Raw genomic sequence first — 57,671 nt, 5'->3', positions numbered from 1 at the left:
CGGGAGTTGTTCGAAAGCGCTCTCCCCGGTGATGAGCGCGTCCAGGGCCGGGTCGGCGAGCAGGTCGAGGGCGAGCGCCATCCGGTCGGCGTAACCGCGTCCGGCGCGGGCGGCCGGGGAGACGGTGCCGACCTGGCTGCCGCGCACGGTGAGCCGGCGGGAGTGGAAGGCCTCGCCGAGCGGCAGGGCGACGCGCCGGTCGCCGTACCAGCTCAGTTCCACCACCGTACCCTCGGGAGCGAGGAGTTGCAGCGCGCGGGTGAGACCGGCCTCGGTGGCGCTGGCGTGCACGACGAGGTCGCAGTCGTCGAGCGCGGAGTCGGGCGTCGCGAAGTCCACGCCGAGCGCCTCGGCGGTCTTGGCGCGGGCCGGGTCGGCGTCGACCAGCTGCAGCCGGACACCGGGGAAGCGGGCCAGCAGGGCGGCCACCGAGCAGCCGACCATGCCACCGCCGACCACCGCGATCCGGTCGCCGATCAGCGGCGCCGCGTCCCACAGGGCGTTCACGGCGGTCTCCACCGTGCCGGCGAGTACGGCCCGCTCGGCGGGAACCTTCTCCGGTACGACGGTCACGGAATTCACCGGAACGACGTAACGACTCTGATGCGGATACAGACAGAAGACCGTTCGCCCGATCAGCGCATCCGGCCCCACCTCCACCTGGCCGACACTGAGGTAGCCGTACTTCACCGGACCCGGGAAGTCGCCCTCCTGGAACGGCGCACGCATCACGGCGTGTTGGCTCTCCGGCACGCCGCCACGGAACACGAGCGTCTCCGTGCCACGGCTCACCCCGGAATACAGGGCGCGCACCACGACCTCGTCCTCGGCGGGCTCCGCGAGGGTGATGTCACGCAGCTCGCCGTGGCCCGGTGAGCGAAGCCAGAACGCGCGGGCCGAGCGGTTCATCGGCATCCTCCTGAACAGTAGGGAAGTTGTTCACGTACCGAGAAGTGCACAGGCCGCGCACAGTACGCGGCGTTGATCGACTCTGTCACTCGGCCGGAGGGTGTGCGGTGGCCCTGAACAACACGTATGACGCCAGGCCCCAGCATGAGACCGCTGTGGGAGCGGGTATACAGCTCCTGCTGCTGGCCCTGCTCGGAACGGCGATAGGCATGGGGCCGGCCGGCTGGCTGACGGGCCTGGCGTTCGCGTTCGCCACCTGGGCGGTGCTGGCACGCGCCCTGCACCGCTCCTGCCTGCGCTCCTTCGGCCCCGCGAACCGCGTGACGCTCGGCCGGGCGACCCTGGTGGGCGGCGTGACCGCGCTGGTGGCGGACTCCTTCGAGAGCGCGCCGCCGGTGACGCTGCTGGTCGGCCTGACCGCCGTGGCGCTGCTGCTGGACGGGGTGGACGGCAAGGTGGCCCGCCGCACCGGCACCTCCACGGCACTCGGCGCGCGCTTCGACATGGAGGTCGACGCGTTCCTGATCCTGGTGCTGAGCGTCTACGTCTCCACCCAGCTCGGCCCGTGGGTGCTGCTGATCGGCGGGATGCGGTACGCCTTCGTCGCCGCGGCCCGTCTGGCCCCCTGGCTGAACGCCCCCCTGCCGCCGTCCTTCGCCCGCAAGACCGTCGCCGCGGTCCAGGGCATGGCCCTGCTCCTGGCCGGCGCCGAGCTCCTCCCGCACCTGGCGAACCTCACGATCGTGGCCCTTGCCCTGGGCTCACTGCTGTGGTCCTTCGGCCGGGATGTGCGGTGGCTGTGGCGCACCTCGCGCATCACCGTGGAGGCGGCGGCCGGGGGGAAGGTGTTGGAGCTGGTGGGGCGCTGAGCGACGGCCCCTGGCATCGGGAAGGGCCCCGGACCGGTTGCCGGTCCGGGGCCCTTCCTCGTGCCCTCGCCGGTTACGACCGCGCGCCCCGGCTCCGTACGAGTGCGAACGCGGCGGCCGCGAGGCCGAGGACACCGACGACCAGCCCGGCGACGCCGAGCCCACGGGCCGTGGAGTCGCTCGCGTCGGCGGCCTTGGCGGTGCTGACGGCAGCGGTCCTGTCGGGCGCGGGCGCGGCGGACGCGCCACCGGCGGTCAGCTTCAGCACGGGGGCCGGGTTCTCCGGCTCGTCACCGCCGGCCGACTCCTCGATCCAGCGCGCCACCTTGCCGTCGGAGTAGGTCTGCAGGGTCTTGAACACCAACTGACTGGTGTCGTCCGGCAGCTGACCGAAGGCGACGTCGAAGTCCTCGTACTGCCCGGCGCCGATCTTCCCGCCGCTGAAGGTGATCTCGGAGGCGGCCTCGGTGATGGTGCCGTCGTCGGTCTTCACCGGTGTCTTGAGTTTGGTGGTGGTGACCTTGGCGGTCCAGCCGTCCTGCGGGTGCACGAGCACGCCGAGCACGGGGTGGTCGGTGGGGAGGAAGACCTGCACCTTGGTGGTGAAGGCCGTGTCCTCCTCATTGGGCACGCGGAAGGTCAGCACACCGTCGGTCGCTCCCTTGGCATAGCTCTCGGGATGGACGGTGACGTGCGCGGAGGCGGCACCGGCGGCGAGCAGGACGGTGCCGGCGGCGAGGGCGATGACGGTGCCGGCGCGGCGCGTGGTGGGACGTGATGCGGATGCGGACATGGGTGAGTCGATCTCCGTACGGATGACGTGGTGTTCAGGGTCGGAGCGAGTACGGGATCGGGACAGGGGGTCCGCGTCTGCTGACGGCGTGGCGCAGGAGGGTCAGGCGAGGTGGTCGGGGGGCCGTCGGGACGCGCGGGGCGTGGTCGACGGGGTCGGGCAGCGGGGTGTCGCGCCACCAGGCGACGAGACCGGGCACGAGCGTGCCGGCCCGGCGCAGCAACGACCACAACGCGGCCTCTCCCCGCCGCAGCCACCAGGAGGCGGCGAGCGCGGCGAGGAGGTGGGCGGCGGGGGCGGTGAGGTGTGGTGGCGCGGCTGCATGGGCCTGCGTGACGGCCGTCGCGTGCATGTGCATCGCGGACATGGTGTGGCCGGGCATGGCCGAGCGCCCTGTGGTGGGGTGGGCGGCGTCGAAGCCGAGGTGCAGTCCGGCCTGCGTGAGCAGCATGGCCGCACCGATGCCGGGCAGCGACCGCTCACGTTTGCCGAGTGCCCAGCCGAGCACGAAGACCACGAGGAAACCGGCCGCGTCGGCCCACAGCGGCGGCATGTCCCCCATGGCGAACCCGTGCCCGGCGGCGGCGAGCAACACACACACCGCGGCGAACACCGCGGCACGCAGGCTCTTCACCGCCGGGGACGCGTTCATGGTGGGGGATCCTGCCACGGTTGGGTGGTACGTGGGCCGACGGTGCCCGGTTCATTCACATCGCTGTGGGCCGGGAACCTCAGTTCCTCATCCGCGGCGCGACGCACGTACGCGGTGTGAAGATCCAGACGCCCTTGGTGTGCGTCGCTCCCAGCACGCGGCCGCTCTCGCGCAACCACGGGTGACGGCTCTGCAGTTCGGCGTAGTTGTCGTTGGTGACGACCACCGCACCCGATTCGTCCGCGATGGCCACGACCAGGGCGTCGCCCTTGCCCTCCGTGCCCGCGGGCGGCTGGATGACCTCCCCCTTGCTGAGCGCCGCGTCGACCGCAGGCCGCTCCTCCTGCGCGACCTTGTGCCGGAAGGTCGCGTCCACGACGACGTGGATGTCGGCGTGCGGAAACTTCTTCGCGAGCGCGTCCCGAGCGCTCAGCAACTGCGCGAAGCTGGGCCGGTCCTCCTCCTCGTACACACCCGGGCGGCTGGGCGAGTGCCCGATCCACGCAAGGTTGGAACCGTCGACCACCAGGGTGTGCACCTCGTCGTCCTGCCCCGGCTCACCCACTCGCGAACGCGGTGCGGGTGGCACGGTCCGGCCGCCGGAGGACTGCGCGGAGAACAGCGGCGATGCGACCGGGGTCGCGCTGAGCAGGTCGTCCAGCTCCTGACGCACCTCCGGAGTGGGACCGCCGGAACCGAAACTCTTCACCTCCTCGTCGACGACGACCTCACCCGTGTGTTCCAGGGTGGCCTTGACGTGCAGCAGGCCGTCCGAGTCGTAGGTGTACTCCAGGTCGAACCGGGACTCCTCCCGCACACGTGGCACCGGATAGTTCAGCGTCAACTCGGTGAGCTGGACGTTGTCCGCGTCCGCCAGCTCCTTGTCCGGGTCTCCTTCCCAAATCTCCACCGTGAGCTTGCGCTCGTGGTCTCGCGTCGGCGTGTAGCTCTTCCGCTCGCTCCACGGCAACGGCGAGTTGCGGGGGATGATCTCGCTGAACCGGCGACGTCCGTCCGCCGTCTTGACGACGGTGCCCAGCGCGTGGCTGTTCGCCACCTGGATGACGCCGGGCGTCTCCTTGGCGAGGACGGCCGCGGCGATCGCGGCGCCACGCGCCACGGCGGTCATCGGATCGCACAGTTCGGTGGGCACGGGTTCCATCTGCAGGGCCTCCGCCACGGCCGCCCGCACGCTCGGGATCTGGCTGGTGCCCCCGATCATGAGGATGTCGTCCACGTCGAGCGGGGCCATGTGCAGGTCCCGGAGACACTCCTCCACCGGGCCCAGAGCGCGATCGACCAGATCGGTGATCGCCTCCTCCAGTTCCTCCTGGAAGATTTCCACCTCCTTGTCGTCCGGAGTCCGGATCTTCACGGACGGCTGGGAGGACAGAAGGATCTTGCTGCGCTCGACGTCGAGCCGGAACTGCCGCTCCTGGGCGGGGGTCCACTCACGTCGCATCGGGGCTCGGTCGAGAACCAGTCGGCGCAGCCGCCGGTCGATCTCCAGTCCGCCGAGTTCGGTGACGCCGCGCGAGGCTCGTTCCTCGAAGAAGCCGTCCTCGTAGTCCAGGACGGTGACGTCGATGGTGCCGCCTCCCCAGTCGAAGACGAGGATCTGTTCGTTCTCGTGCATGTCGTGGACGTAGGAGATGGCGGCAGCAGTCGGCTCGTTGAGAAGTGCCTGGACGTCGATGCCGGCGAAGCGGGCGGCCGCGCGGGTGCGGTAGCGGGCGGCGCCGGTGGCGTTCGCGGGCACGGTGATGACGGCTCGGTCGATCTCGGTGAGGTTGTGGTGTGCCCCGTCCTTCATGGCGGTGAACACTCCGGCGGCCACGGTGGTGGCGGCGAAGCGCCGCCCCTGCACGTTGACGTACTCGTCGCTCTTGAGTAGACGCTTGCAGGCCTCGGCGGCCTCCTCGGAACGCAGCTTCGCCTCCCAGCCGAAGAGCGGGCCGCTGCGCAGGGAGCTCATGCCCACGACGGATGGAAAGAGCAGGTCGAATCCGGGGCGGCGCCAGTCGGCGTCGATGTGGTGGGCGTCGAGCGGCAGCACCTCGACGTCGTCGCCCTGCCACTGGGCCACGACGGAATTGGTGGTGCCGAAGTCGATTCCGGTGGCCGTCACGGCTTGTCCTCCGTCGCGGAAGCGTCCTGGGTGGTGTCGGTGCTGGTCTGGTTCCGCCGGCCCGGCAGATGGACGCGGCGCAACTGCCCGGCGAGGACCAGCTTGCCGGTGGCCTGGTCGACGTAGGCGGGGCGCATGACCTCGAAGCCGTCGCCCTCGCCCTCCACGACGACGAAGTGCTCTCGTTCCTCGCTCGATTCAAGAACCCGGATCCCGGAGTCGATCAGTGAACCCCGAATGGCTCGGCGCAGGTTCTTCGCGGACACTTCCGTCGTACAGGCAACGGCGTCCGTCTCCACAAGCCGTGCCACGTATTCCTCCCGCGTGCGGAAGGCCTCGAGCACCGCCTGGCGCAGCGCTGCGGTCACCTCGGAGCTGCCGGGTCGCTGTTCCGCCGGCAGTTCGTCCAGCAGTTCACGCGTCCTGTCGGTGAAGCGGGAGAGCAATTCGGCCGGGTTCAGCAGCTGTTCGGGCCGGTAGGTGCGCAGTTCCATCTCGGCCTCCCAGGCGCGGGCCTCCTTACGCTGTTTCAGGCCCGTCGCCTTCCTGCGCCCATTGGTGGTCGTCATGGTGTGGTCCTCTGCTGGTGATCCGGGCGCCGGGGCGCGTTGAGAAGGGTGGGAAGGAGATCGGCGACAGCTCGACGTCGTACGGTCTCGGCGTCGTCGGGGTCGCTGGGGTCCGTCCGCCTCGGCATCGGTTCCGGCTCGGGCACCAGCGTGCCCGGGACGTCGTACGGAAGTCGGAACACCTCCTCGTCCAGCGGCAGGACGAAGAAGCCGGACCAGTCCTCGCGCTGCTCGGCCTGCTGGATGCGGCGCATGGCCTTGTTGAGCCGAGCGGCCTCGTCACGGTCGTCCACGAACTCCCGTCGAAGGTCGCGGTACCGCTGTCGCCACACCGTCGACTGATGGGGCAGGCCGAGTTCCAGGTAGGGGTTGGACGGATGAGGCCGGTCGTTGCGGGGAACGGCCTGCCGCTGCTTGACGAGATCGAGGTTCCGCTCCGCCCTCGGGTGGGTACCGGCGATTCGGGTGAGCGCGATGAGCGCCCTGTCCAGGTCCTCCTCCAGCAGCGCCAGATAGGCGGACATGTTCCATGCCTCGACGCTGTGCGACGGATCGCCCTCCTCGTGGTCCAGGAGCTTGTCCACCTGGGCCCGGGCCTTTTTGACCTCGCCGGCGCAGATGCAGTCGTAGGCGTGACGCAGGGCCGCCAGGGCGTGGAAGGCGCTGCGCCCGGGGTTGACCGACGCCTTCGGTTCCCACAGCGCCGACATGATCCGCCACAGCCCCCGGTCGGCGAGTATGTCGGGCTCCCAGTTCCCGGTGAGCGCTCCGTCCTGGACCCGGCGCAGACGCAGGACGAGCGGACGCGGCAGGACGTACTCGAGGTCCTTGAGGACGGCGGTATCCCCGTCGGCGACGCGTTGGAGCAGGTCGTACAGGTCGCCTTCCGCGCCGCCGACGTCCTCGCCGTCGAGGAACCGCCGCCGCAGCAGGTACTGCTCCCAGCCGATCGCCCGCGCTGTGTCCGGGTCCACCTGCTCGGGTGCGAGGCGGGCCAGTAGATAGCCCCGCTCGTCTCCGGCGGACCGCGCGATCCACGGTTCGAGCTCGCGCGTGACCACGCCGGCGTCGATCAGATCGTCGACGGTCCCGAGCGGCGCCCACGGCAGGATGCGGGCGACCACACTTGGTGGCAGGGTGGTGAGTTCGTCGTGGCGCAGGGCGTACTGCGTGGCGAAGGCGCCCGAGGCGTCCTCGGACGCGGTGGGGCGGACCTCCCGCGGCAGCACGGCCGGTCCGGAGCCCATGAGGTGCTCCAGCCACGCCTGCCCGGGCGGGCTGAGCCACGGGAGCCCGCACGCGTGGATCACGGTCATCGTGGCCACGGTGTCCGCCAGATCACCGGTCTCCAGCACGGAGCGGACGGCGGACGGCAGGTGCGCGACCGGGTCGCCGTCGAGGCACTGGCGCAGCGTCGTCAGGGCCCCCTCGGGTATCTCCCCGGTATCGGTGCGGCCGGCGAGGAGGTCGGCCAGCAGCCGTTCCACTCGGCGCACCGCGTCCGCGCCGAACACCCCCGCCCTCCGCCACCTGCGCAGCGCGAACCCGTCCGGCTGCCACGTCTCCGGGGTCTCCGGGCGAGGCGAGCCGGGGTCGGGCCGACGCGCCCGGGGCCGCTCGCGCCAGGCCTCCACCATCTCCGCCCGCGTCATGGACGCGTCCAGTCCTGGGCCGGGATCCGGCCGTTCCTCGTTCCTCATCGGCTCTCACATCGCTTACCCGGGCGGGTACTCAGCACACTGGTCCGTCCCCGGTGTCGTTCACCTACGCTGTCCCGGACCTACGGCGTGTCGTCCTCGTCCGGTGCCGCCTGCCGGATCCTGCGCGCGGCGGGGCCGGCCCATCCCGCGCCGTCCCGCCAGGCCAGGCCCACACTCAGTGCCCGGTCGGCGGCGTCCGCCGCCCAGGGCTGCACCGGCGGCTCACGCAGCACGACGACCAGATACTCCGCCGGGCCCTCCGGGCGCAGGCAGGAGGCCTCCAGCAGGTGCAGGGCCGCTTCCCGGATCAGTGCGTACGTCGGGGCCGCGCCGGCGATCACGTCGAAGAGGGTGAGGCCGTCGGGGCCGTGCGCCCAGGCATCGACGTGCTCGTCGTCGCCCACCTCGTCGAAGGCCTCGTAGAGGTCGGCGAGCAGCCGGTGCCGCAGGCCCTCGTGGGCGTGGTCCGCACGGGCCGCACGTTCGCGGTCCGCGACCGTACCGGCGAGGCCGGAGGCGTCCGTCGGTGCCGTGACGGCGTCGTCGGCCTCGGCATCGGATCTGATCTCCGATGTCATGTCCTCCCCTTCGGGTGTTACTTCGTGGGCGTGCTCCGCCCCGGCCCTTCGGTGAATGTCGTCTCCGGCGTCACGCACGTCCGTCAGGACCCGGCCGTCCGGGCGCAGCCACCACTGACCGTGCTCGCCGTCGACGACCGGGCGCTCCCCCACCCACTCGATCCGGCCCGTCTCGAGGTCGGCAGCCAGGTCCTCCCGCAGCCGCCGCACGAACTCCTCGTCCGGCAGGTTCCATGAGTGCGCGAGTCGTTCGTAGCCGATGCAGGCGTCCTCGGTGACGTGCAGGTCGTCCACATCCACCGCGCGCACAGCCGCGTCGTCGGCCAGCCGTGCCCCGGCATCGGATTCCGGCCCGGTGAGAGCGGATCTCCGCGTTCCCCGCGCCTGCTGTCCGACGCGCGAAGGAACACCTGCCGCCACCTGCGCGTAGCTGCGCTCGGGGTGCGCCGTCAGGTACGCGGTCACGGCGCGCGCGTCGGAGTCGAGCACGAGACGATAGCCGTCGAGGTCCAGCAACCATCCGTCGCCGGTGCGCAGATGGCGGCCCCGGGCCAGGAAAGGGACGAGCATGGCGTGGAGTTCCACGGCCGCCTCGCCCAGACTGCCCCGGTGCCGGACCACGAAGGCACCACACGCGGCCGAGCTGATACGGATCTCGGCGACATGCTCCGGCGGCAGTTCCAGCTGGGCCGGGGTCACGCCTTCCTTCGGCGTCGTGAGGTAGCCCCCCTTGCCGGCGGGAGCAGGCTGCGGGGTGCGGAACCCTCCGCACCCGGGCTGCCGGCACCACCCGTCGGCCTGCCGCGTCTCGTTGTCGCACCGGGTGCCGTCGGCCCGGTGGCGGGTGCACAGGCCGGACGTGCCGTGCGGGCTCTTCCTCCTGCTCACCTGCGCCATGAACTGCTTCGGGGTGGGCACGGGGCGCAATGGTCCACCGATCCAGGGCGGCAGGGGCCGCTGGTGCACCACGGTCAGGGACTGCGTGCACCGTGTGAGTGCCACGTACAGACGACGCGGCCCGGCCACGTCGTCGGCGGCGATCGCCGCCGGTTCGACCACCACGACGTGGTCGAACTCCAGGCCCTTGGCCTCGTCGGCGGTGAGCACGCGCACCGATGCGTGCACGCCCACCGCGGCGCCGATCGTCTCCTTCCACGAGGCCGCCTGCGGGACGATCACCCCGGTGGTACGGCCGGCGGCGGCAACGTCCGGTGCCGCCGCGAGAGCCAGGGCGCGCTCGGCCGCCCGCCGCATTGGATCGGCTCCCGGGGCGACGGTCACCTCGGTGCCCGTGCGCCGTAGGGAGTCGGGCACCCCGACACCCGGGGCGCAGTGCACGCCGAGGGGGCGTACGTAGTCCATGACCTCGCCGGGCACGCGGAACCCCGTCAGCAGCTCGGCCACGCGCCAACCACCTCTGCCGGTGAGCGTGGTGCCGAGCAGTTCCCAGTCCTGGTACGGGAAGGGCCCGGTAGCTTGGGCAAGGTCTCCCAGGATGGTCATGGAGCCACTGGGGCAGCGACGGGCGAGGGACCGCGCCTGCATCGGGGTGAGGTCCTGCGCCTCGTCCACGACGACATGACCGTAGATCCGCTCGGGGCGCCCCGACAGCAGGTACTCCAACTCGTCGAGGCAGACCAGGTCCTCGAAGCTGGGCTCGCTCGCCAAGCGGGTGCGGCCCAGGCTGTCCTGGTCGCTGAGCAGGACGGTCTGCTCCTCGGCGGTCAGAACCCCGTCGGCCGCGGCGGCCATCATCGGGCTGCTGGAAAGGAGCCGCTGCAGCACGTCTCGACCCGACAGTTCGGGTGCTATGCGACGCAGCAGCCGGGTGACCGGGCGCAGTTGGCGTATCTCACTGAAGTGGTCGGTGTCGGCGGGGCCGGGCAGCAGACCGGTGTAGGCCTCGGTGAGGTACTGCACCACCTGCTGGACGCAGCGCTCCCTGCGCACCCGGTAGGGGCTGTCGCCCGTGAGGGCGTCGGCGACGAGGGCGGCGAGCTCGGACACAGGCACGACGACTTCACGGCGCCGCACTTCGAAGGAGAAGTCGGGACCGCCGACGAGCGCTTCGAGGCGCTCGACGGTGGTCGTGGTGTGGTGGTCGACGGCACACCGGAGGACGACGCTCATCCGCGCGTCGGACTTGACGACGGCGGCCCGGTGCGGATCGCGGCGAGCGGTGCCGCCCGACCACAGCGCGGGCAGCTCGATCATGGTCACGCCGCTGCCGCCCAACTCCACCAGGGCGCTCGCGGCGTACTCCAGGAAACCCCGGCTCGGGCCGACCACCAGGATGTCGTCGGCGGCCATGTGCCCGTTGTCGAGCAGCCAGCTGACGCGGTGCATGCCCACGGCGGTCTTGCCGGTGCCAGGACCTCCCTGGACGATCAGCACGCCGCCGGGCTCCTCGGTGACGAGCCGGAGCTGGTCGCGCTGGATCGTCTCCACGATGTCGTGCATGGCGCCGTCGCGGGCCCGGTCGAGTTCGTCGAGCAGGGGGTCGTGCCAGTCGGGCTCGGCCGGGTCCTCGATGCGGGCGGCCTCCTGCTCGGCGCGGTCACCGACGGCGGCGGTCCCCTCCGGTGCGCCAGCATGCTCTTCTACCGGTCGCTCCGCGCGGCCGGTGTCGCCGCCGTCCGTTCCGTGCAGGTCGAAATAGCGCCTGACGACGCGTTCGTCGCAGACGATCTGCCGCAACAGCCGTACGTCGCCCGGTTCGTCCTCGCTGGTGAGCCGCCATCGGACGGCGGCCGGAGCGCTCCAGGAGATGACGGCAGGATTGCGGTCCTCGTCGAACACCGCCCGGCGCCCGATGTAGTACCTCTCGCGGCCGGTGCCCTCGTCGACGTCCGCCCGCATGAACACGAGGGAGTTCCTGCCCAGGTCGAGGCTGTCCAGCTCGCGCTGCCAGGCGCGCTCGACGTCGATGGCGTCCTTGCCGCTGGCCGAGGCTGCCACATTCTTCAGCTGGGCAGCCTCACGCCGGCTGCGCTCCAGACAACGGTAGGCGTGGTCGACCGCCCGCTGTTCGTCGCCGAGCACCTCCGCCCGTCGTGCACGCTTCGGCATGCTGTCCGTTCTGCCTTTCTCGTGCCGTTGCGCTCTGCCGCGTCCGGAACAGACGTCGGGCGTCGGCTCCTTCTTCGACTTGTCCGACCCGGTTCTGGTTGTTGTGACACTCGTCACTTGCTGGAACGCCAGGCGTCAGCCAACCCTCTGCCATTCCTTGCACCGGTTGGTCTTGAAGTACTCCCCCTTGTTCAGCGTCACGCGTCCCGGCCCTTCGAGGTTGTCGTTGGCGATGATGGAGCCGAACTCGCCGCTGGCGTCCTTGGCGCGCTCCCAATAACAGCCGAACCCGCCGTCCGGACCGGCGGTCTTGTAGGTACCGGCCGCGATGTCCTCGCCGACGAGGTACTCACCTTCGCCGGAGAAGCTGGTCTCCGGCCCGGGCGCCTTGGTCTTCCTCGGCTTCTTCGGCTTGGCGGTCACCGTCCTGGTGACGGTGGGGGCGGCCTCGGGGGCAGCGGCCTCCGCCGTTTCGGTAACGGTGACGGTGGGGCGGGGTGCAGCCTTGGCATCGGCGGTCTTCTTTCCGGTGTCCGCCGCGCTGCCGCTGTTGCCGATACCGACTCCGATGAACAGGGCGACCAGGCCGACCGCCCCGTACTTCAGCCACCGTCTGCTGTCCCGACCGGGCTGTCCGCCGGGGCCGGTGGGCGCACCGAGGCCGAAGGGGCCCTGCGAGCCGGGGTGAGGCTGCGGGGAGGGCTGCTGAAAGGTCATGGATGTGCTCCGTTTCTGTGGTGTGCAAGGTGTTCGAGTCGTGAGTGGGGCGAGTGCCGCGGTGGTCACCACGTCGCAGACCGCCCTCTGGCGGGCCGGGGAGGCCGCCGTGCTACGGCGCGCTCAGAGGCCGCGAATCTTCCGTCCCGCCTCGGTCGCGGGATAGAGAATGGCCTCGGCGACCCGACCGCCCGAGTCCTTCACCCCACCGCTGAAGTTGAGCCGGCCGGACGTGCCGGTCTTGGCGGCCACGCCGTCCCAGTACTTCGCCTCGCGCTCCCAGTTGATGTCATCGAGGAGGCGGACGAGGTCGTCCGTGCGGAAGGCGGATGCCGAGTCGCTCCACGGCATGGTGTGGTGGGCGGCGATACCGATCCCGGCGAGGACGGCAGGCGCGGTGATGGCGCTGCGCTCGGTGAACTGGCGGGCATGGCGGCCGATGAGCCGGCCGAGGATCGGCACGACGGCGGCCTCCACCGCGTCGGGCCGGTAGCCCGTCGGCAGTTCGTCCTCGTGCACCGACTCGGCGGACCGCTGGAGTCCGTTCCGCCCGTAGATCGCCGTGACGACGAGGGCGCGCAGCGCGGAGAGGGTGACGACCTCGCGGTCACTCGCGGACACCTGCCGCTTGCTGGTGTTCACGAGCCGCGAGAAGGGAACGCGCTGCCCGTCGACATCCACGCGCACCGAGTCGGCGACCAGGTGCGCGAGCCGGGTGCCGAAGTCTCGCTGGTCCATGGACATGGCCAGGTTCTTCGCGACGGCCACGCCCTCGACGTTGCGGTCGTAGAAGATCTGCCGGGCGTCGGCGGGGGCGAGGTCGATGTACAGCTCGAACGGCAGGCGCACCTGGGCCAGTTCCGGGTACGTCAGGCCGTACGTCTCGGGGTCGTCGTAGAGGTCGTGCCAGGCGGTGGTCTGGGTCTCGCCGTCGATGGCGACGACCATCGTGCCCGGCGCGACGGTGAGGGTACGCAGGCCGCTGCCGGGGACGAGTTCGTCGCTGAGCGCGGCGAGCGGTCCGGCGTGCCAGAGGGTGACCGGGGGCGTGGACCAGGCGGCGCCCAGCTCACCCTTGAGGCCGGCAGCGATGTACTCGGCGTACGGGCCGACGTTCTTCCCCTTCTGCGACGACTTGAGCGTGCGCTGCACGGTCGCCCGCAGCTCGGCGTGGCGGCGCACCAGTCCGGAGGCGGCCTTCAGCTTGCGCGGATCCTCCTCGGCCCGCGGCGAGGGCACGAGCTGGACGAGCGTCGGCACGGACATCGTTCCGACGACGGCGTCGGCACGGAACGGCATGACGGTGAGCTGGGTTCCCTCGACGACGGCGGTCGGCATGGTGAGGCGCATGGGTCTCCCCCGGAGTTGACGCGACGACGCACTCGCCGCGGCGTTCGGCTTCCACCTGGAAGCAAAACCAGAAAAGCACAACGCTGAAAGCGCCGTCAAACACGTCGACAGATTTGACGAGTGTTGTAGGTTGTTGACTGTTCACTACGGAGAGGCCCAGGACGCTCGCCATGCCCCAGTCATCCGCGCAGGTGACCGCCGCCGAGATCTCCCGCATCGCGGGGGTCACGCGCGCCACGGTCAGCAACTGGCGCCGTCGGCACGAGGACTTCCCGGCACCGTCCGGCGGCACGGACAGCAGTCCGCTGTACGACCTGGAGTCAGTGCGCGCCTGGCTCGCCTCGCGCGGCCATGTCTCGGCGGCGAGCCCGTCGGAGGAACTGCGCACGACCCTCCGCCTGCACGCACAGAGCAGCGGCAGTACGCCGGACCTCCTGCTTCTCGTCCTCGCGGCCGCCAGTCACTCGGCAGAGGAGCTGACGGCCGCGGCGCAGGCGTCGGACGCGGACCTGGTCGCCCGCGCCGAGCGCGACGCGGTCGCCGCGGCCGATGCCGTACCGGCCGCGAATCCTGTCCGTTTCGCGGCGGGCGACGCCCCTGTGCTGCGCGCGCTCTACGCGTGTGTACGCAACGAGGGCGGCCAGGCCGCGCTGGGTGTTCTCGCGGAGCGGGAGCTGGAGGACAGCGCCGCGTCCGGCGCATATCGGACTCCGCCGCCGCTCGCGGACCTGCTCGCCCGCCTGATCCCCGGGGTCCCGACCCGCGTACTGGACCCGGCCTGCGGCAGCGGCACCCTCCTGGCGGCCGCAGCCCGCCGGGGCACGGGTGAGCTGTACGGCCAGGACACACTGCCCGTGCAGGCTCGGCGGAGCGCCGTGAGCCTGATGTTGACGGCCCCGGAGGCAACGGTCACCGTGCGCGCTGCCGACAGTCTCCGCGCGGACGCCTTCCCCGGCCTGGTCGCCGACGCGGTGCTGTGCAACCCGCCGTTCGGCGTCCGCGACTGGGGTCACGACGAGCTGGCCTACGACCCGCGCTGGGCGTACGGCGTACCCCCGCGCGCCGAGTCGGAGCTGGCGTGGGTGCAGCATGCGCTCTCCCACCTGACGCCCGGCGGGTACGCGGCCGTGATCCTTCCTCCGGCCACGGCCGGCCGTGCGTCGGGGCGTCGTGTGCGGGCGGAGCTCGTGCGCGGTGGCGCTCTGCGCGCGGTGATCGCGCTGCCGGTCGGCGCGTCGACGCCGTTGCACGTCGGACTGCAGATCTGGGTGCTGCAGCGGCCCGAGCCGGGCGGTCCGGAGCGCAAGTCCGTGCTGTTCGTCGACACCGCGACGGAGTCGCAGGCGGTGGGGGCTGGGCGCGGCGGAACGCCGGCGACCACGCGGGCACGGGGCGGAAGCCGGTCCTCCACCGTGGACTGGGCCGGGATCACGTCGCGGGCCTTGGAGGCGTGGCAGGCGTTCACGGCGGATCCGGACGCGTTCGAGGGCGAGCCGGGCGTTGCGCACGCGGCCGGCGTGGTGGACCTGCTGGACGACGTGGTGGACCTGACTCCGGCGCGGCTCGTACGGGCGTCACGGGTGGAGGTTGATCCGGCGGAACTGTCGGCGCGGCTCGACGCCACGCGCCGGGGCCTCATCGAGGCCGCGAAGTCCCTTGCACGGTCGGCCGGTCAGGAGGAGTGGAGCAGCGCCGGCGCCGGGGCACGGGAGTGGCGGACGGCGACGGTGTCCGACCTCGCGCGCGGAGGGGCGCTCACGGTCCTGCGGACGCTCCCGGAAGGCCCGCGGGGCCGCGAAGACGTCGAGGGCCGCGAGTCCGGGGCCCGCGCGGTTCTCACCGGTTCGGACATCGCGCACGGATCGGGCCCCACCGGCGACCCGGCGGAGCTGCGCAGCGACACGGCCCCCGTGATCACCGCCGGGGATGTCGTCGTACGAGCGGTCGCGAGCGGGGACGGCCCGATGGCCCGGGTCGCGGGAGACGAGGACGCGGGCGCACTCCTCGGCCACCACGTCCACCTGTTCCGGCCCGACCCGGCGCGCCTGGACGCCTGGTTCCTCGCCGGCTTCCTGGGCGCCGAGGAGAACATCGCCGGCGCGTCGACGGGCAGCACGGTGCTGACGGTCAGCCCGGGCCGGCTGCGCGTGCCACTGCTGCCGCTGGAGGAGCAGCGGCGGTACGGGAGGGCGTTCTGCCATGTGGACGAGCTTCGGGCGGAGGCCCGGCGGGCGAGGCGGCTGGCACAGGAAACGGCGCGGCTGCTGGCGGACGGGCTCACCGGGGGCCAACTACTCCCGAAATCGGTCAAAACTGGGCGCCCTCCGGAGAGCGCTTCGACCTGAGAAGTCTCCACGAGGTCCACACCTCGCCAGGTTGACAACCCCATCCCGCATTCCCAGCACCCGACCCCGGCCACATCCACTACCGTGTCTCCAGGCGCGCATCGCGGCTGATCAGGCGCTCGCCATGACGGAATTTCGAGGACACACGTGCAGATCACGCCCCTGAACCCCGAGGACCCGCTCTCGCTGGGCGACTTCGAACTCCTCGGCAGGATCGGCCAGGGAGGCATGGGCCAGGTCTTCCTCGGGGAGTCGCTCGGTGGCGAACCCGCCGCGGTGAAGGTGATCAAGCCGTCGGTCGTGGACTCGGCGTCCCGCAAGCGGTTCGCGCAGGAGATCGAGGTCCTCAAGACCATCTGGGGCCCGCGCATCGCGGCCTTCCTCGGTGCCGACGCGGAAGCGGAGCAGCCGTGGCTGGCCACCGAGTACGTGGCGGGCCCCGACCTGGCCCGACACGTCGAGAAGGACGGACCGCTGCCGTCGGTCCTCACCGCCGCGCTCGGCGCGATCCTCGCCGAGGCGCTGTCGGCCGTCCACACGCAGGGCCTGCTGCATCGCGACTTGAAACCGGCGAACATCCTCCTCGGACCAAACGGCCCGAAGATCATCGACTTCGGCCTGGCCGCCTTCGCCGAGTCGAGCGTGTCACTCACCGCGCCCAATCAGGTGGTCGGCACCCCGGTGTGCATGGCCCCGGAGCAGGCGGCCGGTGAGAAGCCCCTGACGCCCGCCGTGGACGTGTACGCGCTCGGCGCGGTGCTGCTGTTCGCGGCGGCGGGCCACTACCCTCACCAGGCCGCGACGCCCTACATGGTCTTCCACCTGGTCACCGACCCCGACGCGGCCCCTGACCTGTCGGACGCCCCCGCCGACCTGGTGCCGCTGCTGACGGCCATGCTTACCCACCGCGCGCAGGACCGTCCGTCGCTGGTCGAGGTGGTGCAGCGGTGCCGCTCGGTCGTCGAGGCCCACGGGCTGAAGATCGCCCAGGCGCGCCGGCGGCTCACCGCCCACACCGCACGGCAGCACACCCCGGTCGCGCCGCCGCCCGCACCCGCTCCGCCGCCCACCGTCCCCTTCGCGGACCTGCCCACGACGCCCGCTCCGGCCGTACACGAGCCGGTGCCCACGGCCGACGTGGAGGTGCCCACACCCACGCTCCCGGCACCGCCCGCGACCACGGCCACGGAGAGGCCCGAGACCCGGCCGCCGACCACCGCCGAACACGTCGACAGCCCCGAAGGCCCCCCCGGGCAACGGTCGGCGCCGAGCCGTCCGCCGAAGTCGCCTCCACACCCGGCGGAGCCGTCGCGCACCCTGCGCCACTCCGTGCAGGCGCGCAGAACGGCGGAGCGCATCCGGGCCGCCTACGCGGCGGGAGCGCCCTTCGTACCGAGCCGGACCGCCTGACCGCGGTAGGGCACTTCCGCACCACCCTTGACCGGCGCCCGTACCGCCCGCACGGTGGCACGGGCGTCATACCCGACGCGGCCCCACCCCAGCACCTCGACACGACGACCCAGGAGGCACCCGAGTGACCGCCGACCTCACCACGGCTCCCGCGGCGAGCGGCCAGGACGCCCAGTTCCCGCCGGGCGCCCAGATCCTCGTACGGGACGAGGTGTGGCTGGTCCGCAACGCGACGCGGACCGAGCACGACGGTGCCCGGATCGAGGCCGTCGGCGCGTCGGACTTCGTCCGCGACCAGGAGGCGGTGTTCTTCACCGGCCTGGACCGGATCGAACTGCTCGACCCGAGGCGGACCCGCCTGGTGCGGGACGACTCGCCCAACTTCCGCCGCTCGCGCCTGTTCCTGGAGGCGGTCCTGCGCAAGACTCCGCTGCCGCAGGCCGAGCGCGGCCTGGCCCTCCCGGACTCCTTCCTCCTGGACTCGCTCCCCTACCAGCAGCGCCCCGCGCAACTCGCGCTGTCGGGCCGCAACCTGCGCCCCCGCATGCTCATCGCGGACGTCGTCGGCCTCGGCAAGACGCTGGAGATCGGCCTCACCCTCGCCGAGCTGATCCGCCGCGGCCGCGGCGAGCGCATCCTCGTCGTCACCCCGCAGCACGTGCTGGAGCAGTTCCAGCACGAGTTGTGGACGCGGTTCGCCATCCCGCTGGTGCGCCTGGACTCGGTGGGCATCGAGCGGATCCAGCGGGAGATCCCCGCGGGCCGCAACCCGTTCACGTACTTCAAGCGCGTCATCGTTTCCATCGACACCCTGAAGAACACCGACCAGTACAAGCACCACCTGGAGCGCATCACTTGGGACGCGGTCGTCATCGACGAGTCGCACAACCTCATCAACAAGGGCTCCCTGCGCAACCAGCTGGCCCGCACCCTGGCCCCGCACACGGACGCCCTCCTGCTGGCCTCCGCGACCCCGCACAACGGCGACGCCCGCTCCTTCGCCGAGCTGATCTCCCTGCTCGACCCGGCCGCGATCCGCGACCCCGAGCACTACCGCGCCGAGGACATCAAGCACCTGTTCATCCGGCGCACCAAGGTCAGCCCCGAGGTGCGCGAGCAGATGAAGGGCCAGTGGGCGGACCGCGGCCCCTCCCGCTCGATCCGGATCACGGCCACGCCCGCCGAGGAGAAGGTCTTCGAGGAACTGGCCGCCGTCTGGCTGCCGTCCGACGGTTCGAAGTCGGTCAGTGACGTCCCCCTGTTCCCGTACACGCTGCTGAAGTCCTTCCTCTCCTCCCACACGGCGCTGAAAGCCACGGTCAGCACCCGCATCAAGACGCTGGAGAAGAAGGGCACCCCGGAGGCGACGGCCGCCGAACGCACGGCCCTGCACCGGCTGCTGGAGCTGTCCTCGGGCATGACGGAGGCGGACTCGGGCAAGTTCAAGGCCCTGCTGGACCAGCTGCGGGAGATCGGCGTCGGGCCCAAGTCCGACACCCGGGTCGTGGTCTTCTCCGAGCGTGTGCAGACCCTGGAGTGGCTGGCCCGGACCGTGCCGGGGGCCCTCGGCTTCAAGGGCAAGGCCGCCGAGGAGGCGGCCCGGGTCATGCACGGCGGCCTGTCCGACGAGCAGCAGATGCAGTGCGTGGAGGACTTCGGCCTCGCGGACACGCCCGTACGCATCCTGTTCACCGGCGACGTCGCCTCCGAGGGCGTCAACCTGCACCGCCAGTGTCACCAGCTTGTCCACTACGACGTGCCGTGGTCGCTCATCCGCATCGAGCAGCGCAACGGCCGCATCGACCGCTACGGACAGGCGCACCAGCCCCAGTTCCGGGCACTGATCCTCACCAGCTCGGTCGACGGCGCCAAGGACGACACGCTCGTCGCCGAGCGCCTGCTGGAGCGCGAGGCCCAGGCCCACCAGTCGCTGGGCACGGCGGAGGCGGTGTCCGGCCTCTACCGGGCCGAGGCCGAGGAGAAGTCCCTCATCCAGGACCTGCTGCGGGGCCGCACCGTGGACGAGTCCCTGGACACCGACCGCGCCTCGGGCACCGGCGAGGACGACGCCGTGGACGACTTCCTCGCCGACTTCTTCGGCCCCGTCAACGAGGAACCGGAAGAGGACGCCGCGGGCGACGCCGGCCACGGGACCGGGGCGGCGCCGAAGGCCCACGTGCCCCGGCTGTTCGCCTCCGCCCGCGAGTTCCTGGACGAGGCGCTGCGCGAGGTCTACCCGGACGCCCACGACCGGCTGGACCTGTCCGCCGACCCCGAGACCGGCCTGCTCTCCTTCGTCCCGCCCTCCGACCTGGTGCACCGTTTGAAGGCGCTGCCCCCGGACTACGTCCGCGAGCAGGGCCTGCGCGACCGGCTGAAGGTCACCTTCAACCGGCGGCTCGCCGACCACAGCCTCACGCGCGCCCGCGCCTCGGCGACGTCCAGCTGGCCCGACATCTCCCTGCTGACCGACCTGCACCCGGTCATGGAGTGGCTCACGGACAAGGTCCTGGTCCGCCTGGACCGCCAGGAGGCGCCGGTACTGACCGCCGACGTGTCCCGCCCCACCTACCTCGTCCAGGGCATCTACTCCAACGCGCTCGGCCGCCCGACCGTCGTCAAGTGGATGGCGGTCACCGCGGACGGCGAGGTCGACGACGACATGGTGGCGGTACTGCGCCGCGCCCAGGTCGGCCCGACGATGGCGAACCCCGGCCTCACGCACGACACGGCCCGCCTCGCCGAGGCGATCCCCGGCGTCCTGGACACCGCGGAGGCTTTCCTGGAGCTCCGCCGCGAGGCGTGGGACGAGCCGCTGAGGGCCCCCGTCGAGGAGTACAAGACCCGCCTGGGCTCGTGGGAGCAGCCGACACTGGCGGGCGGCGGCTCCGCGCCCACCGGTACGCGTGAGCGTCTCGCGTCCCTCGCGGACTCCCTCCTCACCACCGGCCGCCCGATGCTGCGCGTACTCGCCGTGCTGGCCCCCGCCACCGCCCACGCCGCCTGACCGAGTCCCCCAGAGGTTCACGAAGATGACGTACGACAGCCTGGTCAACCGCGGCGACTACTTCTCCGCGCACTACCTCGCCGAGGTCCTCCCCAAGGACCTCAAGTCCGGTCTGCTCGCCGAGTGGAAGCAGCGCGAGGAGGACGCCGCCGGCGCCGAACGCCCCGAGGGCGCGCTGCCGGTCACCCCGCGCGCGGGCCTGCGGGCTCTGCGTCGCGCCTACTTCGCGGCCCGCTCGTACTTCACGATGGACGAGGAGCGGGCGGCGACCGGCGAGGACGCCGTGACGTACGACGCCCCCGAGTGGCGCGACCGCGTCCGCGCCCTCAACGCGGAGGTGCTGCGCGCCCTCGGCTTCGACGCCAAGCCGGGCACGCTCACCGTCGTCCGCGCCGACCAGTCGTACGAGGTGACGGTCGCGCACGCGGAGAAGGATCTCGTCGCTCTGGACTGCGGCTGGTCGGCCGAGCCGGACGACGCGCTGGACCCGGAGGGCGCGGGCCGCCTCCTGGACGAGCTGCGCCTGGACGGCCAGCACACCATCACCACTGGCTCCAAGCTCGCCTCCTTCCTGTTCGCCTGCGAGGACGCCCCGCGCTACGTCCTGCTGCTGGTCGGCGGTGTCGTCGTGCTCGCCGACCGGGCCGCGTGGGGCGAGGGCCGCTACCTGGCGGTGTCGCTGGACGCGGCGCTGGAACGCAACGACACCAAGGCGGGCGGCGAACTCGACACGGTGGCCGCGCTGTTCGGCGCGGACTCGCTGCGCACGCCGGAGGAGGGCGGCGAGAACCCCCTCGCCGCGCTCCTCGACAAGTCCACGAAGCACGCGGTGGGCGTCTCCAGCGAACTGCGCGACGGCCTGCGGCTGAGCGTCGAGCTGATCGCCAACGAGGTCCTGGACCGGCTGCGCGAGGCCGGCGTCCGCCCGGACGAGGTCAAGGAACTCCCAGAATTGGGCCGCCAGTTGACGCGGGAGTCGCTGCGCTACCTGTACCGCGTCCTGTTCCTGCTGTACGCGGAGGCCCGCCCGGAGCTGGGCATCCTGCCCTCGGACTACCCCGAGTACCAGATGGGGTACGGCCTGGGCCGGTTGGGCGAGTTGATCGCCGAGCGGGATCTCGTGGACGAGAAGTCCCGCAAGGGCTTCTACCTGTACGAGTCGCTGGACCTGCTGTTCAGCAAGGTCCAGGAGGGATACCGGCCGCGCCGCACCCACGGCGTCGACGCGGAGTCGGCCGACGCCGTGACCGCGAAGACCTCGGAGGACCTGGGCCTGCGCTTCGAGCCGCTGCACTCCAAGCTGTTCGAGCCCGACGCGATCCGGCTGATCGGGCGGGACGCGGTTCCGGACCCCCGTGTCGACACGGAGGCTGAGGCGGAGGCCAGTACTGACGGCGGCGAGCGCTTCATCGACACCCGTCTGCGCAACGAGACGCTGTACCGGGTGCTGCGGCTGCTGATGCTGACCCGCGGCAAGAGGCGCGAGCGCGGCGGCTTCATCTCCTACGCCCAGCTCGGCATCAACCAGCTCGGCGCCGTGTACGAGGGCCTGATGTCCTACTCGGGCTTCGTCGCGGGCGAGGAACTGTACGAGGTCGCCAAGAACGGCGACCCGAAGGACGGCTCCTGGCTGATCCCGGCGACGAAGGCCGACGAGTACCCGGACGAGGTGTTCGTCCGGCACAAGGACGAGAACACCGGCGTGGAGGAGCGCGTGCGGTACGCGCCCGGCGCGTTCGTGTACCGCCTGTCGGGGCGCGACCGCCAGACGTCGGCCTCGTACTACACGCCGGAGTCGCTGACCCGGGTGACGGTCCAGCTCGCCCTGCAACACCGCCTGGACCAGGACGACACGGTCACCGAGGCGCGTGAGCTGCTGGACTGGAAGATCTGCGAGCCGGCGCTCGGCTCGGGCGCGTTCCTAAACGAGGCGATCAACCAGGTCGCGGCGGAGTACCTGCGGCGCCGCCAGGACGAGCTGGGTGTCGCCATCGACACCGAGAAGTACGCGGTCGAACTCCAGAAGGCCAAGGCGTACATCGCCCTGCACAACTCCTACGGCGTGGACTTGAACGACACGGCGGTGGAGCTGGCGGAGGTGTCGCTGTGGCTGAACACGATGCATCCGGGGATGGAGGCGCCGTGGTTCGGGCTGCATTTGCGGCGCGGCAACTCGCTGATCGGCGGGCGCAGGGAGATCTACTCCGCTGAGCGCCTGAAAAAGGGCGGCTGGCTGGGGACGACTCCGGAACGATTCCCGCTGTCGGAGGCGCTGGCGGGTGCGGCGTTGCCTGAAGGGGCGGTGCACCACTTCCTCCTTCCGGCGAAGGATTGGGCCGCGGTCGCGGCCGAGAAGGAGGCCAAGGCGCTGGCTCCGGCGGAGTCCAAGGCGCTCGCGGCCTGGCGGAAGGCGATCACCAAGTCCCCCAACGCTACGCAGACCAAGCGGCTTCAGGGACTCGCGCGGCGGGCGGAGTACCTGTGGGGGCTGGTCGTGCGCCGGTTGGAGATCTCCGAGCGGGAGATCTCGCGGCGGATTGATGTGTGGGGCGCGGAAAACGGTTGGCTGCGCTCGCCCGAGGTCGCGGTGCCGAGGGAGAAGGTCAAGGCCGACCTGGAGGCGGTCGACACCCCGTACTGGCGCCTGAAGACGCTGATGGACGCGTGGTGCGCACTGTGGTTCTGGCCGGTGCAGGAGGCTGCGCTGCTGGACGGTTCGCATGAGGCTTACGCGCGGGCGGCGGAGGTCGCCTCGCAGTCGGGCGAGTGGGTCGTGTCGTCGGCTTCGGTTCCGGTCCCGGGCCAGCCGGGTGCGCCCGCGCGGGAGACGTATGAGAAGGAGGACCTGTTCGGCGGGGTCGAGGTCGTCGAGGTCAAGTCGAAGAGCGCGCGGGGCGGGAGCCGCAAGGAACAGATCAAGGGCGAGCGCCGCCCAGTGATCCCGTTGGCCTCGCTGGACGACTGGCTGGACTTCGCGGAGTCGCTGTTGGGCACGCACGACGTGCCGGCGGACTCGCTGGTGTCTCAGTTCGACACATTGGATCAACTGGAGCGGTACGAGGACCAGCTGCCCGAGTGGATGGGCATGGAGCGCTTCTACTCGCTGGAGTCGCGGTATCCGTGGGCGGGGGTTGCTCGGGATGTGGCTGAGCGGCAGGGATTCTTCCACTGGGAGTTGGAGTTCGGGCAGGTCTTCGGGGCGCGGGGTGGGTTTGATCTCCAGGTGGGGAATCCGCCTTGGGTGCGGCCGGACTGGCAGGAGGATGCGGTCTTGGCCGAACTTGATCCGTGGTTCAAACTTTCAGAGAAACCGAGTGCACAAGAGTGGCGACTTCGGAAGCAGGAGACCCTAAAGGGTCGCGGAGATAGTTACTTCCTGGAAGAGCTCGCAATCAATGCTGGAATCGGTGCAGCACTGAGCGCAACGTCACTATATCCCTTGATCTCCGGGTCCCGGCCTAACCTGTACCGATCATTCATGTGTCAGGTTTGGCGTCATTCAAACGCTTCCGGATCATCCGGTCTGATTCACCCCGATACCCATCTTGAGGGCGTGAAAGACGGACGCCTGCGAACGGAGGCCTATCATCACCTGAGACTGCACGCAACCTTCATTAATTCTGGGAACTGGGCCTTTGAGATCGGCCGCACCGTTCCTTTCGGGCTTCACATCTATGGGGCCCGAAGGTCAGAAATTGACTTCCTTACATTGAGTCAATTGCACTCCGCGTCCGTACTCCCTGACTCTCTGACCCACGACGGCTCTGGACCAATCCCTTCACAGAAGTTTGGCGGAACATGGGACGTAAGACCCCACAAGTCACGGGCAATTCGTGTAACACGGGAGCTACTGCGTCAATGGCAGATCCTTCTCGCGGACGAGGAGTCACCAATTGAGCACACACCTTTGTTGCACTCGATCACTACGCACGAACAAGACGCTATCGTCGCACTGGCACATGTAAAAACAAGGCTGCGCGCATACCAACCGCTCATCAGCGCTGGATACAACGAAACGACAGCAAAGCAAGACGGAATCATTCGATACCAGGTGAGCTGCAAAGACACCTGGGACGAAGTAGTTCTGCAGGGTACGCATTTTTCGGCAGCCACCCCATTCGCTAAACAGCCGAATCTACCAATGCGCAATGGAAAAGACTGGATCAGCTGGGACCTAATCAGCCTTGCCGAGGACGCGATTCCACGCTCCACTTACGCGCGAGCCTGCAGTCGTAACCTTTTCGAGGCGGCACAGGACCACTGGAATGACTCTCCATACAGCAATAACTATCGGCTCGCCTGGCGGAGAATGATCGACCCAAAGAATACAGAACGGAGTCTTTTCGCAGCGCTGATTCCCCCTGGCCCGACGCATGTCGACGCAGTGCATTCCATGGCATTGCCCAACAATCAGCTCACGGTACTCAATGCCGGATTTTGGGCTTCACTGCCATTGGATTACTTTCTTCGCATTACGGGGCGCACGGATCTGCGAATTGCCGAAGCTTACAAGATGCCAGCAGCGTCTGCCGATCACCCGCTCAGCGCTCCGCTCCTTCTGCGTACCCTTCGCCTCAACTGCATGACTTCCGCCTACGCAAACCTGTGGAATGAAATGTTCCATCCTACGTGGCCGAGTTATGAAGACTGGGCAAACCCGCTCTGGCCTGGCCTCACCCCGCTGGCATCAGACATTGGCCCTTCCTGGACACACACAACTCCACTTCGTACAGAGCATGAACGCCGGGCTGCTATCGTCGAAATTGACGCCCTAGTATCCGTGTGGCTAGGCATTACGGCAGACCAATTGGCCGCCATCTACAAGTCCCGCTACGCGGTACTTCATGACCGAGAAACAGAAATGTACTTCGACGGCAGCGGGCGCCGACTCGCTGCTGATCCGTACGCATACGGTTATGGCCAGACCAAGCAGGACTACCTTGATCTACTAGCCCACCTGGAGAGTCCAGAAACCACCCCACCCCCTGCTGGCTACACCGCGCCCTTCTACAAGGCCGACCGCGAAGCCGAAATGCGTGCCGCGCACGCCCACTTCCAAGCTCGCTTGGACAAGGAGATCGCCGCCGGGCGCTGGACTCCCGCTGGGAACCGTGAGGCCTGAGTACCGTTCCTCATAACGACGGTCGGTCCTTCAAGGAAGCGCCGACCGTCGCAAGCAGCCGCACACCTCACATCGTCTCAAGCAACGCCACCCACGCCGTCGAGCCGACCTTCAGCACTGGCCCGCCCTGCGCCACGCACTTCGAGTCACGCACGTGCACGCCGACCGTCGTAAGGGCGACCTCAACGCACTCGCCGCCCGACCCAGTGCTGTAACTGCTCGTGCGCCAGGACAGGTTGGTCAGACCGTGCGTCGCGTCTTCCGTGTTCATAGCTCTCCCAGCATCTTTTCGAGGAGCCCCAGCGACTCGCGTGGAGTCAGGGCCTGAGCACGCAGGATGCCGTACTGCTCCTCATACTCGCGCACCGACCTCCGCTCACTGAAGAGACGGCTGTCGTTACGTGCCTCAACGTACGCGAGTCGCTGGCCCTTCTGCGTCTCGTACAGGGTGAACGGCCCATCCAGGGCAGCGTGTTCCACACAACCGACAGGCATGACCTGTACGACCACGTTCCGCTGCTGCGCGCGTAGCAGAACCTCCTCCAACTGGCCGCGCATGACGTCCCACCCACCAAGCGGCCTCAGTAGCACGTGCTCCTCGATGACGAAGCTGATCGTGGGAGACGGCTGACGGTCAAAGATCACCTGGCGAGCGAGACGGGAGCCCACACGCTGGTTGACAGTCTCCGGATCAAGCAGAGGCAGCCACATCTCACACACCGCTCGCGCGTACTCCTCGGTCTGCAACAGGCCGGGCACCGCCTTGCTCGCGTACACATGCAGCTCAACCGCCTCTTCCTCCAACTTCGCCGCATCTCGGAAGAACGCCGGATACCGCGCCCGCGCCACCTCCTCCTTCATCACCACCAGCAGTCCGCCGGCATCCAGCACCTCATCCGCCCGGTCGATGAACTCCGGCCTCGGGATGCGCCGCCCCAGCTCCACCGACGCGATCATGTCCTCGCCGTACCCGAGCTTCGCTCCCAACTCCGCCCGCGTCAGCCCCCGACTCACCCTCAGCAACCGCAACTGCTGCCCGAAGCACCGGAGGATGCCCGCCTCGCTCTCCTCGTGCGCCGCCATGGTGACCTCACCTCACCCACCCGCCGGGAAGCACCCGCCCGCACCTCGTCCCGCCGCAGGCACCACATCCGTCCGTCACTCACAGCACACTCTACGGACACACAGCGTCGCCGCGACTTCCACTTCGCCCAGATCCCCCGTACCGCGTACGAGCATCCGCCCTCCCCTGTACAGCACCCGCTTGTACACCCGCGCCCCCGTGTCCCACCGCGGCACCGGTCGCCTAACAACGCGCTAAGGTTGCGCCCCAAGGGGAGGACAGAGCGGCCGTCGTACCGCTCGCCGAATCAACGCGCGGAGACGGCAGCAGGGGTGCCCGAACCCCGCAGCTCAGCCGGCCGCGGAACAGTCCTGGGGGGTACGCGCCATGACAGACGCGCCGACGCACGCTGCCGGCACCGACACGAACAAAGCCGACGACGACGCCGACCGGAAGGTCGTCGAGCAGGAGCAGGCCGAGATCAAGGACTTCGTCAAGGGCCTGAGCGCGGACGACATCAAGTCGGGCAACTGGTTCACGCAGCTCGCGGCTCATGCCATGAACTCGTACACCGAGAAGGTGGACTGGCAGTACTTCGAGGACCGGTACGCGGGTGTGCCCGCGGATGCCATCGTGGATCAGCGGATCAAAATGGCGGCCCGGTACGCGGCGCTCGAAGGCGGGCTCTCCGCCGGGGCCTACACGGCGACCGTCGCCGCCACCATCGGGAGCCTCGGGGGTGCCTCACCGGCGACCGTGCCCGCGGCCGTGGCGTCCATGATGGTCGATGTCGCGTTCCTCTCCCAGCTCCAGCTCCGCCTGGCCTACGACATCTCGGTCCTCTACCGGGTCCCGCTCGACGTGCACGACCCCGAGGACCTGTGGAAGCTCATCCGCGTGGCCTTCACGATCAAGAGCGGGGAAGCTGCCCGCGAGGGTGTCGCCAAGGCGGTCCCGGCCCTGGTGCGACCGTTGGTCAAGCGCTTCTACTCCGGATCGGCACTCACCGCAGGAAGGGCGCTCCCGGTCGTCGGGAAGCACCTCCTGCAGCGCAACGTCATCAAGATCGGTATCCCTCTGGTCGGCGTCCCCCTCGCCGTCCTGCTGAACCGCTACACCACCCTCCTCGCCGGCCGGCACGCGAGGGCCGTGTTCCGGAACGAGGCGCGGGTGATCGAAATCGCCGAGGGACTGAGCCAGCGCAGTCGGCACCCGCAGTTGATGCTGTGGGTCGCATGGCTCGTCATCAGGGCGAACGCAAACGCCAAAATCGCCGACGACGAGGCGCTGCTGATGCGACATCTGGTGAGGCTGGTCCGGGAGCGGCACGAGGTGGTCGACGAGCAGCTCGCGCACGTCGTCGACATCGACCCCGCCGAGGTGTGGAAGCGCGTGGACGCCGAGCCGGGCCATCTCGGCGATGTCCTCGACGCGGCGGAGCGAGTGGCCACCGTGGACGGTGACGTCAACTCCCGTGAGAAGGCGGTCCTGGCGGAGCTTCGAGAGCGGTGCCGCCGGGGCTGACTCCGTCGTGCGGCACCGCTCGCACGCCACTCCCCCGCCGCGGCCCGGTGGCCGTGTACAGCGCACGGCCGTACAGGCGTCGCTCCTGGTGACACGCCCGACGCGGCCGCAACGCTGGCCGCATGCACACGACGCTCTTCCCTTCCCCCGGCCCCACGGGGACGAACGAGTTCGCGATGTCGTTCACGTCGACCCCGCGAGGCGCCCGACTGGCGCGGCTGTTCGTCGCACACTGCCTGGACGCATGGGGCCACCCCTACGACAGCGAGGTCAACGAGACGCTGACGCTGATCACCGCCGAGCTGAGCGCGAACGCCGTGCGGCACGGCCGGGTCCCCGGACGGGACTTCCACGTGCGGCTGACCAGCGAGGCCGGCGGTGAACTGCGGCTGGAGGTGTCGGACACCCGCGGCGAGCGCTGGCCCACCGTCGCCCCTCCCGCGGACCTCAACGCCGAATCGGGCCGCGGTCTGCTCCTCGTCACTGCCCTGGCCGACGAATGGGGCGTCACGGACCGCCGTGGTGGCCCGGGGAAGACCGTCTGGGCCATGGTGAGCGCCGCCTCCAGCGGACGGGTCGACGCCCCTTCCCAGGCCACGGCCTCAGCCGCTGACCGATTTTCCACCAAGCCTTGCGCAAGCGACCTCGCACGGACGGCACTGATTTGCCAATCCGACGACGCACCGAAGAACGCGAAGCACGAACGCGATGTCAGTGGCCCGGTCTAACCTGCTCCCCATGACGGCTCACCGCCGCGCAGACTGTGCCGTCGCCGCCGCACGAGCCGCACGCGACACGGGACGTGATCGCCTCCGGAGACCCCACTCATTCACTCGGCCACGTCCTTGGAGCCCGGATACAGCCCACCGAACTGCTCGGTGAACCTCTGGTAAGCCTTCGCCCGGTCCGCAGGTGAGGGTGACTGGGCGTCACGCGCGATGTCCCTCCACACCGTGCCGTCCTGCCTGGACCTGAACTCCTTCAGGCGCTTCTGATACTCCTCGTCCCAGTCCTGGACAATGCCGACCCAGGCAGCGGCAAGCACCCCAACCAGCGCAAGCACGAGACAGGCCACGAACCAGAAACCACCGTGCGCGATGACTCCGGCGACCAAGGAGAGCACCGCGATGAGACACACCCTGGCCACTCCGGCCGCGAAGCCCTCATCGCGCAGCCAGCGACCCAGGTGTTCCACCGGCGGACGATAGGCCGCTCCCAACCGCAGAACTCCTCGCAGTCGGCCCAGGAACGCAGCCAGCGAAAGCACGCCGAACTCCCACGCGACCTTCCAGGCGACGTCCGGTCGCACCCAGCCCCACACAAGCCAGGGAACCGAGACCAGGACTACGCCCCACATGCCGATCCATGCCGCCGCGCGAGTCACCGCGCCCAACCGGGCCTTGAACGAGCACCGCTCCGCTTCGAGCAAAGCCCAATCCCGGTCCCGCCCTTCTCGCGCATGCTGCAGGACACGCTCCAGCCGGGCGTCCGCAGCTTCCTTCCCGGCGCGCTTGTTGGCTTCGGCGTGTTCGAACTCGCTAGCTGCGTATGCAGCGAGGGCGGTACGCACCACCCACCCGATGGCCGTCTCCGCACCACCGTCCCGCGAGCGCATCCAGTCGTACCACTCGACCTGTCCGGCGGGAGGAGGCGTCGCCCGCTCACCAAAGGCGCGGAGCCCGGCCACAGAACGGTGACGGGTAAGGAGACCCACCAGCAACAATGCCTTCGCCTCGCCGCGTGCCCACTCGCTCACTCCGCCCGGCACACCAGGCGCACGTTCGATCATCCGCAGCCAGGCTGCCTGCGCCTCGGTCCAGGCGTCCTGCATCCCGGCCATCCAGCGCAGCCCGGTGAAACCCGCCAAGGCGTCCAGCAGGCCGCCCTCGCACAGAGCCTCGTACAGCTCCATCTCCGGACCGCTGTTGTCAAAACCCTTCAGGCACGCACGGGCCAGCATCTCCCCGGTGACGGCGGTACCCCGCCATACCGGCTCCCCCTCCGGGTCGAGCCGGCACAGCAGGCGCAGCACCTTCAGGTCGTGCCCCGGCTGCGGATCCGTGAGCCATTGGTCCGTCAGCTCTCGGTCAGCCTCGACCACGTCGTCGGCAGAATCGTCGAACTGACGCAACCACGCCGACAGTTCCCGCACCTTGTCCGAGCCGTCTCGGGCCGCTCCCCTACCCTCGAAGAGCTGCTCGCGGGCAACGGCCCAACTGGCGCGCAGGGTCACCGCCAGATCCCGCGGGGTCGAGTGAAGAACACCAGCCAGTCGGAACGGCTTCGGCGGGCGGGAAACGGACGAGAGGTCGACCGTGAACGGACGATCTCCGGTATACCGCTTCATCGCCGAAGTGAACGACGCGTCATCGAGAAGCGCTCTGCTCTTGATCGCTTCCAATCGCTGGTGACGCCAGTTGCGCGGCGCTTCGACAATGAGGCCCAGAAGTCCACCGCGGGCGAACAAGGCAGCTCCTGACATGCCCTCCCACGGTGATCTTCCGCTCGCCAATTCGGGTGAGACGTCCTTGACGTCCAGCACGTATCGACCGCGCACGATGCCGGACGCCGGGCGTAACGCGCACTCGATGTGCTCGATGTCCAGGTTCCGCCCCTGGCCCCACTGAGCCCGGGGGAAGCCCATCGCCTGGCAGCGGACCGGCGACTCGTCAGTGAGCCGCGCCCAGGTCACCGGCTGCAGACGGGCCGCCGCTTCGGGTCGTACCAGGGCTCGGCGCGACAAAAGCAACGCGGCGTCGCACTCCTCGTCATGCCGCCGCCAGACGACATCACACTGCTGAGCCCCGCTGCCACGCACCGCCATCGCGCGTGCGGTGTCGTCGTCGCCGACGACGTGCGCGGCTGTGAGCACCAACCGGGCGGCCAGTAGATAGCCGCTGCCCGTCCGGCCGTCGCAGAGCACGGCGGCGACACGCTCATGGCTGGGGCCGAGCGCACGCCCCTCAGGCAGGCGGCTGGTCACAGGGGCCCTGCGGTGGTGAGACCGGCGGTGCCGCCTTCCCCGTCCGCGGCGACGAGCAGCGGATCACCGTCGGCCCGCCGGGGTTCCAAGGTGAACGACACGCGATGGGTGCGAGTCCTGCCCGTTCCCGCGTCCACCTCTCCCGAGAGAACGTACGCCTTGATCCCGCCTCGTGCCCGGACATCTCTGCGCAACTCGACGGTGAATTCCATCTGGATGGGCCCAACTTGGAAAGTGACGTCGCTCCCTGCTCCTCGTGCGGCCGCGTTCAGCAACTCATTGCGGACGGCTTCCACCGCTTCGGCGAGTTCCAAGTCCCTGGCCGTCAACGCGCCCCCTCGGTCGATGGTCCTGCTTGAGATGTCTGTCTTCAGGTTTCTGTCATAGCGTGAGTAGGGATCTCACAGACCGCGTCGTGAGTGGTCCCGATGCGTGCGGCCCCATCCGAGTCAAGGGATCTCTTCCCGCAAGAGGGTCACAAGTTCCTCGTGCTTGTAGCCCCAGAGCCGGGCGACCTCGTTCGGATCACGGAGGCCGTCGACCAGCGTCAGATGCCTGGTCAGGTGGCTTTCGACCTGCTCCCGATTGGCCTCGCCGCTACCCGAGGAGATCCACTCCGACAGCTCCGCGACGTTCGCGGCCAGGTCGTCACTCGCACTTGCCTTGAACTTCCACCGCAGCCAGTTCGTCCCCTTGAGCACGGCCCGAGCACGGTCACTGGCGTAAGAGAGACCCTGGGTGTGCGGGGCGTACCGGAGAATACCGGCGGACTCGAGGATCAGCAGGGACCGCACCAGGGTTACGTCCTCCTCGCACCAGTCGGATGGCGAAGGCGCGGGTACGTCGTCACCCGGCTGGGCCCGTTTGACGTCCCTCGCCGCATTCACCCAGTTCGCGGCGGCATTGGCGTCTATGTTGGCCCGGGCCCGGAGTCCGCTCGCACCCAGTTCGAGAATGTGATCGGCGGTGGCGACCCCCGCGGCGAGGAGCATCATGGGGTTCACATCAGACCGCTTGCGCAGGAGGGCGGTCACCGGGGTGTTGCTCAACCTGTGCTGAGCGCTTCGCTTCTTCTTGGCATCCCGCGCCTTGAAGGCGTTCAGCCGCGCTTCCTTGTGCAGGGCCGCGATCTGCTTGAGGATCGGTGGTTCTTTGTCGATTTGAAGCTTCAGCCACTGACGGGCGGCGTTGCGATCTAAGTTCTGTCCGGGCACGGATGCGGGATCCGGCTGCGCACCAGCACTCACAAGCCCTCCGAGTAAGGTCACTGCCAAGCAGGCGGTCATTATCCCCGTCTTGAAGTCGGAACAACAAGGCGAGTGCTGTGGGCACGTACTCCAACGACGCGCGTACAGGACCCCGCCGCACGGGCACCGACCGTCTCTTCCCGCCCACGGCGGCGCTACTGACTCCGCTTGTCCTGTCACTTGAGGCCGGCTTTCCCCATGCCGTGTACAAGCGCCCCCGCCGTGGCGTACAGCGATGTCCCGTACAGGCGTCGCCCCTGGTGACAGGGCGGTGACCGTCGCGACGCTGACGGCATGCACCTCTCCTCCTTCCCGCACCGCTCGCCCTCCGGGTCCGCGACGACGGCCGAGTTCGCCATGGCCTTCACCTCGACCCCGCGAGGCGCCCGCCTGGCCCGGTTGTTCGTCTCGCACTGCCTGAACTCCTGGGGTCACCCCTGCGACAGCGACGTCAACGAGACACTGACCCGCATCGCCGCGGAACTGTGCGCCAACGCTGTACGCCACGGACGGGTCCCGGGCCGGAACTTCCACGTCCGGCTGACCAGGGAGGCGGACGGCGAGCGGCTGCGCCTGGAGGTCTCCGACGCCCGCGCGGAACGCCGCCCCTCCGTCACCGACTCCTCCACGGACCCAGTCACCGAGTCCGGCCGCGGTCTCCTCCTCGTCACCGCGCTCGCCGACGGCTGGGGCGTCACCGACCGCCGCTGCGGCCCCGGCAAGACCGTCTGGGTCATGGTGAGCGCCGCCGCCCTTCGGCAGACGTCCACCGCATCCCCTGACCGACTTTCCGCCGAGCCTTGCGCGAGCGGCCTCACGGGGACGACACCGCCTTACCAATCCGACGACGCACCGAAGAACGCGAAGCGCGGGCGCGATGTCAGTGGCCCGGCCTAACCTGCTCTTCATGACGGCTCATTGCCGCGCAGACTGTGCCGTCGCCGCCGTAGGAGCCGTACACGAAAAGGACGAAGAGCGCGGCGGCGCGGGCCATGAACATCGACCGCTCCCCCGCGCCCCGATCACCGACCCGATAGGTTTCGTCCCATGCCTGGCCGTCTCCTCGAACTGCACGTCGAGAACTTCCGCAGTCTGCGCGACGTGACCGTGCCGCTCGGTCCGCTCACGGTGTTAGTGGGCCCCAATGGAGCCGGCAAGTCGAATGTGCTGAAGGTGTTCGACTTCCTCGCTGACATCATCCGCACCGACCTCCAGCCGGCGCTGGACACACGCGGCGGGTTCGATGAGGTGGCCTTCTGGGGCGGGAACAAGCCGCCGACGTCCATGCGCATTCAACTCAAGGCGACGTGGACGACCAACTCCACCCTCAATGCCCCGGACGAGTACAACCTCACCATCCGACGGCGTTCCCTGTCGGCGAACCGGGACGGCAAGCGACTGACGTACTCCCTGTCCCGCGAGGAGAGCTTCGCGTTCAAACGCAAGCAGGGGCGCGGCCGGCGCATCACCATCTCGGGTGAGGAGGCACGCATCCTCGACGTGCGGGCGGGCGAGAGCAAGGACAGCGGCAGTTTCGGCATCCGGAGGCTGAGCAGCGGCCTGTCCACACTCCCCCGACTCGGTCCCGCCGACGGCGGGGACGAGGTGACACGGGTCGCCGACCGTTTGTCGTCGTTCCGGGTCTTCGACGTCGACGTCGAAGCGGCCCGGCAGCCGACGCGCCTGCGGGGTACGGACTTCGCCGCCCTTTCCCCGCACGCGGAGAACCTCGCCGGCTTCCTCATCCACCTCAGCGGTCTCGAGGATGTATGGGATGACCTGGTCGACGACGCCCGTACGGTTCTGCCCCAGTTGGAGAACATCGAGTTCGAGGAGGTCGGCGGGTCGACGGACCAGCTGACCGTCGTGTTGCGGGAGCGCGGCTTGCGCCGCATGACGCCGCTCGCCGACGCCTCGTACGGGACCGTCCGACTGCTCGGATTGCTCGCCCTGCTGTACGACCCCAACCCTCCGGCGTTCACCTGCATCGAGGAAATCGACCACGGCCTGCATCCGCAGGCCCTGGAACTGGTCGTACAACGCCTGCGCGAAGCCGCCGAGCGGACGCAGTTCATCGTCGCCACCCACTCGCCGGCGCTCGTCAACCGGTTGTATCCGGAGGAGTTCGTCGTGTGCGATAGGGACGAAGACGGGGCGTCGATCATTCCGGCCCTCACAGTCGACGAGGTGAAGGACATCGTCGAGGAGTCCGGTGAACAACCACTCGGTGAGCTCTGGTTCTCGGGAGTGCTGGGCGGCGACCTCACCGGGGGCGAGCTGTGACCCCGAAGGGACGGCAGAGCGGAACGCGTGGACCCCGGGCCCAGGAACGTGGCGTCATCGTGCTGGCCGGTGAGGACCAGAACGACTGCGAGATCATGGCCTCGCTCATACGTGCCCATCGGCCCGACCTCGGTGCGGCTGCCAAGCTGGTCCGCATCAACGACCCGGTGCGGCTGCGCAGGAAGTCCGGGCCCGACCTCGCCGCCGCTGTGAGGGCCTTGGCCGGGAAGGCCCGGGCCAAGGCGCGCCAGCAGCGCGCCGAGTTGCTCGGGTTCGTCGTCCACGAGGATCTGGACGGCTACACCGACGACAACTACGACCGGATCCGTCGCACGCTGACCGAGGAGCTCGCCCGCCAGTGCCAAGGGTTCTGGACGGCGCTCGCGCTCGCCGCGTGGGAGAGCGAGGGCTGGCTGCTGCTCTTCCCCGGCGCTTTCCCGCATGTGCGACCGCGCTGGAAGGTCCCCCATCACCTGCTCGACAAGGACACCGGCCGCGTCAAGGACGCCAAGGAGGAGCTCAAGCGGGGGCTGGGCGAGCCGGTCTTCCGGGAGAGCGACGGCCCCTCGGTCGCCCGCGAGGCTCTGAAGCATCGCCTGATCCCTTCCCCGCGCGGTACCAACCGTTCGTACGGGGACTTCGTCGGGGACCTCACGAGCTGGACCTGACCGCCGGACGCGCTCCCGGAGGTGCCCGGTGGGGACATCGCGGTATGCGTGCGGCCATCACCGTAATCGTCTGTCGCGTTCGCACCATTGACCCCTTTTGCAGAGGTCTGAAACTCGGTCCGACAGGTGCCGTTGTCCGAGGTGAGGGTTATTTTTGACACTGATCGCCACAGCTTCTTCGCGAACTGTCACGGTGTCGCGTAGCCGGCGGTCCTGGTACCCGACTTGCCCGAAAGGTCCTCGTGAAGCCCACCCTGGCCGCCGCGCAGCTCCGCGGCAGTCTGACGCAGTACCTCACGACGACGTACGCGCTGGCCGACGAGGACACGCGGCTCGCGCTGGAGCGGTTCCTCGGGGATCCGGAGACGGGGGTCTTCCGGGGGCCGTACCTGCGGATCAGGACGCCGTTCCACCCCGCCGAGGACGGATGGCAGTCGGCGCTCGAGTGGCAGCCGTCGTTCACGCCGTGGCGGCACCAGGCGAAGGCGTGGGAGCGGCTGAGCACGTACAAGGGGACGGCCAAGCCGACGCTCGTGACGACCGGCACCGGGTCCGGCAAGACCGAATCGTTCCTGATTCCCGTGCTCGATCACTGTCGCAGGCAGAAGGCGCTGGGCCGGCGCGGGGTGAAAGCAGTGCTGCTGTACCCGATGAACGCGCTCGCCACCGACCAGGCGAGCCGTATCGGCGACTACCTGGCGCAGCCCGAGCTGGCTCAGGTGACGGCCGGTCTCTACATCGGGGACAAGCCGGACACGGATTTCCGGCGTGTGATGACGCGGCGCGAGGAGATGCGCCAGTCGCCGCCGGACGTGCTGATCACGAACTACAAGATGCTGGATCTGCTGCTGCAGCGGGCCGAGGACCGGCCACTATGGGAGGGGTCCGAGCCGGCGTACATCGTGCTGGACGAGTTCCACACCTACGACGGTGCGCAGGGCACCGACGTGGCGATGCTGCTGCGGCGGCTGGCGGCCGCCGTGGGCGCCTCGAAGCCGGAGCGGCCGCTCGGTTCGATCTGCCCGGTGGCGACCTCGGCGACGCTCGGGGAAAGCGGAGGCGACACCGGTGGCATCCTCGCGGTCGCCGAGCAGGTTTTCGGGGTGCCGTTCGGTCCGGACTCGGTGATCGGTGAGGAGCGGCTGAACGCCGACGAGTTCGTCGGAGACATCGACTACGAGCTGCCCGAGCCTCCCGGCCCCAAGGAGGTCATCGAGGTCTCGGGCGGGCCGGGCGTGGAGTCCGACCCGGACCGGCTCGACCTGGACGGGCTGGCCGAGCGGCTGCTGGGGCGGCGCGGCCTTGACGCCTTTCAGATCGGCCGACTGCTGAAGAAGCACGACTTCACCCACGGTGTGCTCGCGCTGCTGAACAGTGAGCCGCTCGACGAGTGGGGGCTGCGGGACCGCATGGCCCGCTTCGGGTACGCGTGGGCGCGCACCGCGCGGGAGAATCCGCGGCTCGCGCTGGAGGCTTTGTCCCGGTTCGTAGCGCTGCTGTCGTCCGCGCGGGACCCGGAGTCCGACGAGCGCCGGCCGCGTCCCCTGCTGCACATCGAGGCGCACCTGTGGGTCCGGCCGGTGGGGCGGGTGCTCAGCGGGGTGAGCGGCCGGCCGGAGTTCCGCTGGTACGAGGACGAGCGGGCGGTCGCACGGCGCTCCGCGCTCACTGCGGCCCCCGCGTCCGAGGACCTGTCCGAAAGTGACGAATGGCCGACGGCGGACTCCCGGCGGCCTGAGGCGCTGCCCGGTTCGGACACCGTGCAGCGGCCGGCCCAGGCCCATCTACCCGCCGTCTACTGCCGGGTGTGCGGTCGGTCGGGCTGGGCGGCGCTGTCTCCGGAGTCCGATCCACAGAAACTGGAGACCAGCCCGCTGCGGATCTGGCAGGCCGCCGTCGGCCGCGACAAGCGACGGCTGCGGTACTTCATCTCGGCGACACCGACCGAGGCGAGGGACGCTCTCTGGGCGCTCACCGGCAGTGCGCCCAAGCAGACGGGCGGCGTCGATCCGCAGACCGTGGTGGTGTTGGACGGGGCCCAGGGCACCTACCGACTGCCCGCCGCCGAGGACGGGGAAGGCTTGCAGGACGCCTGGTTCGCGCGGGCCATTCTCGACAAGAAGACCGCCGACCAGGCAGCCAAGGACGACACCTGCCCGGCGTGCAACACCGACAACGGCATCAGGTTCCTCGGCACCGCGCTCGCCGCCCTGGCCTCCGCGACGGTCACCCAGCTGTTCACCGGCGGCCACGAGATCGCGCTGGCGCCGGAGGAACGCAAGACGCTGCTCTTCAACGACTCCACGCAGGACGCCGCGCACCGCGCCGGGTACGTCGCCAACGCCTCGTACAAGTTCTCGCTGCGCTCGCTGCTGGCGCACCAGCTGGACGACTCCGGTGCCCCGCTCCCGCTCAACGACCTTATCGGCGACGTCCTGGACTCCGTGGACGACCCACAGACGCTGGCCGCCGTCGTCCCGCCGGACCTGCACGACGAACCGGGCGTGGACCGGCTGCTGTCGGGGCGCGGCACCGGTGACGCGCGGACGTGGAAGCTCATCGGGGAACGGCTCGCGTTCGCGACCGTCATGGAGTTCGGGCTGCGCTCCCGGCTCGGGCGCACCCTGGAGCTGACCCGCACCACGGCCGCGGAGGTCGTGGTCGCCGACCCAGACCGGATCGTCGCGCTCGCCCGCGACCTGCACCTCACGCTGCCGGGGCAGTTGGGCCTCGAGGGCAGCCTGCCCACGTCCGAGCGGTACCTGGCGTACGTGCGGGGGCTGCTGGAGCGGCTGCGGCTGCGCGGCGGCGTCCGGCACCGGTGGCTGGACACCTGGATCAAGGAAGCAGGTGTCAACCAGTACCTGATCTCCGGGCAGCGGCCGGAGGGGATGCCGGCCTTCCCCGAGGGACGCGTGGCGCCGCCGAGGTTCCTGCTCGACGGGCCCAAGGAGAAGACGAAGTTCGACACGATCACCGGTAAGAACAACTGGTACCAGGACTGGACACGGCGCTGCCTCGGCCTGGACGCGGCGCAGGCGAGCGAGTACCTGCGCAGGCTACTGCCGGTCCTCGCGGACGAGGGGGTGCTGTCGGTGCGCACCGCCAAGGACCGCACGACCCGCGTCTACGGGCTGCAACCGGGCCACATCCACGTGAGGCTGCTGGCGGACGACCTGGTCAACAAGGCGTTCGTGTCCTGTGAGGAGTGCGGCTGGCAGCAGGTGGTGCCGCCCGAAAGGCGCACTCGCTGGTATGGGCACCCCTGCCCGCGCTGGCGTTGCGCCGGCATCCTCACCCCGCCGCAGTACGGCATGTCGTCGACCGGGGCGGGCAGCGGCGGCTTCGGCGGGAAACTGGAGCGCGACTACCGCGGCGACTACTACCGCCGCCTGTACCTGACCGGCGGCACCTACCGAGTCGTCACGGCAGAGCACACGGGCATGCTGACCCGGCCCGAACGGGAGCGCGTGGAGCGGACCTTCCGCCAGGGCACCCACTACACCGACCCCAACATGCTCTCCTGCACGCCCACCCTGGAACTGGGCATCGACATCGGCGACCTTTCGGCGGTGCTGCTCGGGTCGCTGCCGGGCGGCCCGGCGAACTACGTGCAGCGCGCCGGACGCGCCGGACGCCGGACGGGCAACGCCCTGGTGGTCGCCTTCGGCGGGCGCCGGGCCCGCGACCGGTACTACCTGGACGACCCGACCGAGATGATCGCCGGTGACATCGTGCCGCCGGGCTGCTATCTGTCGGCCGTCGAGATCCTGCGCCGCCAGTACACGGCGCACCTGCTGGACCGGGCGGCGCGCGGCGAGCTGACCACCGCGGACGGCGAGCCGCTCATGCCGGTGCCACGCCTGTCGTCGGCCCTGTTCGGCACGACCGGCTGGTGTCAGGACCTGTCGGACGCGGCGCTCACCCACGGGGCCCGGCTGGTGGAGGAGTTCCTGGCACTGTTCCCGCAGGCACCCGGCGGGACCGCCGACGACCGAGGGGTGTCCCAGCACGCCGCGGACGAGCTGCGCGCATACGCCACCTGCGGGATCGCGCGCGCCCTGCAGGAGGCCGAGGAGGAGTGGACGGCGCGCCGAGAGGAGTTGCGCCGCCGTATCGCCGCCATCGACACCGCGGTGGACGGACTGCTCGCCGAGGACCGTGAACAGGGAGCCGAGCGTCGTGAACTGCTCGCGGAACGCCGCGCCACGGGCGAGCTGCTGCGCAACCTGAGCCAGGCGAGTGCGCACGGCGCCCTCGTCGAACTGGGCCTGCTGCCCAACTACAGCCTCACCGACACGACCACTTCCCTGGAGGCCACGCTCTACTGGAAGGAAGCCACCGGGGACGACGAGGGCACGGAGGCTCCGGAAGGCGACGACGAGCGTCGGGAATGGGTGTACCGCAACGAGGTCCGGGACTATGAGCGATCCCGCAAACTGGCCCTGACCGAACTCGCGCCCGGCAACAGCTTCTACGTCAACGGTTACCGGCACGTCGTGCGCGCCCTCGACATCGGCAGCCCGGAGCAGCGTGCCTGGGCGGTGTGGCGTATGTGCCCGGCCTGCGGTTACGCGCGCTCGCACGGCGACCCGAAGAGTGACACCTCGCCCTGCCCGCGGTGCGGGTCTCGGGAGATCGCCGACGCGGGCTGCGTGCACCACGTGCTCGAGCCCCGGCGCGTGATGTCGCGGGACAAGCGGGACGACGCGCGGGTGCGGGACGACCGTGACGAGCGGGATCAGAAGCGGTACGCCGTCCTCACCACCGTCGACATCGACCCGTCGCACCTGGCGGCCGGATCGTGGCGGCACGACACCGCCGTCTTCGGCGCTGACTTCACGCGCAAGGCCGTCATCCGCACCCTGAACCTCGGGGTCGACCGGCAGGACGGCAGCAGCACGGTTCCGCTGGCCGGGGACGACGTGCGTCTGAACCCCTTTTACGTGTGCGTGAGCTGCGGTGGCGCGACGGCCGACGGGCGTCCGGTCGTCGACCAGTCGCAGCACGCGCTCACCGCGTCCCTGGCACGCGCCACGCGTGCGAGCGCCCACCACCAGCTGTGGTGCCCGCGCCGCCGGCTGCACGGCAGTGCGGACGAGCAAGGCGCCGGACTGGACGTACCACTGCTTCTGGCGCACGAGCTGACGACGGAGGCCGTCCGCATCCTGCTGCCGGCGTCCGTGGCGCGGGCCAAGGAGCGGCTCGCCTCCTTCACCGCCGCGCTGTTCGCGGGCATAGCCGCCCGCTACGGCGGCGACCCCGACCACATCGACATCACCGCCGCGTCCATGCCGGACGGCGAGGACCGCGACTGGCCACGCCGGTTCCTCGTGGTGTACGACCGGCTGCCCGGCGGCACCGGCTACCTGCACCGCCTGGCGACTCCCGACGGTTTCCGCGAGGTGTTGCTGAAGGCCCGTGAAGTGATCGAGAGCTGTGGGTGCCTGGAGAAGGGACTCGACGGCTGTCACCGCTGCCTGCTGCGCCGCGTGCCGCCGGCCGACTACGACAAGGTCAGCCGCAACGAGGTCCGGCAGATGCTGGACGAACTGCTCGGTGCGGATGGTGAGCGCTGGCGCACCTCGCCCGTCACCACCACCCAGCACATCCCGATGCACAAGCAAGCCGAAAGCGATCTCGAAGTACTGTTCATCGACACCCTCCGTGAGTGGGCCGGGCTGCCCGAGAGCCGTGCCAGCGGCGACGCCTACATAACGCCGGCCGGTACCCACGCACTGGACCTGCGGCTTACCGCGGCCGACGGCACCACGCTGAGCTGGCGGGTGTCGCAGCAGCGTGTCCTCGACGGCACCCGCCCCGACGTCCTCTTCGAGCGGGTCGACGCACCCGGCCCGCGCGTGGCGGTCTACCTGGACGGTTACGAGTTCCACGCCGGCCGCGAGCACAACCGGGTCGGCGAGGACGCCGACAAGCGCACGCGGCTGCGCGCGGAAGGGCTCCGGGTCTTCCAGCTCACCTACGGCGACGTGGCGAAGTGGCAGCGCCACGTCCGGGACACCGGATACGCGGGCGCCGGCCCTGCCGACCCGGTGTGGGAGCCGTACGGCGACCAGGCCCGCGGCAGAGCCCGCGACTTCTACGCGAAGGTGCGGGGCGGGCTGCCGGGTGAGCTCGCGGAGACAGTCTGGGTCAATCCGGCCGTGCAACTCGTCGAGTATCTGCGCCGGCCGGACGCAGAGCGCTGGCAGTGGCGGGCGGAGGCCGCCTTGGCAGGCTTCATGGGAGCCGGGGCCCGCCCCGTCGCGCTGCTGCCGGACGTGCTCGGCGAGCAGATCACGACGGCGCTGAGGGGAGAAACGCCCACGGGGCCACGCGGCCCGGTACAGCTGTTCACGGTCACGGATCGGTCCGGGCTGCCGCTGGTGTTCGCCGCGGACGGCCGGGCGAAACCCCCCGCGTGGACCGGCATCGTGCTCCTCGACGACTCGCCCGGCGTTCATGCCCACGAGGAGGCGCACAAGCGCCGCTGGCGGGCCTGGTTGTACTGGTCCAATCTGCTGCAGTTCCTGGACGGCGGAGGCGGCGACGCCGTACAGCTCACGGTCGGCCGTGTGGACGGATTCCCCGTGGAAGCTCTGGCGGTCACAGGTGGCAGCGGCGTCCTGGAGAGTGTCCGCGCCACGCTCGCCACCACCGCGACCGTCGATGGCACGCCCGCGCAGGCGGAGCCCGCCGCGCCCTCGCCGCAGACCGCGGCCGCCGCAGAGGTGTCCGCGGTCGCCCCCGACGCGCCCGGCCGGGACGCCGCGTGGAACCGGGTCATCGAATACCTCGACCCGGACGAGCCCGGCCTGCTCGCGCTTGCCGACGCCCTTGCCGGGCGCGGCGTCACGGTTCCCGAGGACGGCTACGAACTCGACGAGAACGGCTGGCTGGCCGAGCTGGCGTGGCCCGGCGCTCGCATCGGCGTCGTCCTCGCCCCGCGCCCGCCCGAGGGCCTGGAAGACGACCCGGAGGCCGCCGACCGCGACCGAGCGTTCGCCGCGGCCGGCTGGGAAGTGCGCCCCGCCGCCGACTGGACCGTCGACGACATCGCGGACCGCCTCGGCGGCGCACAACCATCCGGCGACCAGGAAAGTCGTAACCAGCCAGACGGCATCACCACGGACAGCGGGGAGAACGAACAGCGGTGACCGGCAAGAACGTGACGCTGCGCCTGCTCGACAAGGCGGACCGGGAGATCCTCAAGCTCCCCCGCCCGGTCAAGGGCGCGATCTACGACTTCCAGCACAAGTTCAAGACCAACCCCGATTCCGCGGGACTGCGTCTCAAGCAGCTGCAGGGGCACGACAAGCTGTACTCGGCACGCATCAACGACGAGTACCGTGCGCTGCTGCTGCGGCTGGCCGATGACGACTGGCTGATCGTCTCGGTCAAGCACCGCAAGGACGTGTACGCGCATCTCGACCGGCTCACGTACTCGGTCAACCGCGTCACCGGCGGCATCGAGTACGTGGACCTGCAGGTCGTGCAGGAGGAAGTGCTCAGGCCTTCGGCCCCGCAGACGACCACGCCCTCCTTGCCCACCGAGCCACTTCGCCCAGCCGAGCCCGCCGTTCCGCGGCCGCTGTTCGGGAAGTGGTCGGAACAGCAGCTCACCGACCTGGGTGTGGCCCCCGCCCTGACCCCTGTGGTCGCCGCGCTGACCACCGAGGACCAGCTCCTCGGGCTCGTGGAGTACGCACCGCAGCTCACCGGCGAGGTGCTGCTGGCGCTGTACGACGGCAAGGAGTACGACGACGTCCTCGAGCAGGTCACCGCCCCCGTCGCGGCACCGGAACCTGTGGACACCGAGGACTTCCGGGCTGCCGTCGAACGTCCGGCCACCATCGTCACCACGAGCGACGACGCCCTGCGCGAGGCGCTGGAGGGCGAGGACTTCGGGCGCTGGAAGGTGTTCCTGCACCCCACTCAGGCAAAGCTGGTCGCGCGGGACTACAGCGGTCCTGCGCGTGTGGGCGGCGGGCCAGGCACCGGCAAGACGATCGTGGCCCTGCACCGGGTCAAGCACCTGGTCGAGCGGCTGCCCGCCGGCCGGACCAAGCCGGTCCTGCTGACCACGTACAACAAGAACCTGGCGGCGGACCTGCGTTCACGGCTTCTGGCCTTGGGCGGCGAGAACCTGCTGTCGCGTGTGGAAATCAGCCATGTCGACCAGCTCGCGCTGCGGACCGTCCGGGAGGCGGAGCCCGGCAACCGGAAGCGGATCATCGATGAGTCGCAGGCGGTCCGGGAATGGCGCTCGCTCCTGGACGAGCTCGGCGAGGACGGCTGGGACGCGGAGTTCCTGAACGACGAATGGACGCAGGTGATCCTCGGCCAGGCCGTCACCTCCCGCACCGACTACTTCCGGGCTCGCCGCGCCGGACGCGGACGCACGGTCAGCCGGTCCGAGCGCGCTGAGATCTGGCAGCTCGCCGAGCGGTTCACCCAGCGCCTGGACCGGCTCGAAGTCCAGACCTGGGACCAGATCGCGGAGCGGGCGGCTCAGCTGGAATCGGAGCGCGCCCGCCGTATCCAGGCCATCGACCGCCAACGAGAGGAAGCGGGCGGCCTCGACAACCGGCACATGGCCGACGGTTCGGGCGGCTGGCTGCGCTACCGGTACCGGCACATCGTGGTGGACGAGGCTCAGGACCTGCGGCCCGCACACTGGAAGATGCTCCGTGCGATGACCGCACCCGACCGCAACGACCTCTTCCTGGTCGGTGACACCCACCAGCGCATCTACAAGAACCAGGTGACCCTCGGCAGCCTCGGCATCAACATCCGCGGCCGGTCGTCGAAGCTGTCGCTGAGCTACCGAACCACCCGGCAGATCCTGCGGTCCGCGCTGAACGTGCTCGGTGACGAGACGTACGACGACCTCGACGGCAGCAGTGAGACGCTGGCCGGGTACCGGTCCGTGCTCAGCGGTGCCGTGCCCGACCTGCACAGGTTGAGCGACTGGGCGCAGGAGCGCGAGGCGATCGCCGCGCTGATCGAGTCCTGGGGTCGGGTGCCGCACGAGCAGATCGCCATCGCCGTACCGACCAACCAGATGGCGAGCGAGGCCGCGTACACGCTGGCTCAGCGCGGCATCCGGGCGCTGGAGATCGGCCCGGACGGGCCCCGCGGCGACACCGGCGTGCACATCGGCACGATGTTCCGGTTCAAGGGGCTCGAATACCAGCGCATGATCATCGCCGGGGTGACCGACGGGCTGGTGCCGCGTGCGAGCGTCCAGCAGCGGCGGACCACGGATCCGACGCGCTACCGGACGGAGATGCAGCGCGCCCGATCCCTGCTCTTCGTGGCCGCAACGCGTGCCCGGGACAGCCTGGACGTCTTCTGGCACGGGGAGCCGAGCCCGTTCCTGGAGGAACTGATCAAGGTCCGGCAGCCGTTCGCGGCATGACCGGCCCTGGGATCGTGCCGCGGTTGGCTTCGGCTAGCGCGGCATGATCGGCCCCTGGGGCACGAGGAACGGCCGCCGGGGATCCTCCGGCGGCACCCTGCGGGTCGCGAGTGCCGGATCGGGGTCCGGCAGGTACGGGGCGAGGGCCGCGTACGCCTCCGCCGCATCGCTGGGACGATCCTCGGGACGCTTGGCGAGCAGTGCGTCCAGCAGGACCTGCAGAGCGGCCGGGGCGTCGACACCGTGGTCGGCCAGCCGGGGCGGGGACGCGGTGAGGTGCTGGGTCACGAGCTCGGCGGGGCCCTCGCCGCGGAAGGGAGGGTGGCCGGTGAGCATGTGGTGCAGCAGACAACCCACCGCGTACAGGTCGCTGCGGCCGTCCAACGGCTTTTCGCCGGCCAGGAGTTCGGGCGAGGCATAGGACACGTTGCCGAGAGTTTCGCCAGTCATGGTGAGCCGGGGGTCGGTGTCCGAGAGGACCTTCACGAGACCGAAGTCGAGGATCTTCGCCAGACCGCTGGTGCATACCATGACGTTCTGAGGCTTGAGATCACGGTGCACAAGGCCGGCCGCATGCGCGGCGGACAGCCCGGAACACAGTTGCGCGGCTGCCGAGACCGCGGTTGCCACGGGCAGCAGCCCGCCGTCGGCGCCGTCGATGATGTTGTCGAGGGTCGTGCCGTCGACGAGCTGCATCACCAGACAGCAGACGTCCTCGGTGACGGCCGCGTCGTACACGGTCGTGATATTGGCGTGGTCCAGACGAGCGGCGGCCTTGGCCTCCCTCTCGAAACGCGCCAGGGCGGTGTGGCGCCAGTCGGGGAGAGCCAGAAGGTCCGCGGCGACGGTCTTCACCGCGACAGGGCGCTCAAGATACACGTCCGTCCCCTGCCAGACGTGCCCCATCGCTCCCCTGCCCAGGATCCGGTCCAGCCGATATCTGCCCCGCAGAACCTTGCCCGCAGCGAACTGCTCCACGTTCACTTCCTTACGTGCACCCCAGCGGTATCGGCGCTGTCTGACCAGCAAGTGCCCTCCGAGCCCGCGCGGGAACAGTCAACCAGGGCCGGGGTGCGCCACGAACTCGAAGGGCCGGTCTCAGCGGATCGTACGAGATCACGTAGGGGGCCGGGCACGACGTCCGGCCCCCACAAGCGTGCCGGTAAGCAGCCGAGGGTGAGCCGGCGGGTGATCCCTACCGGATGCTCTGCAGAAGATTGCCGGTAGCAGAGACGGTCCAGAACGACCACCCGTTGCGATGCGGACTTACGTGCGGCTTCAGTGCCCGTACCACGGCGAATGCCGCTCCGCTGGGTGACTCGTATTCGCCTCGACCCGGGCCGGAGGGAATGGTTACGATTCGAGAGGAGGGGTCGTAATAGCCGTTGACACGTCGACTTTCGTAGACCACGTGGATCTCGACGCCCTGTTCCGTGCGAAGCTCTTGCGCGCTCACTCCGACCAAGGTGGGCGCGCTGGGTTCCTCCGCGATCACCTCCTCGTCGGCAGGCGGCTCGTCGGCGTCCCGGTGGGTGTCCTGCCCGCTGAAGACGGGAAGTCCCAGGAGACGGTTGAGGACGTTGGCCAGCAGGCGCCTGCGTGCGGCCAGGAAGTCGGGAAACTGATCGAGGGACCGCAGTTCAGGAGCCTCTGGGATCCATTGCTCGACCAGGCGTTCCGGCGCGATGCCTGCCATGTATTCGGCAGGCAACTTCGAGCCGATCATCTTGTTGGTCTGGCCCATCACAAAAGCAAGGTTGGCCAGGCTGTTCCACTCCTCCTTGGCGTACGTGGACTGGACGCGGGCGCGCGGGAACACATGATGGAACTCGATCTTGGCACCGCTGCTCAACGGCTGGTCGCTGATGGCGATGTTGGTAGCCCAATCCCGGGCCTTGTCGCGCAGCGCGGCGATGTAGAGCAACCGGAAAAAGGCGTGAGTGGAGTACTTCTGCTCCAAGTCCCTCGGGTGCAGGGGCGTGTCCGCGGAGCGGCTGCCCGAGGCCCGGCGGATGAGCTCGGTGAACAGTCCCTCGCCCTGCCGCGCCCTGATCAACCTGGCCTCGGCGTCAAGCTTGGTCTCGACCTGCAGCGAATAGTGGCTGAAGGCCATTGCCGTGTAGACCCAGCGGCGCAGCAGACCGGCCTCGCCCGGCAGTAGTTTTCCGTCCCGCTGATGCAGAAGGAGAGCCGGCACGACGGTGACGTTCGGCGACGTCAGAATCTCGGAACGGGGGATCGCGCACTCTTCCCGCAGGAAGTCGATGGCGTACCGGAGAGCTGTCTCGGTGGCTTGCCATGCTTCCTTCAGCGCCGCTGCGTCGACTCCTGAGCCGATGAGCTTGATGTGGCGGGCTCCTGTGCCCGCCAGGAGGCTCATCAGGCGCAGTACGGCCTCCCGGTCCAGGCCGAAGTTGCTGTCCCGCAGTTCCTGGTGAAAGGCGTCCATGGTTGCTAGGCCATCAGCCCAACGTGCCGCGATGGCGCTGTAGACGAGATCACCCTTGGACAGCCGCCGTCCACCCTTATTCAGTCGGGCGAACAGCTCGGCGACTTCCTCGTAGTCGTCCGACTCATAGGTGATCACGGCGATCTGGTGCTTGCGGATGTCGTGCACCTTCTGCAGACGCTGCATCCATTCACCGAAGTTCGGATCGGAGTACGGCACACCCGAGGTGTTGAGGACCTCGTGGTACTGCACGTTCTCTTGCAGGAGAGTCGAGACGCGAAAGAGCATCGGATCCTTGCTCTGGACCGCGCTAGGGTTGACGAACTCCTCGGTCCGCACGTCGAAGCGAAGGTCGATGAGCCGGCCATCAGCCTTGGACGTCGGCTGGTACACCCATGCCAGGGATGTCAGCCTCTGCTGGCCGTCCAGCAGGTAGACGGGCTGGTGCGTCGACTTGGCGGCCTGGACTACCGCCGCCGTCTTGAACGGCACCGGCAGATTGGTCTTCCACAGCAGCAGAGCGCCGACCGGATATCCGCGATAGAGCGAGTCGAAGAGGTCGCGCACGTCAGGTCGCATCCAGACGAAGTCACGCTGGATGGAAGGAATGACGACTCTGCCGTGAAGCAGATCCTCTACCTGAGAAATGATCTTTTCGTTGGCCAACCCCATATTGTCCCCCACTGCCGGTGATCCCCTACAAACACCATAGCCATGACCGAGAACGGTCACCCACTGTGGACGAAAAGGTAGCCGCGGGCGGCTGGATAGGCTCCGCCCAGGGCCAGGTTGAAGTTGACGTACTGGTCGTGGTCGTAGACCCACTGACCGCGGGTGGACTCCAGTACGTTGCAGGTCGTCTCCTGGACCAGGTGGTCGTCGACGGAGAAGTGCATCGCCGTCGGCGTCCGTTCGAGGGCGTAGGTGTGCCAAAGGTCCAGCGCGCCGCCGCCCGCACATGTCTGGCGGGCGCCGATGTCGCCGTCCTCCGAGTAACGGGGGCCATGGAGGGCCGTGCCGGTCCAGTCCCGGTAGCCGATGTTCTCCATGATGTCGGTCCCGCCGGAGGGCGGCCAGGAGACCCCGGTGAGGCAGCCGTCGATGAGGTTGAGGCGGAGCTGGATGTGGCGCAGCCCCCTGCGGAGGGCGCGTTCGAGGTCGAACAGCGGGACGTGGCCGTCGGTGACGGCCTCGACCGGGTCACCTGCGAGGGGACGACGGCGACACGACGCCGTCGGGCCACAAGCACGTGTTGGCGATGGTCCGGGGTGCGCTGACCTGGTCCGCCATCTCCACGCACTGCTTGTCGTGCTCGAAGACCACCTCGGCACATCACTACGGCCGCAAGCGGTTCCCCGGAGCGGGATCTGTGTCCGCTTCCCGGCCACCCGCCGGCGGCATATGGCACCTGCGGGCGACGGTGGATGTGGGGTGTGTGTGTCGACGTCGCAGGCAACGCGTGAACGTCGCGGCAGTTCGGGTGCCCTTCGCCACAGAAGCGGTGCAAAGCAGCGAGGCCGAAACACCGTGGCGAGGCCCGCACTTGAGGCCACTCGCGGGGGTCGAGCGCTTCTGAGGGCGTTGCTGCAAGTCCGGCACCGGTGAGGCACTGCTCCGCACCGCCTGCTCTATGATCGTTGAATACTGAACCTCATCGCACCTGCAATAAGACCCCGAACAATCTCGGTGACCACGATCGCCCAGAGTCGAGCGGGCCTCGCAGTGGTGACACACGTGAAGAAAGGCGCACAGCATGGCCCTCGGACTGCTCCGACGTCGGCGTTCCCGCGGTGCTTCCGGTGCCGCGGGCCTGTCGGTACCGCTGCCGGCCGGGGCGGGCGGTTATGGCTGCGAGGTCGTGGATCCCATGGGGCAGCCCATGGGCGGTGCCGAGGTCACGGTGACCGCGCTGGACAGCCACCGCGTCGTCACCCGCGGCACCACCGACCCGTACGGCCTGTTCGTGCTGACGCTGCCGCCGGGCTCCTACAGCGTGATGGCCGCGTCGGAGGGACTCACGCCTGCTCGTGAGAACGTCGACATAGCCGCCGGGGTCGCCCACTCCCTGGCGCGCATCGCGCTGGTGCCCGCCCGTCAGCTGGAACTTCCGCCGCCCGGCACCTGGTTGTTCGACCCACCGCACACCGCGATCCGGTTCATCGCCAAGCACGTGGGCATGGCCCACGTCCACGGCCGCTTCACTCGTTTCAACGGCGGCATCCGCATCGCGCCGGACATGGCCGATTCCCAGGTGTCGGTGCGCATCGATGCCTCCAGTATCGCCACGGGCAACAAAACCCGCGACAATCACCTGCGTTCCGCGGACTTCCTCGACGTCGAGCGTTATCCGTACATCGACTTCACCAGCACCCGGTTCGTCTACCGCGGTGGCTCCAAGTGGACGCTGAACGGCACGCTCACCATGCACGGCATGAGCCGGTCCGTGGGACTGGACACGACGTATCTCGGTACGGTGAACGGCGGTTACGAGCAAGAGCTCCGCTGCGCGGCACTGGCGAAGACGGAGTTGCACCGCGAGGATTTCACTCTCAACTGGCGATCGATGCTGGCCCGCGGCATCGCGGTCGTCGGACCGACCGTTCAGCTGGAGTTGGACGTCCAGGCGATGTACCGCACCCCCGAGACCCCCACGCCCCCGGAGTAGCCGAGGGGCCCGGACGGGCCCGCCCAGGCAGCAGGCGAGGCCGGCCTGGAGATGGCACGGCGCAGAAGCGCGGTTCGCAGCTCCAGGCACGGGATCTTGGAACGGCCGACCAGCTACCCCTTCTGCTCCACCTTCACCCAGTCCACCTCAGCCTGCACTCCGCCACCCGCGATCTTGTCCACGCTCGACTGCGGCAGCCCCCAGTAGGGGCTGGTGACCTTGTTCCAGCCCGCCGGGTACGCGCCGCCCAGCGCCAGGTTGAGGATCACGTACTGGTCGTGGTCGTAGACCCACTGACCTCGCGTCGACTCCAGGACGTTGCGGGTCGTCTCCTGGACCAGGCGGTCGTCGACGTAGAAGCGCATCGCCGTCGGGGTCCATTCGACGGCGTAGGTGTGCCACTGGTCCGCCGTGCCGCCGCCAGTGTACGTCTGGCGGGCGCCGATGTTGCCGTCCGCCGAGTAGCCGGGGCCGTGCAGGGAGGTGCTGGTCCAGTCGGGGTAGCCGATGTTCTCCATGATGTCGGTCTCGCCGGAGGCGGGCCAGGAGACGGACGGGTCGTCCACGTTGGACCCCAGCAGCCAGAAGGCGGGCCAGAAGCCGTCGCCGACCGGCAACTTCATGCGGGCGCTGACCCTGCCGGACGTGAAGTCGACGTGGGTGTGGGTGTCGATGCGGCCCGAGGTGAAGTCGTAGGTGCCGCCGCCCGCCTGGGTGCAGCCCTTGCAGTACTTGGCGTGCAGGATCAGCTCGCCGTTCCCGACGCGGACGTTGTCGGCCGAGTCGACGTACGCCTGGGACTCGCCGTTGACCGGGCCCATCTCCGTGCCGGTGCGGACCACCCGCCATTTCGAGCGGTCGAGCGCGGTGCCGGTGAAGTCGTCGAAGAAGGTGGTGCGGTAGGTGCCGGACTGGTCGGCCGGCAGGGCCGGGTAGGCGGCGGAGGCGCTGCCTCCGGTGCCCCAGACCTGGAACTCGTAGAGGGAGTAGCCGAACTGGGCGGTGGCCGGGGCCGGGTTGTAGAAGGAGCGGCGTTCCTTGCCGAGCATGCGGACGTAGCGGCCGCTCACGGGCGAGGGCAGGGTGATGCTGTCGTGCAGGCCGGTCGCGTCGGACGGGGACTGGACGTTCGCGCGGCGGGCGGCGATGTCGGGGGCCGACGGCTCGTAGACGGTGCGCCAGGTGCGGTTGTCGTCGGAGACCTGGAGCTGGTAGTCGACGGCGTACGCCGCCTGCCAGTACAGGTCGACGGTGTCGATCGTCGCGTTCGCGCCGAGGTCGACGGTGATCCAGCGGTCGGCGTTCCAGTCGCTCGCCCAGCGGGTGGCGTCGTCCTTGAGGTTGGCGGGCCAGCCGCCGTCGGTGACGTAGGACGGTGAAGTTCCGGCGTCCTGATAGTAGTTGGAGTAGGCGGGGTGGTTCGGGGCGAGGTTGGTGCGGGTGGTGGACGCGGGCGCCGGTTCGCCGCCGTAGACCTTGAACGAGTAGAGCGAGTAGCCGTACGGCGTGGCGCGCTGGATGCCGCGCATCCGGACGTAGCGTCCCACCAACTCCTGCGGGTACGTGTGCGCGGTGACCGAGCCGCCAGTGCCCGCCGTCTCGGTGTAGAACGGCGCCCAGTCGGTGCCGTTGTTCGAGGCCTCCAGGACGTAGCGCTTGCCGTACGCGGCCTCCCAGTCCAGGACGACCCGGTCGATGCGGAGCGTGGAGCCGAGGTCGAGCTCGATCCAGGCGTCGTCGGCGAAGTTGCTGGACCAGCGGGTGGAACCGTTTCCGTCGAAGGCGAGGCCGGGGGTGGTGCCGGCGTTCTCGCTGCCGGAGGCGGTGACGGCGGCCGGGTTCGCCGCGTAGGCGGTGGCCGCGCGGTCGGTGTCCCAGCTGACGGCGGCGGAGGCCGCGGAGGCGGGGGTGGCCAGGAGGGGGCCGCCGCCCAGCAGGGCCGTGGCGGCCAGGGCGGCCAGGAGGGTGCGGGGGACGCGACGGGATGGCATGTGAATCTCCTTGTGGGGTGGAGGTGCACTCGCTGATCTATGTCACGTGCATGACAGAACTGCAGGTGGTGCGGGCCGGTGGGCACGGGCTCCCTTCCCGTGCCCACCGGCCGGCCGGGCCCGGCTCAGGCGGCCCGGCGTGCCTGGCCGCGGTGGACGCGGACGATGTCCGCGTACCGGTGTCCGCTGCCCTTGATCGTGCGCACCTGGGTGCGGTAGTCGACGTGGACCAGGCCGAAGCGCTTGTCGTAGCCGTACGCCCACTCGAAGTTGTCCAGCAGGGACCAGGCGAAGTAGCCGGCGAGCGGGGCGCCCTTGCGGGCGGCCGAGGCGCAGGCGGCGAGGTGGGCTTCGAGGTAGTCCTGGCGCTCGGGGTCGTCGATGCTGCCGTCGGGGCGGACGACGTCCGGGAAGGAGGAACCGTTCTCGGTGACGTAGATCTTCCGGGCGCCGTACTCCTCGGTGAGCCGGAGCAGCAGGGTCTCGATGCCGCTCGCGTCGATCTCCCAGTCCATGCCGGTGCGCGGCACCCCTTCGCGGCGCACGGCGCGGACGTACGGCGCCGGGGCGTCGGGGGCGTCGGCGATGTACGCGGGGAAGTAGTAGTTCAGGCCGAGCCAGTCCAGAGGCGTCGCGATCGTCTCCAGGTCGCCCGTCCTCAAAGGCAGTTCGACGCCGTAGGTCTCGACCATGTCGGCCGGGAAGCCGCGGCCGTGCACCGGGTCGAGCCACCAGCGGTTGACATGGCCGTCGTGGCGGTGGGCGGCGGCGATGTCCTCGGGGCGGTCGGTGGCCGCGTGCACGGTGGAGAGGTTGTTGACGATGCCGACCTGGGCGCCGGGCGCCGCGGCGCGGATCGCCTGGGTGGCGAGGCCGTGGCCCAGCAGCAGGTGGGCGGATGCGCGTACGGCGGCGGTCAGGTCCGTCCAGCCCGGGGCCATCTTGCCCTCCAGGTGGCCGATCCAGGCCGAGCAGCTCGGCTCGTTCAGGGTCGCCCAGAGCTTGACTCGGTCGCCGAGGCGGGCGGCGACCGCCGAGGCGTACTCGGCGAGCGCGAAGGCCGTGTCGCGCTCGGGCCAGCCGCCTCGGTCCTGGAGCACCTGCGGCAGGTCCCAGTGGTAGAGGGTGACGGACGGGGTGATCCCGGCCTCCAGCAGGGCGTCCACCAGCTCGTCGTAGAACGCCAGGCCCTTGGGGTTCACCGGTCCGGTGCCGCCGGGCAGCACACGCGGCCAGGCGATGGACAACCGGTAGGCGTTGACGCCGAGTTGCCGCATCAAGGCGATGTCCTCGCGCCAGCGGTGGTAGTGGTCGCAGGCGACGTCGCCGGTGTCGCCGTTCGCGATCTTCCCCGGGGTGTGCGAGAAGGTGTCCCAGATCGAGGGCGTACGGCCGTCCTCGGCGACGGCTCCCTCGATCTGGTACGCCGCGGTTGCCGCGCCCCACAGGAAGTCGTGCGGGAGTGCGGCGAGGTCGATGCGTTCGGACACGGAAGTCCCTTCGGAATACGGGGTGTTGGTCACTCGGGTCACTTGACGGCGCCTGCCGTCAGACCGGCGACGAGATAGCGCTGCAGCAGCAGGAAGCCGGCCACCACGGGCACGCTGACGACCAGCGAGGCGGCCATGATCTGGTTCCAGTAGACGTCGTTGAGGGTGGAGTAGCCCTGGAGGCCGACGGCGAGCGTGCGGGTGGCGTCGTTGGTCATGACGGACGCGAAGAGCACCTCGCCCCAGGCGGTCATGAAGGCGTAGACGGCGACGGCGACGATGCCGGGGATCGCGGCCGGTACGACGATCCTGAGCAGCGCGCCGAGCGGGCCGCAGCCGTCGACCAGCGCCGCCTCGTCCAGGTCGCGCGGCACCGAGTCGAAGTAGCCGATCAGCATCCAGATGGAGAAGGGCAGGGAGAAGGTCAGATACGTCAGGATCAGGCCGCCGCGGGAGCCGAACAGGGCGATGCCGGTGGCGTTGCCGATGTTGACGTAGATCAGGAACAGCGGGAGGAGGAAGAGGATGCCCGGGAACATCTGCGTCGACAGGACCGTCACCGTGAAGACCCGCTTGCCGCGGAAGTCGTAGCGGCTGACGGCGTACGCGGCGAACACCGCGATCACCACCGAGCAGATCGTCGCCGCGCCCGCCACGATCAGCGAGTTCATGAAGTACTTCGCGAGCGGGACCGTCGACCAGATGTCGATGTACGGGCGGATGGTCAGACCGCTCGGCAGCCAGCGGAACTTGCCGGTGACGTCCGCGAGCGGCTTCAGCGAGCTGGAGACCATCACGTACACCGGGATCAGCACGAAACCGGTGAGCAGGGTGAGGAAGATCCGCCTCGACCACAGGAAGGAACGCGGCGGCGCCATCGGCGAGGTGCGCCTCGGTGAGGCGAGGGGCGGGCTAGACATCGGCGGCCCTCCGTCCGCGCGAGGTGAACAGCAGGTACACGCCCGTCACGACGAGCAGGAACAGCAGCAGCAGGACCGACATGGCCGAGCCGGTGCCGAAGTTCCACGTGACGAAGGACGCCTGGTAGATGTGGACCGAGATGAGGTCGGCGGCCTCGGGGGCGGACTTGCCGAACAGCACGTACGGCGTGTTGAAGTCGTTGAACGTCCACAGGAACAGCACCAGGACCAGGACCTGGTTGACCGGGCGCAGCGAGGGCAGCGTGATGCGGCGGATCTGCTGCCACATCCCGGCGCCGTCCAGCGCGGCGGCCTCGTACAGCTCCCGGGGGATGTTCTGCAGTCCTGCCATCACGATGAGGAAGGCGAACGGCCAGCCCTTCCACACCGACACGGTCAGCAGGGCGTAGAAGCTGTTGTCGCCGATCAGCCAGAAGGAGGGCTTGCCGGTGAGGTGCAGCTGGTCGTGCAGGACGTGGTTCACCAGGCCGTTGTCGTGCTGGAACATGAACACCCAGGTGATGACGGCCGCGTAGACCGGCAGGGCGTACGGCACCAGGAACAGCGCCCGGAGCAGGCCGCGGCCGCGGAAGGTGTCCTGCATGTAGATCGCGGCGGCGGTGCCGATCAGCCAGCACAGGCCGACCGACAGCAGGGTGAAGCCGACGGTGACGAAGAAGGAGTGCAGCAGCGCGTCCCCGACGGGCGCGTTGAAGTCCACCGACACCTTGTAGTTGCCGAGGCCCGACCAGGGGGCGCTGGACCAGTCGCGGATGTAGAACTGGGTGAGTTCCTTGAAGCTCATCACGATGCCGATGACCATCGGCACCAGGTGGACGAGGAGTTCGAGCAGCAGGGCGGGCAGGAGCAGCAGATACGGCAGGGAGACGCGGCGCAGCCGCCCGGGGCGGCGGCGTGGTTCGCGCGCCGCCGCCCCGGACGAGGCCTGCGTCACCGGCTCCTTGAAGGCGGTGGTCGACATCTTCTCGCTCACGCCGCCGGCATCTGCTGCTGGGCCTTCTGCAGCGCGGCCTTGACCGAGTCGGTGGTCACGGCGCGGCCGGCGGCGGCGTCGGCGAACAGGTCCTTGACGGCCGTACCGACCGCCGTCTCGAACTGCGACTCGGACGCGACCTGCGGCAGGGCGGCCGCACTGGTGGCGAGGGTGTTCTTCAGCACGGCGGTCGCGGGGGCGCTGAACGCGGCGTCCCCCTGGGCCGACTTGACCGGAGGGATGGAGCTGTAGGCCGTGTTGAGGACCTTCTGCTCCTCGTCGGAGGTCATGAACTTCACGAACTGAGCGGCGCCGTCGAGGTTGTGGGTGTTCTTGAAGACGGCGAGGTTGATGCCCGCGACCATCGAGTTGACCTGGGTGCCGGTGCCGGGGGTGCCGGAGATCACCGGGACCGGCGCTATGCCGTAGGCGTCCTCGCTCATGCCCTGGGACTTGAGGTTGGCGGCGGCGGACTGCCACAGCAGCATCGCCTGCTTGCCCTTGGCGAAGTCACTGACGGACTGGTTCTGCGCGTACTCGGCGTCGCCCGCCGGGATGACCTTGTCCTTGGCCATCAGGTCGACGTAACTCTTCACCGCCTCGACCACCTTGGGGTTGGTGAAGTCCGGCTTGCCGTCGGCCGTGAAGAAGTCGGCGCCGTGCTGCTTGGCGAAGACGAAGACGTGGTGGATGTTCTCCGCCAGGGACGAGCCCTCGGCGCCGAGCACCGACTTGCCCTTGGCCTGGATCTTCTTGCCGTCGGCGACCAGTTCGTCCCAGGTGGCCGGCGGCTTGCTGATCCCCGCGTCGGCGAAGATCTTCTTGTTGTAGTAGAGGGCGTAGGCCATCGAGTACAGCGGGACCGCGGCCGGGTCCTTGCCCGCCGCGCCGGTCGAGCCGAGCGCGGAGTCGACGAACCGGTCCTTGCCGCCGATCTTGGCGAAGTTCTTGGTGTCCCACGGCAGCAGCGCGCCGGTCGCCTGCAGCGAGGCGCTCCAGGTGTTGCCGATGTTCAGCACGTCCGGGCCCTGACCCGAGGTGGTCGCGGTGAGGATCCGGTTGAGCAGGTCGGACCAGGGCACGACCTCCAGCTTCACCTTGATCCCGGTCTGCTTCTGGAACTTGTCGAGTTCGGGCTGGAGGACCTGCTTGTCGACGGCGATACTGGCGCCCTGGTTGGAGGCCCAGTACGTCAGCGTCTTCGGCGAGTCGTTGGACCCGCCGCCGCTGGACGAGCCGCCTCCGCAGGCCGTGGCCGCGAGGACGAGAGACAGGGTGACGGCGCCTGTGGCCGCGGCTCGGATGCTGCGCATGGCTCCTGGTGTCCCTTTCCGGGAGTCGAGAACCCCGAGGCTGCTCACGGAAGCCGACACTTGTGCGGACCCGTTCGGTTCCCGAAGCCCCTCATGGCTTAATTTAGGACGTGAGTTAAACCTCAAGAGAAACGCTCGTCAAGAGATGCGGCAACGGCAAACGGCCGAACAGGCCGGAAAAGCGCGGAGAAACGCCGGAAAACAGGGAGGCCAGGTGGCAGCGGTGGGCGGCCGTACGGTGCGTGACCTGCGACGGGAGAGCCGGAGCGCCGTTCTACAACGGTTGTATGTCGACGGGCCGATGAGCCGGCACGCGCTGGGCCCGGCGACCGGCCTGAGTTCGGGCTCCGTCAGCAACGTCGTGACCGGACTGCTCGCCGACGGCCTGCTGGAGGAGGCGGGCGTGGTCGGCACGGACGCGGGCCGGCCGAGCCGCCTGCTGCGGGTACGGCCGGACAGCGGACGGCTGATCGGGGTGGACGTCGGCGAGACCCGGGTCCGGGTGGAGCTGCTCGACCTCGGTCTCACCGAACTCGCCCGCGTCGAGCGACCGTTGGGGCCGCGCGGATACGACGTCGGGGCCGTCGTCGGCCATGTCGCGGAGGGGATCGCGCACGTGCTCGAGGCGGCCGGAGTCCCCGGCTCGGACCTGCTCGGCGTCGGCGTCGGCGTGCCCGGCATCGTCGAGCACGCCGGGTGGCAGGGCGCGGTCGTGCACGGCCAGACGGTCGGCTGGGACGCGGTACCGCTGGAGCGGCTGCTGCGCGCCTCCGCCCAACTCCCAGCGCATATTCCGTACTTCATCGACAACGGCGCCAAGGCCCTGGGGCAGGCGGAGATGTGGTTCGGCGCGGGACGCGGGGCCCGCAACGCCGTGGTGGTGCTGTTCGGTTCCGGTGTCGGCGCCTGCGTGGTCACCGAGGAGGCGGCGCGGGGGCGGGCGGTGGAGTGGGGGCATCTGACGGTACGGGTCGGGGGGCGCCGCTGCCGGTGCGGGGCGCTCGGCTGTCTGGAGGCGTACGCGGGGGCGTCGGCGCTGGTGGCGCGCTGGCGGGAGGCGGGCGGGCGGCCGTCGGCCGGGGCCGGCGAGGAGCGGGCACTGACCGAACTGCTGGCCGCGGCCCGCGCCGAGGGCGGCAGGGCGGCCGACCTTACGGGCACGGTTTGCCTTGACGGCAGCAGTACAGCCGGCCTGACGGATGCGCCCGGGCCTGACGGCGGCAACGCAGTCGGCCCTGCGGCTACGGCAGGCCCTGACGGCAGCAACTCGGCCGGTCTGACTGCCACGGTCGGCCCCGACCGCAGCAACACAACCGACCCAACGACCACAACCGGCCCCGACCACAGCAACACAACCGACCCAACGACCACAACCGGCCCCGACCACAGCAACACAACCGACCCAACGACCACAACCGGCCCCGACCACGGCAACACAACCT

Annotated in this window: 35 protein-coding genes and 1 pseudogene (1 of these 36 only partly in view); 14 read left to right on the top strand and 22 right to left on the bottom strand. The window is 69.6% G+C overall.

What is annotated here, in order from left to right:
- A protein-coding gene (locus AB0M27_RS07355) for a zinc-binding alcohol dehydrogenase (protein ID WP_365718878.1) crosses the window boundary here: on the bottom strand, window positions 1-909 show its 5' portion. 81 nt of this gene lie to the left of the window's left edge; only the first 909 of its 990 coding nucleotides appear in the window; its start codon is at window positions 907-909; its stop codon lies beyond the left edge, outside the window.
- Window positions 910-1,016: 107 nt separating this feature from the next.
- On the opposite strand from AB0M27_RS07355, the gene AB0M27_RS07350 reads away from it, so the two are divergent.
- The gene (locus AB0M27_RS07350) at window positions 1,017-1,778 is read left to right on the top strand and encodes a CDP-alcohol phosphatidyltransferase family protein (RefSeq protein ID WP_365718876.1); all 762 of its coding nucleotides are present in this window, start codon (window positions 1,017-1,019) and stop codon (window positions 1,776-1,778) included.
- 73 nt (window positions 1,779-1,851) lie between these two features.
- Here AB0M27_RS07350 and AB0M27_RS07345 read toward each other — a convergent pair whose 3' ends face one another.
- From AB0M27_RS07345 to AB0M27_RS07310, 8 genes are all read right to left on the bottom strand, one after another.
- On the bottom strand, window positions 1,852-2,571 hold the full coding sequence (locus AB0M27_RS07345; RefSeq protein ID WP_365718874.1) for a YcnI family protein: 720 nt from the start codon (window positions 2,569-2,571) through the stop codon (window positions 1,852-1,854).
- Between the two features lie 34 nt (window positions 2,572-2,605).
- The gene (locus tag AB0M27_RS07340; protein ID WP_365718872.1) at window positions 2,606-3,223 is read right to left on the bottom strand and encodes a hypothetical protein; all 618 of its coding nucleotides are present in this window, start codon (window positions 3,221-3,223) and stop codon (window positions 2,606-2,608) included.
- Window positions 3,224-3,302: 79 nt separating this feature from the next.
- Entirely contained in the window at window positions 3,303-5,351 is a 2,049-nt protein-coding gene (locus AB0M27_RS07335) for an Hsp70 family protein (protein WP_365718870.1), read from the bottom strand.
- On the bottom strand, window positions 5,348-5,920 hold the full coding sequence (locus AB0M27_RS07330; protein ID WP_365718868.1) for a hypothetical protein: 573 nt from the start codon (window positions 5,918-5,920) through the stop codon (window positions 5,348-5,350). The genes AB0M27_RS07335 and AB0M27_RS07330 overlap by 4 nt, the downstream gene beginning before the upstream one ends.
- Window positions 5,917-7,620, bottom strand: coding sequence for a hypothetical protein (locus AB0M27_RS07325; protein ID WP_365718866.1), 1,704 nt, complete (start codon window positions 7,618-7,620; stop codon window positions 5,917-5,919). Before AB0M27_RS07325 ends, AB0M27_RS07330 begins: the two co-directional genes overlap by 4 nt.
- 80 nt (window positions 7,621-7,700) lie before the next feature.
- Window positions 7,701-11,267, bottom strand: a complete 3,567-nt coding sequence (locus AB0M27_RS07320; protein WP_365718864.1) for a UvrD-helicase domain-containing protein — start codon at window positions 11,265-11,267, stop codon at window positions 7,701-7,703.
- 135 nt (window positions 11,268-11,402) lie between these two features.
- Window positions 11,403-11,984, bottom strand: coding sequence for a hypothetical protein (locus AB0M27_RS07315; protein ID WP_365718862.1), 582 nt, complete (start codon window positions 11,982-11,984; stop codon window positions 11,403-11,405).
- 123 nt (window positions 11,985-12,107) lie between these two features.
- Window positions 12,108-13,334, bottom strand: coding sequence for a DNA sulfur modification protein DndB (locus AB0M27_RS07310; RefSeq protein ID WP_365718860.1), 1,227 nt, complete (start codon window positions 13,332-13,334; stop codon window positions 12,108-12,110).
- Window positions 13,335-13,504: 170 nt separating this feature from the next.
- Here AB0M27_RS07310 and AB0M27_RS07305 point away from each other — a divergent pair, with 170 nt between their 5' ends.
- The 4 genes from AB0M27_RS07305 (at window position 13,505) to AB0M27_RS07290 (ending at window position 25,218) form a co-directional block, all read left to right on the top strand.
- The gene (locus tag AB0M27_RS07305; protein WP_365718858.1) at window positions 13,505-15,679 is read left to right on the top strand and encodes an N-6 DNA methylase; all 2,175 of its coding nucleotides are present in this window, start codon (window positions 13,505-13,507) and stop codon (window positions 15,677-15,679) included.
- A 147-nt stretch (window positions 15,680-15,826) separates the two neighbouring features.
- Complete coding sequence (locus tag AB0M27_RS07300; RefSeq protein WP_365718857.1) at window positions 15,827-17,089, top strand: serine/threonine-protein kinase; 1,263 nt, start codon at window positions 15,827-15,829, stop codon at window positions 17,087-17,089.
- Window positions 17,090-17,213: 124 nt separating this feature from the next.
- Window positions 17,214-20,096 (top strand): DEAD/DEAH box helicase, encoded by a 2,883-nt coding sequence (locus tag AB0M27_RS07295; RefSeq protein ID WP_365718855.1) that lies wholly within the window; start codon window positions 17,214-17,216, stop codon window positions 20,094-20,096.
- 25 nt (window positions 20,097-20,121) lie between these two features.
- The gene (locus tag AB0M27_RS07290) at window positions 20,122-25,218 is read left to right on the top strand and encodes a class I SAM-dependent DNA methyltransferase (protein WP_365718853.1); all 5,097 of its coding nucleotides are present in this window, start codon (window positions 20,122-20,124) and stop codon (window positions 25,216-25,218) included.
- 67 nt (window positions 25,219-25,285) lie between these two features.
- Here the strand turns inward: AB0M27_RS07290 and AB0M27_RS07285 are convergent, their stop codons facing one another.
- Entirely contained in the window at window positions 25,286-25,489 is a 204-nt protein-coding gene (locus AB0M27_RS07285) for a DUF397 domain-containing protein (RefSeq protein ID WP_365718851.1), read from the bottom strand.
- Window positions 25,486-26,301: a helix-turn-helix transcriptional regulator gene (locus AB0M27_RS07280; protein WP_365718849.1), complete on the bottom strand. Its 816-nt coding sequence runs from the start codon at window positions 26,299-26,301 to the stop codon at window positions 25,486-25,488. Before AB0M27_RS07280 ends, AB0M27_RS07285 begins: the two co-directional genes overlap by 4 nt.
- A gap of 367 nt (window positions 26,302-26,668) precedes the next feature.
- Between AB0M27_RS07280 and AB0M27_RS07275 the strand changes: the two genes are divergently transcribed.
- Window positions 26,669-27,805: a hypothetical protein gene (locus AB0M27_RS07275; protein ID WP_365718847.1), complete on the top strand. Its 1,137-nt coding sequence runs from the start codon at window positions 26,669-26,671 to the stop codon at window positions 27,803-27,805.
- A 122-nt stretch (window positions 27,806-27,927) separates the two neighbouring features.
- Entirely contained in the window at window positions 27,928-28,533 is a 606-nt protein-coding gene (locus AB0M27_RS07270) for an ATP-binding protein (protein WP_365718845.1), read from the top strand.
- A 101-nt stretch (window positions 28,534-28,634) separates the two neighbouring features.
- Here AB0M27_RS07270 and AB0M27_RS07265 read toward each other — a convergent pair whose 3' ends face one another.
- The 3 genes from AB0M27_RS07265 to AB0M27_RS07255 all read right to left on the bottom strand — a co-directional run bounded on the left by AB0M27_RS07265 (window position 28,635) and on the right by AB0M27_RS07255 (window position 32,002).
- Window positions 28,635-30,788, bottom strand: a complete 2,154-nt coding sequence (locus AB0M27_RS07265) for a serine protease (RefSeq protein WP_365718843.1) — start codon at window positions 30,786-30,788, stop codon at window positions 28,635-28,637.
- Window positions 30,785-31,117: a trypco2 family protein gene (locus AB0M27_RS07260; protein WP_365718841.1), complete on the bottom strand. Its 333-nt coding sequence runs from the start codon at window positions 31,115-31,117 to the stop codon at window positions 30,785-30,787. The genes AB0M27_RS07265 and AB0M27_RS07260 overlap by 4 nt, the downstream gene beginning before the upstream one ends.
- A 120-nt stretch (window positions 31,118-31,237) precedes the next feature.
- Window positions 31,238-32,002: a hypothetical protein gene (locus AB0M27_RS07255; protein WP_365718839.1), complete on the bottom strand. Its 765-nt coding sequence runs from the start codon at window positions 32,000-32,002 to the stop codon at window positions 31,238-31,240.
- Between the two features lie 327 nt (window positions 32,003-32,329).
- Here AB0M27_RS07255 and AB0M27_RS07250 point away from each other — a divergent pair, with 327 nt between their 5' ends.
- The 5 genes from AB0M27_RS07250 (at window position 32,330) to AB0M27_RS07230 (ending at window position 44,407) form a co-directional block, all read left to right on the top strand.
- Window positions 32,330-32,932, top strand: coding sequence for an ATP-binding protein (locus AB0M27_RS07250; RefSeq protein ID WP_365718837.1), 603 nt, complete (start codon window positions 32,330-32,332; stop codon window positions 32,930-32,932).
- A gap of 150 nt (window positions 32,933-33,082) precedes the next feature.
- Window positions 33,083-34,318: an AAA family ATPase gene (locus tag AB0M27_RS07245; protein WP_365718834.1), complete on the top strand. Its 1,236-nt coding sequence runs from the start codon at window positions 33,083-33,085 to the stop codon at window positions 34,316-34,318.
- Window positions 34,319-34,377: 59 nt separating this feature from the next.
- A complete protein-coding gene (locus AB0M27_RS07240; RefSeq protein WP_365718832.1) occupies window positions 34,378-34,986 on the top strand; it encodes a hypothetical protein in 609 nt (202 codons plus the stop codon).
- Window positions 34,987-35,228: 242 nt separating this feature from the next.
- On the top strand, window positions 35,229-42,143 hold the full coding sequence (locus AB0M27_RS07235; protein ID WP_365718830.1) for a DEAD/DEAH box helicase: 6,915 nt from the start codon (window positions 35,229-35,231) through the stop codon (window positions 42,141-42,143).
- On the top strand, window positions 42,140-44,407 hold the full coding sequence (locus AB0M27_RS07230) for a UvrD-helicase domain-containing protein (protein ID WP_365718827.1): 2,268 nt from the start codon (window positions 42,140-42,142) through the stop codon (window positions 44,405-44,407). Before AB0M27_RS07235 ends, AB0M27_RS07230 begins: the two co-directional genes overlap by 4 nt.
- Before the next feature lie 33 nt (window positions 44,408-44,440).
- Here the strand turns inward: AB0M27_RS07230 and AB0M27_RS07225 are convergent, their stop codons facing one another.
- The 3 genes and pseudogenes from AB0M27_RS07225 to AB0M27_RS07215 all read right to left on the bottom strand — a co-directional run.
- A complete protein-coding gene (locus tag AB0M27_RS07225; RefSeq protein WP_365718825.1) occupies window positions 44,441-45,385 on the bottom strand; it encodes a serine/threonine-protein kinase in 945 nt (314 codons plus the stop codon).
- A 217-nt stretch (window positions 45,386-45,602) separates the two neighbouring features.
- Window positions 45,603-47,528: a DUF262 domain-containing protein gene (locus AB0M27_RS07220; RefSeq protein WP_365718823.1), complete on the bottom strand. Its 1,926-nt coding sequence runs from the start codon at window positions 47,526-47,528 to the stop codon at window positions 45,603-45,605.
- An 89-nt stretch (window positions 47,529-47,617) separates the two neighbouring features.
- A pseudogene (locus AB0M27_RS07215) lies at window positions 47,618-47,938 on the bottom strand (glycoside hydrolase family 16); the annotation flags it as partial.
- Window positions 47,939-48,609: 671 nt separating this feature from the next.
- On the opposite strand from AB0M27_RS07215, the gene AB0M27_RS07210 reads away from it, so the two are divergent.
- On the top strand, window positions 48,610-49,521 hold the full coding sequence (locus tag AB0M27_RS07210; protein ID WP_365718821.1) for a YceI family protein: 912 nt from the start codon (window positions 48,610-48,612) through the stop codon (window positions 49,519-49,521).
- Between the two features lie 113 nt (window positions 49,522-49,634).
- Here AB0M27_RS07210 and AB0M27_RS07205 read toward each other — a convergent pair whose 3' ends face one another.
- The 5 genes from AB0M27_RS07205 to AB0M27_RS07185 all read right to left on the bottom strand — a co-directional run bounded on the left by AB0M27_RS07205 (window position 49,635) and on the right by AB0M27_RS07185 (window position 56,229).
- Window positions 49,635-51,512 (bottom strand): discoidin domain-containing protein, encoded by a 1,878-nt coding sequence (locus tag AB0M27_RS07205; RefSeq protein ID WP_365718819.1) that lies wholly within the window; start codon window positions 51,510-51,512, stop codon window positions 49,635-49,637.
- A 125-nt stretch (window positions 51,513-51,637) separates the two neighbouring features.
- On the bottom strand, window positions 51,638-53,002 hold the full coding sequence (locus AB0M27_RS07200; protein ID WP_365718817.1) for a GH1 family beta-glucosidase: 1,365 nt from the start codon (window positions 53,000-53,002) through the stop codon (window positions 51,638-51,640).
- Window positions 53,003-53,040: 38 nt separating this feature from the next.
- Window positions 53,041-53,880, bottom strand: a complete 840-nt coding sequence (locus tag AB0M27_RS07195; protein WP_365719208.1) for a carbohydrate ABC transporter permease — start codon at window positions 53,878-53,880, stop codon at window positions 53,041-53,043.
- A 34-nt stretch (window positions 53,881-53,914) separates the two neighbouring features.
- Entirely contained in the window at window positions 53,915-54,904 is a 990-nt protein-coding gene (locus tag AB0M27_RS07190; protein ID WP_365719206.1) for a sugar ABC transporter permease, read from the bottom strand.
- An 8-nt stretch (window positions 54,905-54,912) separates the two neighbouring features.
- Complete coding sequence (locus tag AB0M27_RS07185; RefSeq protein ID WP_365718815.1) at window positions 54,913-56,229, bottom strand: sugar ABC transporter substrate-binding protein; 1,317 nt, start codon at window positions 56,227-56,229, stop codon at window positions 54,913-54,915.
- Between the two features lie 214 nt (window positions 56,230-56,443).
- Between AB0M27_RS07185 and AB0M27_RS07180 the strand changes: the two genes are divergently transcribed.
- On the top strand, window positions 56,444-57,671 hold a 1,228-nt coding region (locus AB0M27_RS07180), incomplete at its 3' end, for an ROK family protein (RefSeq protein ID WP_365718813.1).

This window comes from Streptomyces sp. NPDC052107, assembly GCF_040680215.1.
Taxonomy (GTDB): domain Bacteria; phylum Actinomycetota; class Actinomycetes; order Streptomycetales; family Streptomycetaceae; genus Streptomyces.
Note: the sequence above shows the minus strand (reverse complement) of the source record. Positions and strands in the feature narration are given on the sequence as shown.

What these genes read in the sequence shown, in the direction of transcription:
- AB0M27_RS07280 (WP_365718849.1), bottom strand. Translation starts at nt 26,301, where the DNA reads ATGGCGGCGCACGAGGAGAGCGAGGCGGGCATCCTCCGGTGCTTCGGG.
- AB0M27_RS07305 (WP_365718858.1), top strand. Translation starts at nt 13,505, where the DNA reads ATGCCCCAGTCATCCGCGCAGGTGACCGCCGCCGAGATCTCCCGCATC.
- AB0M27_RS07210 (WP_365718821.1), top strand. Translation starts at nt 48,610, where the DNA reads ATGGCCCTCGGACTGCTCCGACGTCGGCGTTCCCGCGGTGCTTCCGGT.
- AB0M27_RS07250 (WP_365718837.1), top strand. Translation starts at nt 32,330, where the DNA reads ATGCACCTCTCCTCCTTCCCGCACCGCTCGCCCTCCGGGTCCGCGACG.
- AB0M27_RS07220 (WP_365718823.1), bottom strand. Translation starts at nt 47,528, where the DNA reads ATGGGGTTGGCCAACGAAAAGATCATTTCTCAGGTAGAGGATCTGCTT.
- AB0M27_RS07330 (WP_365718868.1), bottom strand. Translation starts at nt 5,920, where the DNA reads ATGACGACCACCAATGGGCGCAGGAAGGCGACGGGCCTGAAACAGCGT.
- AB0M27_RS07190 (WP_365719206.1), bottom strand. Translation starts at nt 54,904, where the DNA reads ATGTCGACCACCGCCTTCAAGGAGCCGGTGACGCAGGCCTCGTCCGGG.
- AB0M27_RS07205 (WP_365718819.1), bottom strand. Translation starts at nt 51,512, where the DNA reads ATGCCATCCCGTCGCGTCCCCCGCACCCTCCTGGCCGCCCTGGCCGCC.
- AB0M27_RS07195 (WP_365719208.1), bottom strand. Translation starts at nt 53,880, where the DNA reads ATGGCGCCGCCGCGTTCCTTCCTGTGGTCGAGGCGGATCTTCCTCACC.
- AB0M27_RS07345 (WP_365718874.1), bottom strand. Translation starts at nt 2,571, where the DNA reads ATGTCCGCATCCGCATCACGTCCCACCACGCGCCGCGCCGGCACCGTC.
- AB0M27_RS07285 (WP_365718851.1), bottom strand. Translation starts at nt 25,489, where the DNA reads ATGAACACGGAAGACGCGACGCACGGTCTGACCAACCTGTCCTGGCGC.
- AB0M27_RS07325 (WP_365718866.1), bottom strand. Translation starts at nt 7,620, where the DNA reads ATGAGGAACGAGGAACGGCCGGATCCCGGCCCAGGACTGGACGCGTCC.
- AB0M27_RS07290 (WP_365718853.1), top strand. Translation starts at nt 20,122, where the DNA reads ATGACGTACGACAGCCTGGTCAACCGCGGCGACTACTTCTCCGCGCAC.
- AB0M27_RS07245 (WP_365718834.1), top strand. Translation starts at nt 33,083, where the DNA reads ATGCCTGGCCGTCTCCTCGAACTGCACGTCGAGAACTTCCGCAGTCTG.
- AB0M27_RS07320 (WP_365718864.1), bottom strand. Translation starts at nt 11,267, where the DNA reads ATGCCGAAGCGTGCACGACGGGCGGAGGTGCTCGGCGACGAACAGCGG.
- AB0M27_RS07275 (WP_365718847.1), top strand. Translation starts at nt 26,669, where the DNA reads ATGACAGACGCGCCGACGCACGCTGCCGGCACCGACACGAACAAAGCC.
- AB0M27_RS07340 (WP_365718872.1), bottom strand. Translation starts at nt 3,223, where the DNA reads ATGAACGCGTCCCCGGCGGTGAAGAGCCTGCGTGCCGCGGTGTTCGCC.
- AB0M27_RS07310 (WP_365718860.1), bottom strand. Translation starts at nt 13,334, where the DNA reads ATGCGCCTCACCATGCCGACCGCCGTCGTCGAGGGAACCCAGCTCACC.
- AB0M27_RS07315 (WP_365718862.1), bottom strand. Translation starts at nt 11,984, where the DNA reads ATGACCTTTCAGCAGCCCTCCCCGCAGCCTCACCCCGGCTCGCAGGGC.
- AB0M27_RS07270 (WP_365718845.1), top strand. Translation starts at nt 27,928, where the DNA reads ATGCACACGACGCTCTTCCCTTCCCCCGGCCCCACGGGGACGAACGAG.
- AB0M27_RS07185 (WP_365718815.1), bottom strand. Translation starts at nt 56,229, where the DNA reads ATGCGCAGCATCCGAGCCGCGGCCACAGGCGCCGTCACCCTGTCTCTC.